Raw genomic sequence first — 40,623 nt, 5'->3', positions numbered from 1 at the left:
ATGATGCACAAGCCCATCCTGGGCCTCATTGAGAACTACAGCTATTTCCAGTGCCCCAACTGCGGGGAGCGCCACAGCATTTTTGGTGAAAGCAAGCTGGAAAAGGTGGCGGCGGACCTGGGGCTGAAAGTCTTGGCCCAGCTGCCCATGGACCCGGAGCTGGCCCAGGCCATCGACCGGGGTGAAGTGGAGTCCATTGAGACAGAGACCAATTATCTTGCGCCGGTGGCGGAAGAGCTTTTGAAGCTATAACACAAAAGGGCTGCCGATAGGGCAGCCCTTCCCTTTGGATTGGGTTTCCACCCAGCACCCATTGTCCGGGGGAAGTACATAGGAGAAACGATATGAAACTGATTTCCTGGAACGTCAACGGCCTGCGGGCCTGTATGAAAAAAGACTTCATGGCCTCCTTTGAGGCCTTGGGGGCAGATATCTTCTGCCTGCAAGAGACCAAGCTCCAGCACCACGCGGGGCAAATCCAGCTAGAGCTGCCGGGGTACCACCAGTTCTGGAACAGCGCGGAGAAGAAAGGGTACTCTGGGGTGGCGGTGTTCACCAAGGAGGAGCCCTTGTCTGTGGCCTACGGCTTAGGGATCCCGGAACACGACCAGGAGGGGCGGGTGATTACGGCGGAGTACCCTGGCTTCTATCTGGTGTGCTGCTACACCCCCAACTCCCAGGATGAGCTAAAGCGCCTGGCCTACCGGATGGAGTGGGAGGACGCCATGCGCTCCCATCTGTGCCAGCTGGACCAGCGCAAGCCGGTGGTATACTGCGGGGACCTGAATGTGGCCCATGAGGAGATTGACTTGAAGAACCCCAAGACCAACCACAAGAACGCTGGCTTTACCGATGAGGAGCGGGGGAAGCTGACGGCGCTGTTAAATTCCGGGTTTGTAGACAGCTTCCGGGCCCTATACCCGGACTTGGAGGGGGCGTACTCCTGGTGGAGCTACCGGATGAAGGCCCGGGAGCGGAATGCGGGGTGGCGGATTGATTATTTCATCGTATCCCAGCGGCTGATGGGGCAGGTGAAGGGCGCGGCCATCCACGGGGAGATTTTTGGCAGCGACCACTGCCCGGTGGAGCTGGTGTTGGAGGGGTGACCTGACCCATTGCAGGCGGCCCCTTTGCTTTGGCAATAAAAAAACGCCCTGGCGATTGACATTTCCCTGGAAAACTGGTAAAATAGAGCATAGGAAATGGCATTCGCCTTTGGGCGGATGGGTTATACATTCCGTTTATCTTAAGAAAGTCAAGATAAACATATTCGGCAGCTATGGGGAGTTGCCGCTCCCCATAGCCTGCGCAGGCGCCAAACCGCCTACACAACGGGATTCTATCCCGCGCCTATCATCATTATAACATATTCCGAACCTACTTTTCAAGTCCGTATACGGCAGATAAACAACGGCAGCGCAGGCACACAACGGGTAGGTAGTGGGATAGGATTTCCGGGACTGTGATGTGAAAAGCACTGTGTAGGTCATAAGTGAAATTATGCCTGCATGGTGTTTTCTTGCTTTCTCCGAAGTCGAGATGGGGTGGGGGCATGGCCATCCCCCGCCCCCGGCAGCGGAGCATAGACAGGGCCAAGCCTTGCATGGGGCGGCGTGTGTCGCCCCGGCGGTGGATTTTTTCCAAAAAGCCACCGCCCCCTCTTGACAGAGGAGGCGGCAGCGGGTATACTACAGCTAGAGGGGTCGGTCAGCGGCTGACCCGAATGTTTTTAATTGATAGTAGCCGCCTGGGTCGCAGCCGGGCGGTTACTTCTTTTTTCTCTGGTCATTCCGCACTGTATGCACAAAAGCAAGCAGGTTGAGAACAACAAGAGCAATCTGACACACATCCGTGACACTAGAAATATGGATGATAACGGTCATAGCTCCTCCCCCTTTCCAGGGGGCAAATCGAAAGAAGAGATTCACCCCCTCAGACTATGTAAGAGGGCCACCCGCCTTAAGACTTATCCTTTCGCCGTAGCCTTTTCAGTTTACCACAGTTCGACAGGAAATACAAGAAAAAACCGCCGCCCCCTCTTGACAGAGGGGGCGGCAGCGGGTATACTACAGCTAGAGGATTCAGTCGGCGGCTGGTCCCAGACATTTACTTTTTATAGTAGCCGCTTGGGTTGCAGCCAGGCGGCTACTTCTTCATCTCCGGCCATTCCGCACTGTATGCACTAAGGCAAGCAGATTGAGAACAACAAGAGCAATCTGACATACATCCGTAACGCTGGTGATATGGATGATAATCGTCATGGCCCCTCCCCCTTTCCGGGGGCAAATCCAAAGAAGTGATTGAACCCCCTTTATGTAATGGGGGCCAACCGCCTTTGACGTTTCCTTTCGCTGTAGCCTCCCCATCATACCACACTTCGACATATCTGGCAAGCATCACCACCCGAAACGAAAACCGGGTGGTGATGTTTTCGTTTTTTCTGACGGAAGCGCTGGCGTGAAACTGCAAAAAACCGACAGAAACAGAGGGGAATCCTTGAAAAATTGTCTCCCTTGTGGTATAGTATACCTTATATAATGATAAGATAGCCGGAGGAACCACTTTTGAGAGAGACCCAGACCATCCCCCTTGCACAGGTCCAGCGCCAATTGCAGCTGTGCCGTCAACTCCGCGCCCTGCTCCCCGGGGAGGAGGGCAGGCGCACCGCTTTCGTAGACACCTATGGCTGCCAGCAGAATGAGGCGGACTCGGAACGCCTGCGGGGCTATTTACAGGAAATGGGCTTCTCCTTCGTCCAGGAGGCGGAGGGGGCCGATTTGGTGTTGCTGAATACCTGCGCCATCCGGGACCACGCCGAGCAGCGGGTCTATGGCAACGTGGGGGCCCTGTCCCACACCAAGCGCCGTCACCAGGAGCAGCTCATCGTCCTGTGCGGCTGTATGGCCCGGCAGGACCACGTGGCCCAGCGGCTGCGGACATCTTTCCCCTATGTAGACCTGGTGTTCGGCCCCCAGCTCCTTTGGAAGTTCCCAGAGCTGTTGTGGGAAAAGCTCAGCAGCGGCAAGCGGGTGTTCGCCACCCAGGATGTCCCCGGCACCGTGGCTGAGGGTATCCCCCAAGTGCGGGGCAGCCAGGTGAAGGCCTGGGTGTCCATCCTCTACGGCTGCAACAATTTCTGCACCTACTGTGTGGTCCCCTACGTCCGGGGCCGGGAGCGCAGCCGCCTGCCCCAGGATATCATCGCCGAAGTCCAGGCACTGGCCCAGGCGGGGTACCGGGAGATCACCCTCCTAGGCCAGAACGTAAACTCCTACGGCAAGGACCTAGGCCTTGGGATTGACTTCGCCTGGCTCTTGCAGCAGCTGGACCAGATCCCCGGGGACTTTATCCTGCGCTTTATGACCAGCCACCCCAAGGACGCCTCCCCCAGGCTCTTCGACACCATGGCCGCCTGCGAAAAGCTGGCCCCCGCCCTGCACCTGCCCTTCCAATCCGGCAGCAGCCGGGTCTTGCAGGCCATGAACCGGGGTTACAGCCGGGAGGACTATTTGGAAAAAATCCAGCAGCTCCGGGCCCGTATCCCAGAGGTGGTGCTCACCTCCGACGTGATCGTAGGCTTTCCCGGGGAAACCCAGGAGGAATTTGAGGAGACCTTGTCCCTGATCCAGGCGGTCCAGTTTGACGCCCTGTTCACCTTCATCTTCTCCCCCAGAAAGGGCACCAAGGCCGCCGCCCTCCCAGACCCCATGCCCAAGGAACAGAAAAGCGCCAACTTCCAAACCCTCCTCCAACACCAAAACGCCATCTCCGCCCAGCGCCACCAGCGCTACGTGGGGAAGGAATGGACCTGCCTGGTGGACGGCCAGGGGAAGGACGGCAGGCTCACCGCCCGGACCCGGGGCGGGCGGCTCATCCATTTGCAGGGGGACCCCGCCTTGATCGGGAGCTGGCAGCGGGCCTATATCCATGACGCCTCCACCTGGGCGCTGTTTGGGACCATTGCAGAGTAGAGAAAGAGAGACGATATGGCAGATTTGACCCCCATGAGAAAACAATACTACGGCGCCAAACAGCAGTACCCCGACTGCCTGATTTTCTTCCGCCTAGGGGATTTTTACGAGCTCTTTGACGAGGACGCCAAGCTGGCCGCCCAGGAGCTGAACCTCACCCTCACCACCCGGGACCGGAACAAGCCCCCGGAAAAACGCACCCCCATGTGCGGGGTCCCCTACCACGCGGCGGAAAACTACATCCGCCGCCTCATCGACAAGGGGTACAAGGTGGCCATCTGTGAGCAGACCGAGCCCCCGGACAAGGCCAAGGGCCTGGTGGACCGGCAGATCATCCGGGTGGTCACCCCCGGCACCCTTTTGGAGGAGAATTTCCTGGCCGAAGGGGAGAACAACTTCCTGGCCGCCCTGTGGGTGGAGGAAACGGAGGGGGCGGGGCTGTGCCTGGGGGACCTGTCCACCGGGGAGATCGTCCTCACCAGCTTCCCCTTTGCGGGCTGGGAGCGCCGGGCCATCAGCGAGTTGGCCCGTTTCTCCCCCAGGGAGCTGCTCCTCTCCCCCATTGCCCACCAGGACAAGGACTTCCTCTCCCTGCTGGCCTACAAGCCCAACTGCCGGATTGAAAAGGCCGGGAAGGAGCGTTTCCATCTGCAAAAGGCCAAGGCCCTGGTGAAAAAGCAGTTTACCCAGGGGCTGGACACCCTCCCCCCCGACGCCCACAGCACCATCCGGGCAGTGGGGGGCCTGATGGACTACCTCTACGACACCCAGAAAACAGACCTGAGCTATATCAATACCCTACGCTATTACGACACCAGCGGCTTCTTAGACCTGGACCCCACCGCCCGGCGGAATTTGGAGCTCACGGAGACCATCCGCAGCCAGGAGAAAAAGGGCTCCCTGCTGTGGGTGCTCAACAAGACCCGCACCTCCATGGGCAGCCGCCTGCTGCGCAGCTGGCTCCAACGGCCCCTGGTGGACCCGGTGGCCATCACCCACCGGCTGGAAATGGTGTCCTGGCTCAAGGACGACAGCCTGGCCCGGGGGGAGCTGCAAGCCCTCATGAAGGAGATCGGGGACCTGGAACGCCTGATTTCCAGGGTGGCCTACGGCAGCGCCGGGCCCCGGGACCTGGTGGCCCTCAGCGCCAGCCTGTCCAAAGTGCCCCCCCTGCAAGCCCTGCTCCCGGAAAACAACCTGCCCCCAGGCCTTTCCCAGCTGCGCACGGACCTAAAAGGCCTGCCAGAGCTGTGCAAGCTCCTGGACCAAGGCCTCGTGGAAACGCCCCCCCTCTCCCCCAAGGAGGGCAACCTAATCCGCACCGGCTTTGACGTGGACGTGGACCAGTTCCGGGAAATCCTAAACGACACCAAGGGCGTCCTGCTGCGCATGGAGAACCGGGAGAAGGAGCGCACAGGGATCAAGTCCTTGAAGGTCAGCTACAACAAGGTCTTTGGCTATTACATCGAGGTCTCCAAGTCCAATTACGACCTGGTGCCTGAGGATTACATCCGCAAGCAGACCTTGGTAAACTGCGAGCGCTTCATCACCCAGGAATTAAAAGAGCTGGAACACACCATCCTCTCCGCCCAGGACCGGATGGTGGCCTTGGAGTATACCATCTTCTGCCAGTTCCGGAAAATCACCACCGCCCAGACCGCAGACATCCAGCGCATCGCCCAGGCGGTGGCCCAGCTGGACGTGCTGTGCAGCTTTGCCCAGACGGCGGCGGAGAACGAGTACTGTATGCCCGTGGTGGACCGCTCCGGGATCATCGACATCAAGGAGGGGCGGCATCCGGTAGTGGAGGCCATGACCACAGGCTTCGTGCCCAACGACACCTACATGGACGGCAAGGAGCACCGGGCCGCTATCATCACCGGCCCCAACATGGCGGGCAAGTCCACTTACATGCGCCAGGTGGCCCTGATGGTGATCTTGGCCCAGATGGGCTCCTTCGTCCCCGCCAAATCTGCCCGTATCGGCATCGTAGACAAGATATTCACCCGCATTGGGGCCTCCGACGACCTGGCGGGGGGGAAGTCTACCTTCATGGTGGAGATGAGCGAGGTGGCCCAGCTCCTGGAACACGCCAGCTCCAATAGCCTGCTGATTCTGGACGAGATCGGCCGGGGTACCTCCACCTATGACGGGATGAGCATCGCCCGGGCAGTGCTGGAATGGTGCGCCGACCCCAACCGCCTGGGGGCCAAAACCCTCTTTGCCACCCACTACCATGAATTGACGGTCCTGGAAGGGCAGTTGCCAGGGGTGAAGAATTATAACATCGCCGCCAAAAAGCGGGGGAAGGATATCGCCTTTTTGCGGAAAATCCTCCCCGGCGGGGCGGACCAGAGCTATGGCATCGAGGTGGCCCAACTGGCTGGTTTGCCGGAAGAGGCCATCTGCCGGGCCAGGGAGATTTTGGAGGAGCTGGAACAGGGGGCAGGCCAGCCAGAATATGCCCCGCCCATCCCCGCCAAACACTTCCCCTCCGCCCAAGAAATCCAGGAAAAGAGTATATTGGACGAGCTGCGGAAAATGACCGTGGAGGAATTGACCCCTTTGCAGGCTCTGACAACTTTGACTATATGGAAGGAATTGCTTTAAGTTATACAATCCCAACGTCCCCAAAAAGAAACCAACGCAAGCCCAAACCTCCCCTATCCCCCACCACTTCCTAGATGGGAACGGGCCAATCCGAGAGAAAAAACGAAGAAATCAAACCAACCCACCTTCCAGCACCGGCACAACGCACCCACCTTGTGGCCGGGAGCTCCGGCCCGGTCGGCCTACGGGTGGTGGACGGAAGCACCAGGGAGGTCGGGCGAATACATACCACACACGGTAAGCCTGTCAGGCTCGCCCCCGTGTTTTTTCCGTCCGCTTTTTTCTGATATTAGTTTCACTTAAAAATCTGACATGACAATGTCTGATTTTTATAGCGCGAAGCGCGTGTGAAACTTTATGCAGCGCAAAAAAGCGGACAAAAGGGCTCCCGCACGGTGCGGGAAGGAGAAACAACGGGGCTGTGGGGTAGCACGTCAAGTGGTGCGCTGGTTGGTGGTACGGTTTCCAACAGGGGGCCTCGTTCCTGCGGAACATTGGCGATTGCGGGCGCTGCCCGCACCCGGCAGGGACGCCGTCCCTGCACTCTGCCAGAGGCGCCGCCTCTGGACTCCGCCACCTTTTGGAAAAGGTGGACGAAAACTCCGCTTTAGAAGACGAGAGGTTTTCCGCATTTTCCACACGATTTCTGTTGATGTGGAGAAATCCCCCACATTCCCCACAAGACCCTGTTCCTTCCTGTGGAAAAAAAGTGGAAACCCTGCACCCCCCTGGTGGAGAAATTTTTCCCGTTCTATCAACACTTTCCCCGAGTTTTCCACAATCCACAGCCCCTACTACAACGATTACTAAAAAATATCCTATCCTCCCTCTATGGGGGGAGAAATCCCAGCATTCGATTTTTCAACCAACGGAGGAGTTTCTATGAAGTTTAGCTGCGAAAAGGCCCTGCTCCAGGGGGCCGTCTCTACTGCCTCCCGGGCGGTGTCCCCCAAGAGCACCATCCCCGCCCTGGAAGGCCTGCTCCTGGAGGCCGACAGCCACGGCCGCCTCACCATCACCGGCTATAACCAGGAGACGGGCATCCGCTCCTCTATGGAAACGCAGGTCCAGGAGCCCGGCGCCGCCGTCCTCCCTGCTCGGCTCTTTGGGGAGATCATCCGCAAAATGCCCGACGACGTGCTGGTCTTTCAAGAGGAAAAGGGCAAGGTACACCTGCGCTGCGGCATGAGTGAGTTTAACCTCTCCGGCATCAACGCCGAGGATTTCCCCCAGCTGCCCACGGTGGAATACCAAAATTCCTTTTCCATTCCCGAGGGTACCCTGCGCTCCATGATCTCCCAAACCCTCTTCGCCGTAAGCCAGGACGAGAGCCGCCCGGTGCATACCGGCTCCCTCTTCGTGGTGGAGGAGGACGACAAGTTCACCCTGGTGGCGGTGGATGGCTTCCGCCTGGCCCTGCGCCGGGAGGCCGTCACAGAGCGCAACGGGGCCTTTGAGTTTGTGGTCCCCGGCCCCTCCCTGGCGGAGGTGGAGAAAATCTGCCGGGAAAGCGAGGACTTGGTGGAGATCCACCAGGGCCAGCGGCATGTCCTTTTCAAGATTGGAGAGACCATCTTGATTGCCCGCCGGCTGGAAGGGCAGTTTTTGGCCTGGCGGCAGGCCATCCCCAGGAATAACCCCATCACCATCTGCGCCGAGAGCAAAAAACTGGTGAGCTGTATTGAGCGGGTGTCCCTCATCGTCAGTGAAAAATTGAAAAGCCCCCTGCACTGCATCCTAAAGGACGGCAGCATCGACCTCTCCACCAAAACGGCCATCGGCCAAGCCCACGACTGCTGCGACATCGAGGGGGACGGGGGCGGCTTGGAGATTGGGTTCAACAACCGCTACCTCATGGACGCCCTGAAGGCTGCCCCCAGCGAGAAGGTAACGCTGGAATTTTCCAGCCCCATCACCCCTTGTATCATCGTGCCCACCCAGGGAGAGGAGAATTTCCTCTTTATGGTCCTCCCGGTGCGGCTGAAAGCGGAGTATTGATACTATGGAAAAAATATCCATCACCACAGAATATATCAAATTGGAATCCCTGCTAAAGCTGGCCAACCTGGTGGGCAGCGGCGGAGAGGCAAAGCTGCTGATTCAAGAGGGGGAGGCCAAGGTCAACGGCGCGGTGTGTACCCAGCGGGGGAAGAAGCTGCGGCCTGGGGACCAGGTCAGCTTCCAGGGTCAGGAGCTTGAGGTCCAGTGAACCTCCGCTCCATCACCTTGGAGGGCTGGCGCAACTACGAAAGCTTCTGCGCGGACTTCCACCCAGAGCGCAACGTCATCTTTGGCAAAAACGCCCAGGGCAAGACGAATTTGTTGGAGGCGATTGCCTTCCTCTCCACCGCCCGCTCCCACCGGGCCCGGGGGGACCGGGAGCTCATCGGCTTCCAGCGGGACCGGGCCAATATCACCGCCCAAGTGGAGAGCCGGGGGCGGCACTTTACCATAGAGTTGCAGCTCCTCCGGGGGGCGCGGCGGCGGATTTTCATCAACCAGGTGAAGGCCAAAAATGCCGCCGCCCTGTCGGAAGTGCTGCAAACGGTGCTGTTCTGCCCAGAGGACCTGTCCCTGATCCGGGCGGGGGCGGCGGAGCGGCGGGGGTTTTTGGACCACGCCATCTGCCAGCTGCGGCCCCGCTATGCCCAGGCTTTGGGGCAGTACCACCGGCTGTTGGAGCACAAAACCCGGATTTTACGGGATTGGGAGAAAAACCCCGGCCTGTTGGAGGTCTTGGAGGAGTTCAACGAGGCCATGGCCCGGGTTGGTGCCCTGGTGATCCACTACCGGGCCCATTTTATCCAGAAATTGGCCCAGCGGGCGGCGGCAATCCAGGGGGAGTTCTCCGGGGGGCGGGAGGTTTTGGGGCTCCAATACCGCACCGTCTCCACAGTGGAGGACCCCTTGCGGCCTACGGTGGAGCTGTATGAGGCCATCCGGTCCCATCAGGAGAGCCACCGGCGGGGGGAGTTGGAGTCCCGCTCCTGCCTGTCGGGGCCCCACAAGGACGACTTGGTGGCGGAGATTGACGGGCGCAGTGCCCGGCAGTTTGCCTCTCAGGGGCAGACCCGGACGGCGGCGCTGTCGCTGAAGCTGGCGGAGCGGGAGATTTTCCAGGGGGATACTGGCCAGTGGCCGGTTTTGCTTTTGGATGATGTCCTTTCGGAGTTGGACGCGCCCCGGCGGGCGTTTGTGTTGGAGCGAATTGTGGGGGGGCAGGTGTTTGTTACGGGGTGTGAAGCACCGGATCCAACGGTATTTGAAGGGAAATTGCTCCACATCTCCAACGGTGCTCTCATAGATTAAAGTTTTCGTCCACCTTTTTCAAAAGGTGGCGGAGTCCAGAGGCAGCGCCTCTGGGCAGGTTTGGGCGGCAGCCCAACTTACTGTCGTTCTTTATGCAACGTAGCATGTCACTTCCACGTGCCGTTTCTCCCGCACCGTGCGGGAAGCCCTTTGTCCGCTTTTTTTCAGAAAAAAAGCAGACGGAAAAAAACAACGGGGGCGAGACTGAGAGGCCTACCGTGCGGGGAACTTAGCGCCCGACCTCCCTGGTGCTCCCGTCCACCACCCATAGGCCGACCGGGCCGGAGCTCCCGGCCACAAAGTGGGTGCGTTGTGCCAGTGCTGGGAGGATAGTTGGGATTTCCATTTTCTCGTTTTTTCTCTCGGATTGGCTCGTTCCCATCTAGGAAGTGGTGGGGGATGGCGGTAGGGTGGGGCTTGCTACGTTTTCTTTTTTGGGAGGCGTTGGGCCTTGCTACGGTTTGTTTTGATGGGTTGGTTGTTTTTTTGTTTGTGCTGGTTGGTCCACAGTTTGGTCCCTTTTTGTGGATATCCTCCTGTCGTGGACGTGCATTCCACATTGTTTTCTTGAAATTTTCCCTTTGGTGTACCCATTCGTACACAGTTCGCCCCTGTTCCGGGGGTAAAATAGATGGGAGGCGTTTGCTATGTTCCATTTAATAATCGGCCTGTGGGCTATGGGGATGCTGGTGGCGGTGGTGCTGCTGGCCCTGGTGCCCCTGTGGGTGGGGCCCTTGTTGCAGCTGCTCATCAGCTTGGTGTCCCGGGGAAAGGTGGCCCGGTGGATTCCCGCGGTGCTGGGGGCTATGGGGCTCTCCGGCAGTGTCCGGGCCTTTTGCGGGGAAGGGGGTATCTTCCCACTGTGGGGGGTGCTGCTCTACTGGGCTGTCTACGGCCTGCTGCTCTGGGCGGCTTACGCCATGGCGGACCGCTTCCGGGCCTGGGTCCGGCGGCGGAGGAGGAGGTAGGCCCATGTACCTGCACTTAGGCGCGTCTACGGTGATCCACCAAAGTGACGTGCTGGGGATTTTTGACCTGGACAACACCACCGCCTCCTGGCGCACCCGGGACTTCCTGGCCCGGGCGGAACGGGAAGGCCGGGTGGTGAGCGTGGGGGAGGATTTGCCCAAAGCCTTCCTGCTGTGCCGGGACCGGGAGGGGGAGGTCATGGTCTACCTGACCCAGCTCTCCCCGGCCACCTTGGCGAAACGATTTTTATCCGATACTTTTGACCCTGTTTGATGTTTGGAGGTTTCCTATGATGGAATTAGAGAACAAAAATACCACTGCCGTAGACCATGAATATGGTGCCTCGGAAATCCAAGTGTTGGAGGGCCTGGAAGCGGTGCGCAAGCGCCCGGGCATGTACATCGGCTCCACCTCCTCCAGCGGCCTGCATCACCTGGTCTATGAGATCGTGGACAACGCTATCGACGAGGCCTTGGCGGGGTTCTGTACGGAAATTTCCGTGGACATCGGCCCCGGCAATGTGATTACCGTCCAGGACAACGGCCGGGGCATCCCTGTGGACATCCAGCAGCAGACCGGCAAGCCCGCCCTGGAGGTGGTGTTTACCATCCTCCACGCCGGGGGCAAATTCGGCGGCGGGGGCTATAAGGTCTCCGGCGGCCTCCACGGGGTGGGCGCCTCCGTGGTGAACGCTCTCAGCGATTGGCTCACCGTCCAGGTCCATAAGGACGGGAACATCTACGAGATGAAATTTTCCCGGGGCCAGGTGGTGCAGCCCATGACCATCACCGGCAAGACGGAGCACAGCGGCACCCAGGTGCGCTTCCACCCGGACCCGGAGATGTTCACCGAAACCACCGACTATGATTACGACACCCTCCACACCCGGATGCGGGAGGAGGCCTTCCTCAACGCAGGCCTCACCATCACCATCTCCGACAGCCGGGAGGAGGAGGTGCGCCGGGAGACCATGTGCTACGCCGGGGGTATCCGGGAGTTCGTCAGCTATATCAACCGCAACAAAACCACCATCCATGATACCCCCATCTATATGTCCGGGGCCAAGGGGGACGACGCCATGGCGGAGGTGGCCCTGCAATATACCGACACCTACAACGAAATTATCGTCTCCTTTGCCAACAACGTCCACACCCCCGAGGGGGGCATGCACGAGGAGGGCTTCCGCCGGGCCCTCACCAACGCCCTGAACGCCTACGGCCGGAAGATGAAAATCTTGAAGGATGACGAAAAGGTCTCCGGGGAGGACTGCCGGGAGGGCCTCACCTGTGTGATCTCCGTGAAGCTCACCGAAGCCCAGTTCGAGGGCCAGACCAAGGCCAAGCTGGGCAACTCCGAAATGCGCACCCTGGTGAACGCCATCGTGTCGGAAAAGCTAGAGGAGTTCTTGGAGGAGAACCCCAGCGTGGGCAAGGCCATTCTGGAAAAGGCCCTCACCGCCGCCCGGGCCCGGGAGGCCGCCCGGAAAGCCCGGGAATCCGTCCGGCGGAAAACCGGCTTGGAGTCCGGCCAGATGCCCGACAAGCTCCGGGACTGCAACGAACGGGACCCCGCCCTCACGGAAATCTATATCGTGGAGGGCGACTCCGCCGGAGGCTCCGCCACCCAGGGCCGGGACTCCCGCTTCCAGGCCATCCTGCCCCTGTGGGGGAAGATGCTCAACGTGGAGAAGGCCCGGGCAGATAAGGTCTACGGCAACGACAAGCTCAGCCCCGTCATCACCGCCCTGGGGGCGGGCATCGGGGAGGAGTTCAACCCGGAAAAGCTGCGCTACCACAAAATCGTCATTATGGCCGACGCCGACGTGGACGGGGCCCACATCCGCACCCTGCTCTTGACCTTCTTCTTCCGCTTCATGCGCCCCCTCATTGAGGACGGCTATGTCTACTCCGCCGTGCCCCCCCTCTATAAGCTCACCCGAGGCAAGCAACAGCGGGTGGCCTACTCCGACCCGGAGCGGGACCGGATCTCCGCGGAGATGCGGGGGGAGAATGAGAACGCCAAGGTGGAGATCAGCCGCTTCAAGGGCCTGGGCGAGATGAACCCCAGCGAGCTCTGGGAGACCACCATGAACCCGGAGACCCGTACCCTGCGGCGGATTACCCTGGAGGACGCGGTGAAAGCAGACGAAATCTTTACGATTTTGATGGGGGAAAAGGTGGAACCCCGCAAGGCTTTCATTGAGTCCAACGCCAAATACGTGGCGAATCTGGATATCTGATTGGTGATTGGAAAGGTCGTGTGTCCACTGGTTTTTCAGAGCGTCTCATTTTTACTGGCCGCCGCCCTGCTCCCCCCTGCCCTGGTGCTGCTCATGGTCTACAAAATGGACCGGTTAGAGCGGGAACCCCTGCCCCTGCTGCTGGGCCTCTTTTTCCGGGGGGCCGTGGCCATGGTGCCTATCCTGGTGTTGGAGCTCTTGGCGGACCAGTTCATCGACTTCTTCCCTTGGAGCCGCCTGGCCTACCTGTTCCTGGCCTACTTCGTGGTGCCGGGCTTCATTGAGGAGGGGGTCAAGTACCGGGTGCTCATCCGCCGCTGCTGGCGGGAACCAAACTTCAACTACCGCTTCGACGCGGTGGTGTATGGGGTGTTTGTGTCCCTGGGCTTCGCGGCGGTGGAGAATGTGATGTACGTGCTCACCAACGGCTTCGCCACCGCCGTGGCCCGGGCCATCTTCTCCATCCCCGGCCACGCCATGTTCGGCATCGTCATGGGGGCCGGGGTTGGACGGGCCAAGTGGCTGGAAACCCTGGGCCAACAGGAGGGGGCAATGGCCACCCGGAAACGGGCCTTCCTCCTGGCGGCAGTGCTCCACGGGCTGTATGATTTCCTGCTGGTGGGCTTTGGGGCCGTGTTCTATGTATATTTTATCGCCCTGGTGGTGTATGTGCTCAGACTACTGCGCCGAAGCGCCAAAGAGGACGGCCCAATTATTTGAGAGCAAAAGAATCAAAACAAGCCAACCTCCCCCAAAAAGAAACCGTGGAAAGCCCCAACACCCCCAAAAAAAGAAACCAACGCAAGCCCCAACCTCCCCCCTCCCCCACCACTTCCTAGATGGGAACGAGCCAATCCGAGAGAAAAAGCGAAAAAACAAAGGAACTACCGCCGCAAATCCGCCCCAACCCACAACCTTGTGGCCGGGAGCTCCGGCCCGGTCGGCCCACGGGTGGTGGACGAGAGCACCAGGGAGGTCGGGCGATAGGTTCCCCGCACGGTAAACCTTCCAGTCTCGCCCCCCGTTGTTTTTTTCCGTCTGCTTTTTTTCTGAAAAAAAGCGGACAAAAGGGCCCGTACTGTGCGGGAAGGAGAAACAACGGGGCTGTGGGGTATAGCGTTAAGTGGTAGACCAGGCAGTGGGGTGCTGGTTGGTGGTACGGTTTCCAACAAGGGGCCTCGTTCCTGCGGAACATTGGCGATTGCGGGCTCCGCCCGCACCCGGCAGAGGCGCCGCCTCTGCACTCCGCAACCTTTTGAAAAAGGTTGACGAAAACTTTAATTTACGCAATCACGACAGGTTAAGCCAATCTTAGAGGAGTTACATAGCATGAGTAAAAACAAGGACTACAAACCGGAGGACATCGCCTTTCCAAACCAGGTGATCGTGGAATCCGAACTGGTCAAAGAGATGAAGGACAGCTACATCGACTACGCTATGTCCGTTATCATCGGCCGGGCCCTCCCAGACGTCCGGGACGGCTTGAAGCCCGTCCACCGGCGTATCTTATACACCATGTACGAGAGCGGCCTGACCTGGGAAAAGCCCTTCAAAAAATCCGCCACCTGCGTGGGTGACGTGCTGGGTAAATACCACCCCCACGGGGATGGCAGCGTCTACGACGCCATGGTCCGCCTAGCCCAGGACTTCTCCATGCGCTACCCCCTGGTGGACGGCCACGGCAACTTCGGCTCCGTGGACGGAGACCCCCCCGCCGCCTACCGCTACACCGAGGCCCGCATGGGGAAAATGGCCGGGGAAATGCTCCACAGCATCGAGAAGGAGACCGTGGACTGGTCCCCCAACTTCGACGAGAGCCGCCAGGAACCCAAGGTGCTCCCCTCCCGCTTCCCCAACCTGCTGGTGAACGGGTCCTCAGGCATCGCCGTGGGCATGGCCACCAACATCCCCCCCCATAACCTGCGGGAGGTCATCGACGCGGCAGTGTGCGTCCTGGACGACCCGGAAGCCACCCTGGCGGACCTGATGGCCCACGTGAAAGGGCCGGACTTCCCCACCAAGGGCATCATCATGGGCCGGTCAGGGATACGGGCCGCCTACGCCACCGGCCGGGGCCGGGTGACCCTCCGGGCCCGGACGGAATTTGAGGAGTACGGCTGCAACCATGAGCGTATCCGTATCATCATCACCGAGCTGCCTTACCAGGTCAACAAGCGGATGCTCATTGCCTCCATCGCCGAACACGTGAAGGAGAAGCGCATTGAGGGCATTTCCGACATCCGGGACGAGACCGACCGCAACGGGATGCGGGTGGTCATCGAACTGAAACACGACGCCAACCCCCAGGTGGTGCTCAACCACCTGCTCACCCAAACCCAGATGCAGATCACCTTTGCGGTGAATATGCTGGCCCTGGTGAACAACCAGAGCCAGCCGAAAATCCTCTCCCTCCGGGAGATTTTGGACGAATACCTGGCCTTCCAGGAGGAGGTCATCACCCGCCGCACCCAGTACGACAAGCGGAAAGCCGAGGAACGGGCCCATCTGCTGGACGGCCTGCTCATCGCCCAGGACAACATCGACGAAGTGATCCACATCATCCGTTCCAGCTACGACAACGCCCGGGAAAACCTCATGGAGCGCTTTGACTTAGACGAAGTCCAGGCCCAGGCCATTTGTGACATGCGGCTCATCGCCCTCCAAGGCCTGAACCGGGAAAAGCTGCAAAAGGAGCGCAACGAGCTGGCGGAGAGGATCGCCTATTACACTGAGCTGTTGTCCAACCGGGAAAAGCTCCGGGGCGTGATGCGGGAAGAGCTGTTGGAAATCCGGGAGAAATACGGCGACGACCGCCTCACCGAAATCCAGGACGTAGAGGATGAAATCGACATTGAGGACCTCATCGAAGAGGAAGAATGCGTGTTCACCCTCACCGCCGCCGGATACATGAAGCGGCTGCCCGCCTCCACCTACCGGACCCAAAAGCGGGGGGGCAAGGGCATCTCCGCCCAGACCCTACGGGAAGAGGACTATGTGGATACCCTCTTCACCGCGTCCAGCCACGACAATATCCTCTTCTTCACCAGCTCCGGCCGGGTGTACCAGAAGAAGGGCTATCAAATCCCCGAGGCCAGCCGTACCGCCCGGGGCACCCACCTGAACAATATCTTCCAGTTCCAGCCGGGAGAGCGGGTCACCGCCATGCTCCACGGCCGGGACTATGACGAAAACGGCTACCTCTTCATGGTGACCAAAAACGGCACCGTAAAACGCACAGAGAAATCCGCCTTCCGGAATATCCGTACCTCCGGCCTGCGGGTGCTCACCTTGGAGGAAGAGGACGAGCTCATCAGCGTCCAGGAGACCGACGGGGAGGCCAACATCCTCATCGCCACCCACGACGGCATGGCCATCTGCTTCCGGGAGAGCGACGTGCGTCCCATGGGCCGTACCGCTATGGGCGTCCGGGGCATCAAGCTCCGGGAAGGGGACTTCGTCATCGGCGCCGCCCTGGCCCAGCCAGGGACCAAGCTGCTGACCATCACCGAAAACGGGTTTGGGAAGCGTACCCCCATCGAGGAGTATATCCGCTCCGGCGGAGAGCCCCAGCACCGGGGGGGCTTCGGCCTGAAAGGCTACCAAATCACCGAAAAAACCGGCCCCGCCGCGGGAATCAAAATCGTGGAGGAGGACGACGATATCCTCCTGATTTCCGACGACGGCACCATCATCCGCATGGCCGCGGCGGATGTGAATGTCTACAGCCGTACCGCCCAGGGGGTGAAGGTGATGCGTCTGGCGGAGGAGAGCCGGGTGATTGCGTTGGCGCGGACGGAGAAGGAAGAAGAAGAAACGCCACAGGAAACGGAAGAATAAAGTTTTCGTCCACCTTTTTCAAAAGGTGGCGGAGTCCAGAGGCAGAGCCTCTGGCAGAGTGCAGGGACAGCGTCCCTGCCGGGTCCGGGCAGCGCCCGTAAAACCTAAGATACCCCCCGCCAATGTCCCGCAGGGACGAGGCCCCAAAATAAAAACCACCCACCCAAAAAGTAAACCATAAATCCCCATCAACAAGGAGGAACTTTCAGTGGAAAACATGGAAAACAAAGAAAACAAAGCACAAACCACCCAAACCCAACAGCCCACCCCCACCCAACAAAAGGTAGACACCTCCATGGACCCCGTGGTGATCTTTGGCGGCATCGCCATGATGGTGATCGGAGTCATGATGGTGGTGAAGGGAATCTCCGTCTATATCCCCGCCATGGGGCCCGTCCGGGGGGGACTGTTCCCCCTGGTGGGGCTGATCGTGGTGGCGGCCGGGGTATTCTTCTTCACCATGCCCCGGCGCCGGAAAAAGAAGGAACAGGCCCAGAAAGAGGCGGCGGGTAAGGAATGAAAGCTGTCACCGTGTACACCGACGGGGCCTGCTCCGGCAACCCCGGCCCCGGAGGCTGGGGGGCTGTGCTGCTCTACGGCAGCCACCGGAAGGAAATCTCCGGCGGCGCCCCCGCCACCACCAACAACCGCATGGAACTCACGGCGGTGATCGAAGCCCTGAAACTCCTGAAAGAGCCCTGCCAGGTGGCCCTGTACTCCGACTCCAAATACGTCATTGACGCCCTGGAAAAGGGCTGGGCCTGGGGCTGGAAGCGCCGGGGCTGGGTGAAAAGCGACAAGAAGCCCGCCCTGAACCCCGACCTGTGGGAAGAGCTGCTGCGGCTCACCCAAACCCACAAGCTGGAATACCACTGGGTAAAAGGCCACGCCAGCAACCCCCTAAACAACCGCTGCGATGAGCTGGCAGTGGCGGAGAGCCAGAAGTATAAATGATGATAGAGGCCGCCTTTCCAGGCGGCCTCTATGCGTCAAAAACCAACTTCTCGGCAAGGGGATGGTTTGGATTTGCCGTGGCCTGAGAATCATTGACAAAAATAGATTGATTTTTGGGATTTTACCGTGATATAATAAAGAACGTGTTCCAAAATAGATGATTTTGAAACATGAAATGATAAAAGACTGATGTTTGGATAAAATTTCGCGGAATTGATACAGGTTTGGAGGGAAGGCCACCGTGTCCTATACACTGCTGTCAAAACTATATTACAAGAGTGAAACGTTGTATGAAGAAACATACAGACAGCGCTTTGACGGGGAATATAGCATCAAATTGGACTTTTCCATTGGGGGCGCCCAGGCTTTCTTTGTCCAAACGGCGGAGGTCTATCAACTGCTCACAAGTATCCTGCGGATGAACCACGCAGTATCCAACCTGTGCTGGGCCTTGCCGGATGCAGCCATCGTTCAATTCACTAGGCGCTGTCTCATTGACGAAATTGTCCTGACCAACAACATTGAAGGAGTCCGGAGCACCCGAAAGGAAATTAGCGATATCCTCGATGAGCTGGAACTGAAAAGTAAGGGGAAAAAACGCTTCCATGGGCTGGTTCTAAAATACTATATGCTCATGACCAAAGAGGAGCTGCCCTTGGAACACTGTGAGGATCTGCGCAGCATCTATGATGAGCTGGTACTAGAAGAGGTGAAGGAAGAGGACCCTGACAACCTTCCAGACGGAAAGTGGTTCCGGAAAGGGCCGGTAAGCATCTATAGCCCCAGCCAGAAGGAGCTACACAAGGGTTTGTACCCGGAACCTGCCATCATTTCTGCCCTGGAGCAAGCGCTTGGGTTCCTCCATGATGATTCCTGCGAAATCCTCTATCGAGTTGCCATTTTCCACTACCTGTTGGAATATATCCATCCCTTTTATGATGGGAATGGCAGACTGGGGCGGTTTATTTGTAGCTATCTGCTGTCCCAGGAGCTGGAACCTGTGATCGGATACCGGCTTTCCTATACCATCAAGGAGCATATTACAGAGTATTACAAGGCCTTTACCCTCTGCAATGACCCGCTGAACAAAGGGGACCTGACGCCGTTTTTGCTCTTATTTTTACACATTATCCACGATTCTATGGAAAAACTCAAGGAATCCCTTCAGGAGGGCTTCACCCGGCTGAACCGGCTCTGGAAAAAAATTCCTAGTTTTGTGGGGGAGGAAGATGAAAAGGATGAAAAACTCATGGAGCTCTATGGCCTGCTGTTGCAGGCAGCCCTGTTTTCTGAGTGTGGTATCCCCACAGAAGTGGTGTTGAACCATACAAAAATGAGCCGGGTAACCTTGTACCGGAGGATGGAAAAAATCCCCCCAGGGCTTCTTGTAAAAACGAGGCAGGGAAAAACAAACTATTATTCTCTTAATGTGGAAAAATTAGAAAAAGAAGGATGAAAAGCTACCCCCTACCAAAGCCCCTGCGCCCTTGCAGATGCTTTGGTGGGGGATTTTTTGAAGGGGATTTTCCATACACCATTTTCAACTAGAAATCTTGGTGATGCTGCGGCAGATGAGCTTGACTCCGGAACGGATTTGCGGCGTGAAAGAGGGCAAGATTATCTATGAAATGGAATTGGGTGGACTAAACCACCAGTTTGACGTGACCCGGAGCTGGAACGGCACCATGTACTATCACAGCACCGATGACCGCGGCGGGGAAGGCACCGTCTGCATCCGCCCCTGGGGATACACTAGCATATATTGACGAAATAAAGCAGTTGTATAAAATCTGCTTGACAGGGAATAGACATACTGCTATCCTGAGGGCAAATAGAAGGGAGTGTTTGGCATGGCACAGACAATGGTAAATTTCCGCATGGATGAGGACTTGAAGCGGAGCATGGAGCGGGTGTGCTCTGACATGGGCATGAGCATGACCACGGCGTTTACGATTTTTGCCAAGAAGGTGACCAGGGAAAATCGTATCCCCTTTGAGGTGTCCGCCTACCCCAGTGCCCGGCAGGAGGAACCCAATGAGGAGACGATAGCGGCAATCCAGGAAATCCAGGAGATCAAAAAGAACCCTGGAAACTACAAGCGTTATGGGGCCTTCTCAGAGATCTTAAACGAGGTCAAGGCAGATGTTTGACATTTTTTTATCCAGGACAGGAACCCACAGCGATTTGTTCTAAGGCAGCACCACCGGCCGGAAGGCCGCCAAGGCCTCCGCATCCCCCTGGCCTGCCCACACCCGCCCGGGGAAGGAGGCCAGCAGCGCCGCCGTCTGGCCGCTCTGGCTGCCCTTCTGGGCAAAGTCCCCCGACCCCTGGATGGAGACCAATACGGGGTAGTCCGCCAGGGCCCCCTGCAAGCGCCGGCAGAAGGCCTCCAACTGGGCATCCCGGTCCCCCGTCTCCCCCAGGGAGGCCAGGTCCCCCTGGGTGGGATAGGCACAGTTGGTGAGTAAAATTTCGTCAAAGCCCAGCTGGGCCAACTCGGTGCAAATGCCGATGAGGTAGTCCTGGACCCCCTCCTCGGTGGGGTCCAGCCAGGCCAGCTTGTCCGGGTCCCGCCAGGGGGACCCGCTGGGGCGGCACAGGGCAAGCCGCCGGTCATGGCCTGCCAGGGCGGCGTCCCGGAGGCAGGACACCTGGGCAATGGTATACACCCCCTCCCTCTGGTTCAACTGCCAGAGGGTTTGGTTTCGTCCCGCCACCCCAGAGCAGGCCCCGCAGTCCGCCGCCAGGGGCAGGGCGGAGATATAGCCCAGGCTGCCGTCGTCGGCCTTCATGGCCAGCAGCAGGCCCGTCCCCTCCCCTGCCGCCGCCCCGGCCTGGTCCAGCTCCGTCAGGGGCAGGGGGATAACTTGGAAGGGTTTGTCCACAGTTTCCCCAATTTTTGTGGAGAAAACTGCCTGCTGGGTGGTGGGTGGCTCCACCTCCCGGCCCAGCCAGACGCCAATGCCCTCCGGGCTCAGCACCCCCAGGGCGCAGAGCAGGAGGAACACGCCGGAGAGTCCCCCGGCGGCGTAGAGCAGGGCCAGCAGCAGGCGGGTGAGGCGTGGGAATGGATTCATATCGGGGCTCCTTTCTCGTGATCCCTGGGGCACACGGGCCGGCTCAGGGGCCGGCCCATCCTGTTTGCAGCCGCTGTTGTGGGCAATCCCCTAGCCCAGCCAACGCAGCATCATCAGCAGTCCCAGCCCCGGCAGGCCCAGCAGCCCCAGGGTGAAGGCGTTGAACAGGTTGACCCCCAGGGACAGCCCCGCCGCCACCCCGCTGCTGGCCCAGAGAAAGAGGAAGCCCAGCCCCACCAGGGAGCGCAGCAGGAATTTTGCCAGCAGGAACAGCGGCTTCCGGAAGATCAAAAGCACCACCACCGCTGCCATAAGTACCACCGGCCAGGCGTCGGCCGGGATCTGTAGATTCATGTAGAAGCCTCCTTTTCCGCCAGGCGCAGCTGGCGGAGCAAATAGCTGTGTTTCGCCCGCAGGGCGCAGCGGGAGTAGAGATAGTATTCCAGCAAATCCTGGTCTGCCGTCTCCTGGAACCCCGCCTGGACGGCGGCCAACGCCCGGTCCGTCTCCTCCAACCCGGCCATCAGGCTGGTGAGGGAGCTGCTCTGTTTTCTTGCCATAAAAACCCCATCCTTCCCCACAGGTCTTGTCTCCCTGTGGATAATATATGAGGAGCTTGCCCGGATATGTTTGCGTTTATAATCTTCGTAACCGATTTTTAACCAAAAAACCCTTTCCATCTCTGCCTGGTATGCTATAATGAGGTGGAATCAAAAAAATAGAGAGGTGGACCCCATGAAAAACCCAATCACCCGTCGTTTCACATCCCTCCTGCTGGCCCTGGCCCTGGCGGCTGCTCTGGCCGTCCCCGCCGCCGCCGTGGAGGAGACAGACCCCCCAGAGACGACACCCCCCACAGAAAACAACACCACAACCACCCCCCTGGCCACCTCCCATGGAGATACCCTGACCCTCGCCACCCAGGCCCAGACCCATTACGCCGGGGTAGGCCAGAACAAGGACCTGCAGGCCCCCAAGGCCACCGTGACAAACCAGGACGGCCAGGACGTCACCGATAACTATACCCTCAGCTACCAGTGGAGCCTGGGGGACATCACCGGCCCCTCCATCCGCTTCACCCCTGTGGAGACAGGGACGGATAAGCTCAGCTGCACCATCACCGCCACCCCCAAGGAGGGGGACGGGAAGCCCCTCACAGGGAAGTGTACCTACACCATTCAAATCCTCCCCGCCACCGCCGTGGGGGCCACCCTAGAGGTGGGCGCCGGAGCCCAGACCCTTGTGGAGCTCAAGGACCTGAAGGGGGAACAGAACATCCTGGAACAGCTGCTCCTAGGGGGCGGCGGCGATGAGCTGGACGGCGCCGTGGCCATCCCCGGCCTGAGCAAGGTGGTCTTTGACATGGGCAGCGTAGGCGGCAGCGCCGTGGGCAGCCTCACCGCCGCCAATGGCGTGCCCTACTTCGCCGCCGACGAGGCCGACGGGGACAAGCTGGCCCAGGTGGTGTTCCTCCCCGCCGCCACCGGCACCTATTCCGTGAACTTCCTGGCCTATGGCGAGACCACCGACGGCAGCGAGGTGGAGGAAGTGGTCTACTATGGCCGCCTGGAAATCGTGGTCACCCCCGACCGGGACCCCGACCAGGATGAGACCCCCATCGACTGCGACAGCGCCGGCTTCTCCTTCTCCGGCTCCGACTTCTATGACAGCGCCGCCCAGGACCCCGTGGTGGCCGTGCGCTTTGGCACCCCCTCCGCCGGTGTCCTCCTGCGCAGCCTCACCAAGGCCCCCGACGCCCAGACAGCCACCTATTACACCAATTCCGCCGCCGACGGCAAGTACCATATCTCTACCCTCTTCTACCTCCCCGCCCCCGGCTACTCCGGCCTGGCCACCCTGCCGGCCACCTGCATCACCCGCTCCGGCACCCAGCTGACCCGGACCATCCAGGTGAATGTGGAGAGCAAAAACGCCTCGGAGCACTTCACCGACGTCACCGCCGAGGGCGTGGGCAGCTGGGCTGCCAACTCCGTGGACTTCGCCATGGCCCGGGGCCTGGTGGGGGGCACCGGTGAGGGCAAGTTCAGCCCCGACGACCCCATGACCCGGGCCATGCTGGTGACAGTGCTCTACCGGGCCGCCGGGTCCCCCAAGGTGGAGGTGACCAGCAACTTCACCGACCTGGACGACGAGGGCTACTACTATGACGCCGTGATCTGGGCGGGGTATAAGGGCATCGTCAACGGCACCTCCGGCACCACCTTCTCCCCCAACCAGGCCATCAACCGCCAGCAGATTGCCACCATCCTCCACCGCTACGCCAACGTGGTGGACGGCGAGAGCGGCGAGAGCAATCCCAGCAGCCTGGACAGCTTCCAGGACAAGAACAAAGTGGACGAGTACGCCCGCACCGGGATGTGCTGGGCCGTCCAGAAGGGCATCGTCTCCGGCACCACCAGCACCACCCTCTCCCCCAAGGCCCAGGCCACCCGGGCCCAGGTGGTGGTGATGCTGCACCGGTACCTGGCAAACTGAAAAAAAGCCTGCCCCTGTAAGACAACACAGGCGGCCTATCAACGAGATAGGCCGCCTGTGTTCTCTCTCTATGGCGTTTATTTCAAATATTTTTTCAGCTTGCTGGCCACGTTCTGGATGTCAATGGGCTTGGCCAGGTGGTCGTCCATGCCGCAGTCTAAGCACTTTTGGATGTCCTCGGAAAAGGCGTCGGCGGTCATGGCAATGATGGGCAGGCTTGCGTCCCGGCGTTCCAGCCCCCGGATGGCCATGGTGGCCTCGTAGCCGTCCATGATGGGCATGCGCACGTCCATGAGGATGGCGTCGTAATACCCCACCGGGGATGCCTGGAACCGTTCCACGCATAGCGCCCCGTTTTCCACCCGCTCCAAGTCCAGTTCCAGGACGGAGAGCAGCTCCTGTGCCACCTCCCAGTTCAGCTCGTTGTCCTCCGCCAACAGGATGCGCTTTCCACACAGCATCCGGTCCACTTCGTCCCCAGTGCTGGCCGCGGCCTCATGGGTGGTGCCGGCAAATGCGCTCAGGGCGTTCCGCAGGGTGGAGGGGAACAGCGGCCGGGAGAGGAAGCCGGAGACCCCCGCCTCCCTGGCCTGGGCCTCCACCTCGCTCCAATCGCAGGCGGTGAGCAGAAGGAGCGGGCTGGCTTCCCCCCAGTCTGCCCGGATGGCCCGGGCGGCCTCCACCCCGTCCATGTCCGGCAGCGTCCGGTGCAGAAGGACCATCTGGTAGCCCTCCCCCCGCTGCTGGCGCTCCTGGACCTGTGCCCGGGCCTGCCCGGCGTCCAGGCACCACTCCGCCTGGACCCCCATGGACCGCAGCACCTGGGCGGTGCTGGCGCAGGTGCGCTGGTCGCCATCCACCACCAGCACCGTCCAGCCCGGGGGCACCGGCCCCCCTGGCGCTTCCTGGGCCTTTACCAGGTCCAGGGCCACATGGAACTCGCTGCCCTCCCCCTGTTCACTGCGGACAGAGATGCTGCCGCCCATGGCGTCCACTATGTACTTGGTGATGGCCATGCCCAGGCCGGAGCCCTCGGTTTTCCGGACCCGGCTGTTGTCCTCCCGGCTGAAGGACTCAAAAATGACCTTCTGGTAGGCCTTTGACATGCCAATCCCCGTGTCCCGCACCAGGAAGTGGGTGCGGACACAGTCCGGCTCCTCCGGCAATGCCTCCTGGTATACCGTCACCTGGATGGCCCCGCCCTCCGGGGTGAATTTCACGGCGTTCCCCAGCAGGTTGATGAGCACCTGGTTCAGCCGTATGCTGTCACAGCACACATGCTCTGAGAGGATGTCATAGGCAATGACGTCGAAGTGCTGCTTTTTGTCCTTGACCTGGGGCTGGATGATGTTGACCATGCTGTCCAAGACCTCCCGGAGGGACACCGGCTCAACATTCAGCGTCATTTTGCCGCTCTCGATTTTGGAGATATCCAACACGTCGTTGATGAGGCCCAGCAGGTGCTTGCTGGACAGGGCGATTTTCCGCAGGTAGTCCTGGACCTGCTGGGGGTCGTGTACATGGTTGGCGGCGATGGCGGTCATGCCGATGATGGCGTTCATGGGGGTGCGGATGTCGTGGCTCATGCTGGACAGGAAGTCCTGCTTGGCCGCGTTGGCATGCTCGGCTTCCTTCCGGGCCTTTTCCGCCGCCTTCCGGGCCGCGTCCATCTCCTGGTTCATGCGCTTGAGCTGGGCCACCTGTACCCGGAAGAACTTCCGGTACTGGAAGAAGAGGAACAGGAGCATGGCAATGATGGCAAAGGAGCCGGCATAGACCATGGTGAGCCAACGCCCGCTCATCCCTGAAATCTCCTGGTCCAGCCCCTCAAAGGGGAGGACTGTCACCAGGTACCAGTCGCAATAGGGGAGGCTGGTGCAGTACAGGTGGTGCCGGGAGCCGCCGATTTTCAGGATCACAGAATAATCTGTGCCCGCCTCCATGGCGCTGGACATCTGGGCAATGGCGTCGGCGGCCTCCTGGTCCTGGCTGCCAAGGATGCTGTTGAGCCGGTCAAAATAGTTGTGGTAGACATCGCCCTCGTTCCCCACCACGTAGCTGCCGTCCTTGCGTATGACGAAGGAGTACATCAGGGAGTGGTCGGAGTCCAGGAAAAGCACCTCCCCCATGTATTTGGTGGAGAGGCCCACCACCATGGCCATGCTCTCCCTGCCGTCGGACATGGGGTATTTGCAGGGGACGCCGAACAGAATGACACCCTCCCCGCTGCTGTCCACGGCGGAGGCCGCCCTGCGCTCCCCCTTGCGCATGCTCTCCAAAAACGCCGCGGGGTGGTTCAGCGTCACAGAGTCGCCGTAAATGGGCTCAAGGCTGCCGTCGGCGGAGTAGAGGGCGGCGCAGAGGAAATGCCTGGCCCTTGCGCCATACTCTATCTCCCCTTTTGAGCCATAGCCGGAGTCTTTGTCCCCTTCGGCAATGTGGGCGATGGATTCCGCCATGGTCAGGCGCAGCTCGATGATGGTCTTAAAGTGCAGGGACACCTGCTGGTTCATCCCCTCCATGTAATCCATGCCGATATCCTCAATGGTGTTTTCGCTCATGGTGTGGATGGACATGCCAAGAGAGGAAAATACAAAAACCGTCAAACAGAGGATCACCGCTATGCTGATTTTTAAGGGGCGCGGCAAAGTCTTGTGTTTCATAGGGTTCTATCTCCGAAGTGTGTCATGTTTGTGTTGTTTGGGTGCTGGGGCTTTGCCTCATGTGCCGGACCATCGCCTGGAACATTTTGTGGATGTCCACCGGCTTTGCCAGATGGGCATTCATCCCGGCGTCCTTTGCCAGGACAATGTCCTCCTCAAAGGCGTTGGCGGACAGGGCAATGATGGGCACGGCCTTGGCGTCGTTCCGGTCCAGGCCGCGGATCACCCGGGCCGCCTCATAGCCGCTCATCACCGGCATCATCAGGTCCATGAGGATGCAGTCGAAGGCCCCTGGGGGGGAGGCTGTGAAGGCGTCCACGGCGGCCTTCCCGTCCTTGGCGGTGACCACCTCTGCCCCCGCCTCCTGAAGGATGAATTCCACGATTTCGCAGTTGATCTCATTGTCCTCCACCAGGAGCACCCGCATCCCGGCGATCTTGCCCTGGACATCCTGGATATCCTGCTCCTGCGCAGACTGCCCGTCCCAGGCCTCATCCACCCGGGCAGGCAGGGTGATTTGGACCACGCTCCCCTTGCCCACCTGGCTGTCCACAGAGATGCTCCCCTTCATCTGGTCCACCAGCTTCTTGACGATGGACATCCCAAGGCCAACGCCGTGGTAGTTGGTCCTGGCGCCCTGGTGCTCCTGGGTGAAGGGCTCGAAAATGTGGGCCTTGAACTCCTCCCCGATGCCAATGCCAGTGTCCTTGACGGTAAAGCGGTAGCTTGCCTTCCCGGCCTGGAAGCCGGTCTCCTCTGCCCGGACAAAGACGGAGCCATGGGGCTGGTTGTACTTCAGGGCGTTGTCCATCACGTGCATCAGGATTTGCTTCCAATGGAGGGGGTTGCCCAGCAGCCTGGTGTGTTCCAGGCCCGAGGCCTCCCATTCCAGCTGGATTTCCTGCTCCTGGGCCATGGGGGAGAGGATGGCGATGCAGTCCTCTAGGATGGCATGGAGGTCAAAGGGCTCCTCCACCTCCGCCGGCCTCCCGCTCTCTAGCTTGCTGACTTGGAGGACGTCGTTCACCAGGGACAGCAGGTGCTGCGTGGACACCCGGATGTTCCTCCGGCAGGCCTCCTGCTGTTCTGGGTCGTCCTGGCTTTTTTCCAGGATGGCCAGCATGCCCAGGATGCCGTTGATGGGGGTGCGCAGGTCGTGGGACATGTGGGAGAGGAACTCGCTTTTGGCCGAGTTTGCCTGCCGCACCCGTTCCAGCAGCTCCAAAATGGATTGCTCCTGGCGCTTCCTGGTCATCATGGTCTCTGTGATGTCCTGGTGGTAGCCGTTCAGGCAGACCCCCGGTTTCTTAAATGTATGGTCGGGCACCCCGCCGCAGCGGACGTAAAGCTTTCCCAGGGTCGGGTGGTTCCAGGGATAGGTCCCCTCGGCCCGTCCGGTTTTCAGGATTTCCTGCACCGTCTCCTGTACCATCTTCACATAGTCCGGTTCGATGCGTTCAAACCAGTGCTGGTAGCAGGCTTCCGGCTCGATCTCGTCGGGCACCCCCAGGAGGATGCGCATGGTCCGGTCGGCGTACATCCTGGGCAGGCAGCCGTCCTCCAGCTCGATGGTCCAAATGCCCGTCCTGGCCCCCTCTAGGATGTCCTCTAGGCTCTGCCTGGCTTCCAGCTTGTACTTCTCCTCCTGCTCCACCACGGCGTTGACGTCCCGCTGGGCAAAAATGGCGCAGGGCTCCTCCTGGGTCCGTTCCGTGGCGGAGAAGTGGATTTCCAGGTGCTTCAGGCCGGAGGCGCTGTCCTGCACCTGGTAGCGGACCGAGAACTTCTTCTCCGCCCGGAGCTGTGCCAGCACATAGTCCTTTTTCGTCATGGCCCGCAGCCGGGCCTGGTCCTTGGGGATGACATAGGTGGAAATGTACCCCTCCATGGCCTGCTGGTAGCCCGCCTGGAACTGGGCGGCCCAATCCACCCGCACCTGCTCGCTGTTCCGGTAGACCTCGCACTCCCCTGTGTCGAAGTTCACCTCATAGATGCCCAGGTAGTCCACGCTGAGGGCGTGGAGCACGTTATAGCTGCGCTTTTGCAGCTCCCGGAACAGGTTGCGCCGCCGGAGGGCGGATACGATAAAATAGGCCGCTGTTTGGAGGATATTGGAGGCGTATTCCAGCAGCTTGACCGGGGGATTGTCCACGCCATAAAAGCCAATGATGGCCTGGCCGTCATACAGGGGGACCACCACAAGGGAACGGATGCCCTGCCGTTTCAGGGTATGATGGAGCAGGGGCTCGGCTTCCCGGATGTCCTCCAAGTCCTTGATGACGATATGCTTGCCGATCCTAAAATTCCGGTACCAGCTGGCGCACACCTCCGGGGGGAGGTTTTGGAGCTGTTCCTTCTCCGGCTCCACCCCGTGGGCCGTCCACTCATAGGTGTTGTCGTCGCAGCCGGAGGCGTTTTGCTCAAAGATATAGGTCCGTTCCCCCTTCAGCGCATTTCCCAGGTGCTGGAGCAGCACCTCTAGGGCCTGGTCCGGCGCTTCCTCCAACAGCGCGGCACGCAGGCCCTCGTTGATCACGGCTTCCAGGTCCTGGACGCTCTGTATCCCTCTGGTATAATGCCCCTGGGCCTCGACGCTTGGGGTGGCGTCTCCTGCCTGTGCCCGAAGCCCTTCTGGATGATCCATATTCCTGCCCTCCACATAGGCCGCTTCCCGGCCATCGTTACCACAGCGAAGTCCAGGGGGGAGCGGAAAACACGTCCCCTCCCTTAAAATATAGGTATCATTCTGTCTTATGTTGTCATCTTCGCCGTAACGTTTAAAAATCCCTGTCATGATATCATGCGCTTTCCATCCTGTCAATCATAAGCGGCAGAAGATAAGAAAAAAGCAGTGGTCCGGCCTTCTCCGAACCACTGCCCGCTGTGAGCGCTTTATTCTTTTCGAGGAAAGTTGACAGGAAGCCCTATGTGCCAGTATAATAGAGTTGCCCCGCAGCCAGCGGGGAGAGAAGAGCGCTGTTACATAGGCGGTTGGCCCACCGATTGTACCCCTAAGCAAAGATAAAATAGGGGGGAGGTGGCTGCGGATGTGGAAAGAGAAGCTCCTGCTTTTGCTGCGCGCCTTGGCGTGCACAGCAGTGTTGGCCTTGCTCATGACTGCAAAAGCGTGTTGACCGCCCGGCTAGCACCCGGACGGTCAACGTAAAGTTGATGTCTGTTGTGGGCTAACTGCCGTAACAGCGCCCTTCTGCGTCCATTATACTAACATGCCCGTCTGTTGTCAACCATATACCGGCAAGAAAACCTGTCCCCTTTTTCCACATGGTTTCGTGGAGAGTTGACAGGAAGCCCTATGTGCCAGTATAATAGAGTTGCCCCGCAGCCAGCGGGGAGAGAAGAGCGCTGTTACATAGGCGGTTGGCCCACCGATTGTACCCCTAAGCAAAGACAAAATAAGGGGGAGGTGGTAGCGGATGTGGAAAGACCGAGTACGTTTTGTGCTTCGTGTTCTAGCATGCCTGGCGGTTTCGCTGGTTGTGCTGTCCATAAAAGCAGGTTGACCGCCCGGAAGGCACCCGGACGGTCAACTTTTCATAAGTTGATTTAATGTTGGGCCAACCGCCGTAACAGCGCCCTTCTGCGTCTATTATACTAACATGCCCCTCTGTTGTCAACCACCTTCTGGGACAAAATCCCCCCTCTCCCCCGGAGTTTCCCCCCTTTCTTCCCTTGACACTTCCCTTTTCTATAGAGTAAGATAAAAGACAATGAATGAATCAAGGAGAACCACACTACATGCCTGAAAGCAAGCAATACGGCAATGACTCCATCTCCATGCTGGAGGGGGCCGACCGGGTCCGCAAACGGCCCGGCGTGATTTTCGGCTCCGACGGCCTGGAAGGCTGCGAGCATGCCGTCTTTGAAATTTTATCCAACGCCATCGACGAGGCCCGGGAGGGCTACGGCAAGGAGATCATCGTCACCCGCTACCAGGACGGCCGCATCCAGGTGGAGGACTTCGGCCGGGGCTGCCCTGTGGACTGGAACGAGAAGATGGGCAAGTTCAACTGGGAGCTGGTCTTTTGCGAGCTCTACGCCGGGGGCAAATACGACAACCTCAGCGGCGAGAACTATGAGTACTCCTTAGGCCTCAACGGCCTGGGGGCCTGTGCCACCCAGTATGCCTCCCGCTTTATGGACGTCACCGTCCACCGGGACGGCAAGCGCTACGACCTCCACTTTGAGCGCGGCTCCCTGGTGGGGGAGATGCAGGTGAGCCCTGCGAAAAAGAAACAGACCGGCACCTCCATCACCTGGCTGCCGGACTTGGAGGTCTTTACCCAGACGGACATCCCCGAGGACTACTTCACCGATGTCCTGCGCCGCCAGGCGGTGGTAAACGCCGGAATCCTGTTCCGCTTCCGCAGCCAGGGGGCAGAGGGCTTTGCCGAGACCTTGTTCCAATATGAGCACGGCATCGCCGACTATGTGGCGGAGCTGGCGGGAGAGAACCCCCATACCCCCATCCAGTTCTGGAACGCCGAGCGCAGCGGCCGGGACCGGCCGGACAAGCCGGAGTATAAGGTCAAGCTCTCCTGCGCCTTCTGCTTCTGCGCCGCGCAGCACGCCGTGGAGCACTACCACAACTCCTCCTTCCTAGAGCACGGGGGGGCCCCGGAAAAGGCCATGCGTTCCGCCTTCCTCTCCGCCATGGACGGCTGGCTGAAGCAGAACGGCAAGTACACCAAAAGCGAGGCCAAAATCACCTGGCCGGATATCCAGGAGACCTTGATCTTTGTCTCCAACAACTTCTCCACCCAGACCTCCTATGAGAACCAGACGAAAAAGGCGGTGAATAACCGCTTCATCCAGGAGGGCATGACGGACTTCCTCAAGGAACAGCTCCAAATCTTCCTGCTGGAAAACCCCCAGGCTGTGGAGGAGGCCGCCCGGCAGATCCTGGTGAGCAAGCGCAGCCGGGAGGCCGGGGAGAAAGCCCGCCTCACCATCAAGAGCAAGAGCCTGGCGGGGTCTGTGGATTTGGCCAACCGGGTCCACAAGTTTGTGGACTGCCGCACCAAGGACGTGAAGCGCCGGGAGCTGTACATCGTGGAGGGCGACTCCGCCCTGGGCTCGGTGAAGCTGGGCCGGGACGCGGAGTTCCAGGGGATTATGCCTGTCCGCGGGAAGATTTTGAACTGCCTGAAAGCGGACTATGGGAAAATCTTCAAAAGCGAGATCATCACCGACCTGTTAAAGGTCATGGGCTGCGGGGTGGAGGTAAAGGACAAGCACAACAAGGACCTCTCCCTGTTCAACCTGGAAAACCTGCGCTGGAATAAAATCGTCATCTGTACCGACGCCGACGTGGACGGCTACCAAATCCGCACCCTGATTTTGACCATGCTCTGGCGGCTCACCCCCACCCTGATCCAGGAGGGCTATGTGTACATCGCGGAATCCCCCCTCTATGAGATCGGCGCCGGGGGCAAGACCTGGTTTGCCTATTCCGAAAAGGAGAAGGCGGAGATTTTGGCCCAGATTGCGCAGAAGAAAGTGACCATCCAGCGCTCCAAGGGCTTGGGCGAGAACGACCCGGAGATGATGTGGATGACCACCATGAACCCCGAAACCCGCCGCCTCATCCGGGTGATGCCCAGCGAGGCAGAGCGCACAGCCCAGATGTTCGACCTGCTCCTGGGGGAAAACGCCCAGGGCCGCAAAGACCATATCGCCGAAAACGGCCACAAGTATTTGGATTTGGCAGATATTTCTTGATTTGTACGACGGGTATGTTGGGCTGCCGCCCAAACCTGCCTGAAAGGGAGTGTTATTCATAGCACGTAAAAAACAACCCCCCAAAGAGCGCAAGCGCCCCGAACCCACCGGGGTCATGGGCCTCCACGGCCAGGTGGTGGAGCAGCCCATCACCGATACCCTGGAAATCAACTACATGCCCTACGCCATGAGCGTCATCGTCTCCCGTGCCATCCCGGAGATCGACGGCTTCAAGCCCTCCCACCGGAAGCTCCTCTATACGATGTACCAGATGAAGCTCCTCTCCGGCAACCGCACCAAATCCGCCAACGTGGTGGGGGCCACCATGAAGCTCAACCCCCACGGGGACGGGGCCATCTACGAGACCATGGTGCGCCTGTCCAGGGGCTACGGGGCCCTCCTGCACCCCCCTGTGGACTCCAAAGGCAACTTTGGCAAGGTGTACTCCCGGGATATGGCCTACGCCGCCTCCCGGTATACCGAGGTGAAGCTGGACGGGGTCTGCCAGGAGCTCTTCCGGGATATCGACAAGAACGTGGTGGACTTCGTGCCCAACTACGACGGCACCCTCACCGAGCCGGTGCTCCTGCCCACCAGCTTCCCCAATATCCTGGTGTCCGCCAATATGGGCATCGCCGTGGGCATGGCCTCCAACCTGTGCGGCTTCAACCTGGGGGAGGTCTGTGACGCGGCCATCCAGCGCATCCGGGACCCGGAGGCGGAGCTGTTGGATACCCTGAAAGCCCCCGACTTCCCCACCGGCGGCCAGCTCCTCTATGACCGCCGTGAGCTCTCGGAGATTTACCGCAGTGGCCGGGGCTCCTTTAAGGTCCGGGCCAAGTGGCGCTATGTGAAGGAAGAAAACCTCATAGAGATTTTTGAAATCCCCTACACCACCACCGTGGAGGCGATTTTAGACAAGGCGGCGGAGCTGATGAAGGCGGGGAAGCTGAAGGAAGTCTCCGACATGCGGGACGAGACCGACCTCTCCGGCCTGAAGATTGCCATCGACCTGAAGCGGGGCACCGACCCGGAGGCCTTGATGCAAAAGCTCTTCAAGGCCACCCCCCTGCAAGACGCCTTCGCCTGCAACTTCAACGTCCTCCTGGAGGGCATGCCCAAGGTCTGCGGCGTGGGGGAGCTCTTGGACCGCTGGACAGACTGGCGCGCGGACTGCGTGGCCCGCTGCGCCCGCTTTACCTTGAAGCAGAAGGAGGAGAAGCTCCACCTTCTCACCGCCCTAGAGGCCATCCTCCTGGACATGGACCGGGCCATTGCCATCATCCGCAACACCGAGCAGGACAGCCAGGTGGTGCCCAACTTGATGGAGGCCTTTTCCCTGGACGAGCCCCAGGCGGAGTATGTGGCGGACATCCGCCTGCGCAACATCAACAAGGAGTACATCCTAAAGCGCACCGCCGAGCGGGAACAGCTGGCGGCGGACATTGCCGACTTGCAGGACCTGCTGTCCAAGCCCAAGCGGATTCGGAAGGAGATCATCCGGCAGTTGGAGGAGGTCCGGGACAAGTACGCCCAGCCCCGGCGCACAGAGATTGTCCAGGCCCAGGACCTGCCCAAGGACGCCCCCCAGGGGGAGCAGGTGCCGGACTACCCTGTCCACCTCTTCCTCTCCCAGGAGGGGTATTTGAAAAAGATCACCCCCCAGTCTTTGCGCATGTCTGGGGAGCAGCGGTATAAGGAGGGGGACGGCCCCGCCTACCACTTTGAGACCAGCAATGCCGCGGAGCTGCTCCTTTTCACCAACCGCCAGCAGTGCTACAAGACCTGGCTCCACAGCTTTGACGACAGCAAGGCCAGTGTCCTGGGGGACTACCTCCCCGCCAAGCTGGAAATGGAGGAGGGGGAGAGCATCGCCTGCGCCCTCCTGCCTGGGGAGGACTACGCCGGGGAGCTGTTGTTCTGCTTCCAGAACGGAAAGGTGGCCCGGGTGCCCCTGAGCGCCTATAAAACCGTCACCAAGCGGAAAAAGCTCACCGGGGCCTATTCCGACAAGAGCCCCCTGGTGGGCATCCTGCCCCTGGGGGGGGGGGAGGACGGGTATGTGCTCACCTCCACCGAGGGCCGCGCCCTGATCTTCACCGCCGGGCAGATCCCCCCCAAGAGCACCCGCAGCACCCAGGGGGTCCAGGTGATGAGCCTGAAAAAGAGCAATACCGTCCAGCATGCCCAGCCCCTGGCGGGGAGCCAAATCGTGAACCTCTCCCGCTACCGGGCCCGGAGCCTCCCGGCGGCGGGGGCCCTCCTGAAAGCCGAGGACCAGGGGGATACCCAGCTGGCCATGGAGCTGTGAGGCCTTCCAGATAGAAAGCCCTTGACGCTGGTTTCCGTCTACGGTACAATGAACCCAAAGAAGCGTAGTGGACAAAAAGAAAATCTTAGAGGATGAGTATGACATCCCAATGACGCAGAAACTGGATGAGGAGGTGTCGTCTATGTGTAATCTGAGCGAAGGCGTGATGCGCAAGGGTGTGGCCAAGGGCCGCGCGGAGGGTATAGCCAAGGGCCGCGCGGAGGGTATAGCCAAGGGCCGCGCAGAGGGTATGGCAAAAGGTATGGCAGAGCGAACCCTCTCCAACCTGCAAAGCCTGATGAAAAATATGGGGCTGTCTGCCGAACAGGCCATGACGGTGCTGGAAGTCCCGGAGGCAGAGCGGCAGCAATACGCGGATTTGCTGAAAGGGCACCCTGGCCCTGAGAAAGGGCTTGAGCAGTGAACACCGCCCCCGGACCGCCTGTTGGTCCGGGGGCCTTTTGATTTAGGACTGTGACCAAAGGAGGAGGACACCATGCGTAAACAGGAACCCACCCCAGCCCAGGAGCCTGTCCAGGAGAGGGAGATGGACCCCAGTATCCGTCCTGGCGGGGTATTCATGATGCAGCTATTGATGAAGGACCGGGCCCCCCTGCCCCCTGAAGCGCAGATGCAGGCGGTGCTTCAAGCCCACGTGGGGGCGGTGGAGCCCGTGCGGGGGGAGACCGCCGCCCTTTTCGCCGCCCTGGACCACACCGCCCAGTTCAAGGAGGGCAGGCTGCCGGTGCAGCTGTCCATCCTGGGCTGTGAGCCCTTCCAGGGGCGGAACATTGGGAAGGACAAGCGGGCCCAGATGTGGGACTGCCAGGGGGAGCGGGACCGCCTGTTGGAGGAATGCCGCTATGCCGTCCTGGCCCACGACCTGATGGCGGGGGGCTTGCCCAGCCGGGAGCGGGCGGACCTGCTCATGGACTATCTGGAAGCCCTGTTGGAGCTCTACCCCAGCTGTGAGGCGGTGTATTTCATCAACTCCGGCAAGCTGCTCCTGGCCCAGGACATCCGAAACAGCCAGGCCACAGGCCCGGACCGCTATGTGAATTTCGTGGTGAATGCCCGTTTCTTCAACATCACCGGCACCCAGGACCAGGTGGTGGACACCCTGGGCCTGAGCTTGCTGTACATTGAGGACCTGCAATACCACTTCCACCACATGGACCCCAACTGGGTGGTGAACCATGCCTACAGCCTGGCCAGCTACCTGCTCAACAACGACTGCCCCATGAAGGACGGCGACAGCATCGACGGGGTTGTGGACGGGCAGCTGGCCCCGGAGGTCCAGTGGCCTTGCCACTTTGAGGAGGCCCTGGTCGCCCCGGCGCGGGCGGTGCTGGACGTGTGCATGGGGGAATACGCCGCCGGGGGGCGGTAAATTTTCCCGCTGCCCTGGTATAAAAACGGAGGAATCGTATGAAACTAGTGTTAGCATCCCAATCCCCCCGCCGCAAGGAACTGCTGGGGCGGCTGGGATTGGAGTTTACCACCAAAGCGTCCCAAGTGGACGAGGAGGCCTTTTCCGCCGCCACCCCGGAGGAGCTGGTAAAAACCCTCTCCCGGGAAAAGGCCCGCTGGGTGGCCCAGCGGGAGAGCGAGGACGCCATCGTCATCGGGGCGGACACCGTGGTGGTGCTGGACGGGGACGTGCTGGGCAAGCCCGGCAGCCAGGCCCAGGCCCGGGAGATGCTCCGCCGCCTCTCCGGCCGGGTCCACCAGGTCTACACCGGGGTGAGCGTATGCCAGGGGGACTTCACCGTCACCCAGGCGGAGGCCACCCAGGTGCGCTTCCGGCCCCTCACCGAGGAGGAAATCCACTGCTATGTCCGCAGCGGCGAGCCCATGGACAAGGCGGGGGCCTACGGCCTCCAAGGCCTGGGGGCGCTGCTGGTGGAGGGGGTGGAGGGGGACTACACCAATGTGGTGGGTCTGCCTATATGCCGCCTGGGGCACATCCTGCTCCAGTTTGGCATTGACTGCCTGGCCCTGGCGGCCCGGTGACGCTTTGGAGAAAGGAACAGCTTTTGAACGGGAAAAAATGGATGGGTATTGCTGCCGCGGCGCTGTCTCTGAGCCTGCTGGCAGCGGCCGTGTGGACGTTGTTCCCCAACGCCCCCGGGCCGCTGCGGCAGGTGGGGGAGAGGGTGTCGCGGCCCTTTCATCGCCTTTTTTCGGCAGGAAGCGAGGCCCTGGCCCAGGGCAAGCGCTATCTCGCCGGGATGGAGGCCCTCCAAGCGGAGAACCAGGCCCTGCGCCAGGCCCTGGCCCAGGGGGAGGCGGCGGCCCGGGCCGGGGAGCTGGCCCAGGGGGAGAACCAACGCCTCCGGGCCCTGCTGTCCCTGGACAGCGGGGAACAGCCCTTGCAGCTCACCGACGCCTGGGTCCTGTCCCGCAGCCCCGACAACTGGCGGGCCTGCGTCACCTTGGACAAGGGCAGCCGGGAAAACATCCAGGCCGGGCAGTGCGTCATTGACGCCCAGGGGGCCCTGGTGGGCCGGGTGGAGGAGGCCGGGGAGGACTGGGCCACGGTGGCCCTGGTGACAGACCCCAGCCTTTCCCTCTCCGGCCAGGGCACCGTCTCCGAAGCCCTGGGGGCCTTGGAGGGCCGCCTGGACCTGATGCAGGCGGGGGTGCTGGCCTTTACGGACCTCAGCCAGGGGCAGCAGGGGCAGCTTGGGGAGGGGGTGGTGACCTTCTCCCAGGGGGGCAAATACCCGGCCAAGCTCCTGGTGGGCACCGTCACCTCCCTGGCCCCGGACCCCGGCGGCCTCCTCTCCACGGCGGTGGTGACCCCGGCGGCGGATTTGGAGCACCTGGGGCAGGTGTTTGTGGTGACGGCCTTTTGATGGATAGGAGGGATGGCAAATGACGCGCCTGGGCTGTGCCCTGGCGGTGGTGCTGGCCCTGGTGGGACAGCTGCTGCTGGTGGGGGTACGGGTGCAGGGGGTACATCCCCTGCTGCTGCCCCCGGTGGTGTGTGTCCTGGGCCAGCGCTATGGCCCCGGACGGGGGGTGGCGGCAGGCCTTTTGGGGGGCGTTCTGTCCCTGGCCCTGGGGGGCGGCCTCAGCGGCTTTGCCCTGCTGCCCCTGGCAGGGGGCGCGGCGGGGGGCCTCTTTCCCCGGGGGGACGGGGCCCCCCGGCGGTGGCTGCTGTGCCTGCCGGTGCTGGCTGGCTATGAACTGCTGCTGGTGCTGGGGCACCTGGCAGGCAGCGGCGCCCCCCTGGGGGCCCTGGTGCTGGGGGCCAAGGAATGGGTCCTGTGCGCCCTGGCGGTGCCGGTGGCGGAGGGGCTTGTGGCCCTGTGTGGGCTGCTCAGACGCCGGAACAGGGGCTGCCCCGCCCCATAGGGGCTGCCCCAACACGATGCAATGCCACGGAAAGGAGACCCGTTATGGATTCACGCTTCCGCTCCCTCTACCTGCTCTTCCCCCTGGTCCTGCTGGCCTTTGGGGTGCTGCTCTGGCGGCTGCAAATCACCGCCGGGGCGGCGTATTATGAAAAATCCCAGCGCAGCATTGCGGAGCTGGAAACGGTACCGGCGGCCCGGGGGAAGCTGCTGGACTGCAAGGGCAATATTTTAGCCCAGGACCAAGTGTCCTGGACTGTGGTGGTGGGGGAGGATTGTGACGCTGCCGTCCGCCGCCGCCTAAGGGCCCTGTGCCGGGAGGCGGAGGTGGATTGGGACGGCCAAGGGGACATCCTCTCCCCCAACGCCCTGCTGCTGGCCTGGCTTCAGGAGGAGGCGTTGGAGGGGGTGTCCCTCTCCCCCGCTGTCCGGCGCCAGGGCAGCGGGGATTTGGCCCCCCAGCTCTTAGGACGGGTGGGGGCCATGAGCCAGGCGGAGTGGGAGCGCTACCGGGACCAGGGCTACGCCCTCAATGAGCTGGTGGGCAAGGACGGGGCCGAGGGGGCCTTTGAGTCCCTGCTCCACGGCAGCCCTGGGGTGCGCCTGGTGGAACGGGACCGCCAGGGGCAGGTCACCAAGCGGGCCTATGCCCAGGCGCCCACAGCAGGCCAGGACGTGACCCTCACCCTGGACCGCAGCCTGCAAGCGGCCGCCCGGGCCGCCCTGGTGGAGGCTTTGGAGAAAAACCCCCAGGCCACCGGGGCGGCGGCGGTGGTGCTGGATGTCCGGGACGGGGGCGTCCTGGCCATGGTGAGCCTGCCGGACTATGCCACGGAGCAGTTTTCCCAGGACTATAGCACCCTGGCCCAGGACCCCAACCACCCCCTGTTGAACCGGGCCATCCAGGGCCTGTACGCCCCGGGCTCCACCTTCAAGCTGGTGACAGCCGCCGCCGCCTTGGAGGAGGGGGTGGTAACCCCGGAGACGGAGATTTTAGACACCGGCCGCTATACCTACTACAAGACCCCCCAGCCCCAGTGCTGGATCTTCCGGGAGGAGGGGCGCACCCACGGCCCCGAGACCCTCAGCCAGGCCATTGCCGACTCCTGCAACATCTTCTTTTACGACGCCGGGCGGCGGCTGGGCATCGAGACCTTGGGCCGCTATGCCCACGCCTTGGGCCTGGGGGAGGAGACGGGCATTGAGCTGGCGGGGGAGCAGACCGGGGTGGTGGCGGGGCCTGCCTACACCCAGAGCCTGGGGGAGAAATGGTACGAGGGCAGCGTCCTCTCCGCGGCCATCGGCCAGGAGAACAACCGCTTCACCCCCCTACAGCTGGCCCACATGACCGCCACCCTGGCAGGGGGCGGCACCCGCTGGCAGGTGCATCTGTTGAAAAAAACCGCCGCCGAGGCCTACACCCCCCAGCCCTTGGGGTCCCTGGACCTGGAAGGGGAGCATTTGGAGGCCATCAAGGCGGGGATGCTGGCGGTGACCCAGGAGGGCTCCTTGGCGGGGGCCTTCCGGGGGCTGCCGGTGGCGGCGGGGGCCAAGACCGGCTCCGCCCAGGTGGCGGGGGCGGAGCTGGCCAACGCCGTGCTGGTGGCCTTCGCCCCCTATGAGGCCCCGGAGGTGGCATTGGCCATCGTGGTGGAGCAGGGGGGCTCCGGCACAGCCCTGGGGGCCCCGGCGGCGGCGATTTTAGGGGCCTATTTCCATTAGCTGCCCCGTCCCAGGATGCTGTTCAAATAGGGGATAAAGCTGCCGTCCAGCTGCCCCCACTGCCCCGGCTGGACCGTATACTCTGAGGCGGTGGGGGGCGTCATGGCGCAGACGTAGTCGTAGAGGGCGGCCTTTTGCATTTCTTCGTCCACGGTGGCCAGGCGCTGGCTCTCCTGACGGTCCAGCTTTGCCACCTTGGCTTGGACGTCACTTTTCACCTTCTCCGCGGCCTGGCTGGCGGCTTCGGCGGCGGCCTGTAAGTCCTGCTGCTCCTGGACAGTGCCCCCGTACTGGCGTTGGAGGGTTTCATACTCCGGGTCCGTCTCATAGCTTGCCCCGGCCCGTTCCTTGGCGGCGGCCAGGCCCTGGTCGTAGGCGGACAAATCCTGCTCGTGGGCGGTTTGGAAGTCCTTCCAGGCCTGGTCCTTGGCCACGGAATCGTAGAGGGCGGTGGCGTAGTCCGCCATGGCCAGGACAATGACGTCGCTGCGCTCCTGTAGATAGGCCCGTTCCTCTAGGCTGTCAGACTGGGTGCAGGCTTCCAGGTCGGCTAAGGAGCGTTCCACCATAAGCTGCTGCCGCAGGAGGCCGTCGCAGGCCACCGTTGCCTCCCCGGCGGTGAGGCATTGGCGCAGGTGGTCCTGGGTGAAGAGGGCGGCGGGGTCCTTTTGGGCCTGCCGGGCGGCATCGGCCAGGGAGGACAACACCCGCCGGTCCTGCTGGGCCAATTTGCCCTGGATTTCCCAGGCCAGGTAACGCAGCTCCAAAATCTTGCGCTGAAGCTCCTGGTCGGAGTCCAGCAGGGCGGTGGCGGCGTCGAAGTCCTCCGCCTGGCGCAGGGTGTCCAGACGGGTTTCCAGGTTTCGGAGGGTGCGGCGGTAGCCGCCATATTCCAGCAGAACCAGGTTCCCCTTGCATAGATTGAAAAAGTCCTGGGAGTCCAGAAAGCCGGGGTCGTATTTCAGATAGCGGTCCACCAGGGGGGCAAAGGCGGCGGCGTCCTTGTTCTCCTGGGCGTAGGCCTGGGCCTCTGATTCTGCCTGTTCAATCTGCTCCTCCAAGGCGGCCAAGGTGGCGTGGACCTCCTCCTCGGAGCTGGGGATATCGCTGCCGCTGCCGGGGGTGTGCTTGTAGAGGACTTGCTTCTCCCCGTCCAGAAGGAACAGCAGGGGCGGGTTCTCCAAGGCGGCCACCTCCGGGCCCTGGCGCGGGGTGCCGCTTTGCACCACCACCAGGGCGGTGACGTCGGAGACATCCCAGGCGTCCAGGGGGACCCAAGCCTGCAAGTCCGCCCGCAGGTCGCTGGTGAGGAGGGCGTAAATGGTTTTCACCTCATGGCCCCGGACCAACTGGCCTCCGGCCAAGGC

At 61.0% G+C, this 40,623-nt stretch carries 32 protein-coding genes; 26 read left to right on the top strand and 6 right to left on the bottom strand.

Annotated elements, in window-relative coordinates:
* The 17 genes from ACTOZL_RS05745 to ACTOZL_RS05665 all read left to right on the top strand — a co-directional run.
* A partial coding sequence (locus ACTOZL_RS05745; protein ID WP_482477208.1) for a P-loop NTPase occupies window positions 1–252 on the top strand: 252 nt, incomplete at its 5' end.
* A gap of 92 nt (window positions 253–344) precedes the next feature.
* Window positions 345–1,106 (top strand): exodeoxyribonuclease III, encoded by a 762-nt coding sequence (locus tag ACTOZL_RS05740; RefSeq protein WP_482477207.1) that lies wholly within the window; start codon window positions 345–347, stop codon window positions 1,104–1,106.
* A gap of 1,458 nt (window positions 1,107–2,564) precedes the next feature.
* Window positions 2,565–3,971 carry a tRNA (N6-isopentenyl adenosine(37)-C2)-methylthiotransferase MiaB gene (gene miaB / locus ACTOZL_RS05735; RefSeq protein WP_482477206.1) on the top strand — a complete coding sequence of 469 codons (1,407 nt, stop codon included), beginning with the start codon at window positions 2,565–2,567 and terminating at the stop codon, window positions 3,969–3,971.
* Between the two features lie 15 nt (window positions 3,972–3,986).
* Entirely contained in the window at window positions 3,987–6,581 is a 2,595-nt protein-coding gene (mutS, locus tag ACTOZL_RS05730; protein ID WP_482477205.1) for a DNA mismatch repair protein MutS, read from the top strand.
* A gap of 882 nt (window positions 6,582–7,463) precedes the next feature.
* On the top strand, window positions 7,464–8,579 hold the full coding sequence (gene dnaN / locus ACTOZL_RS05725) for a DNA polymerase III subunit beta (protein WP_482477203.1): 1,116 nt from the start codon (window positions 7,464–7,466) through the stop codon (window positions 8,577–8,579).
* Between the two features lie 4 nt (window positions 8,580–8,583).
* Window positions 8,584–8,790: an RNA-binding S4 domain-containing protein gene (locus tag ACTOZL_RS05720; RefSeq protein ID WP_482477202.1), complete on the top strand. Its 207-nt coding sequence runs from the start codon at window positions 8,584–8,586 to the stop codon at window positions 8,788–8,790.
* The gene (gene recF / locus ACTOZL_RS05715; RefSeq protein WP_482477201.1) at window positions 8,787–9,890 is read left to right on the top strand and encodes a DNA replication/repair protein RecF; all 1,104 of its coding nucleotides are present in this window, start codon (window positions 8,787–8,789) and stop codon (window positions 9,888–9,890) included. Before ACTOZL_RS05720 ends, recF begins: the two co-directional genes overlap by 4 nt.
* Window positions 9,891–10,537: 647 nt before the next feature.
* Window positions 10,538–10,858 carry a hypothetical protein gene (locus ACTOZL_RS05710; RefSeq protein ID WP_482477200.1) on the top strand — a complete coding sequence of 107 codons (321 nt, stop codon included), beginning with the start codon at window positions 10,538–10,540 and terminating at the stop codon, window positions 10,856–10,858.
* A gap of 4 nt (window positions 10,859–10,862) precedes the next feature.
* A complete protein-coding gene (gene remB / locus ACTOZL_RS05705; protein WP_482477199.1) occupies window positions 10,863–11,132 on the top strand; it encodes an extracellular matrix regulator RemB in 270 nt (89 codons plus the stop codon).
* A 16-nt stretch (window positions 11,133–11,148) separates the two neighbouring features.
* Complete coding sequence (gene gyrB, locus ACTOZL_RS05700) at window positions 11,149–13,098, top strand: DNA topoisomerase (ATP-hydrolyzing) subunit B (RefSeq protein ID WP_482477198.1); 1,950 nt, start codon at window positions 11,149–11,151, stop codon at window positions 13,096–13,098.
* An 18-nt stretch (window positions 13,099–13,116) separates the two neighbouring features.
* Window positions 13,117–13,818, top strand: a complete 702-nt coding sequence (locus tag ACTOZL_RS05695; protein ID WP_482477197.1) for a PrsW family intramembrane metalloprotease — start codon at window positions 13,117–13,119, stop codon at window positions 13,816–13,818.
* Window positions 13,819–14,427: 609 nt separating this feature from the next.
* Complete coding sequence (gene gyrA / locus ACTOZL_RS05690; RefSeq protein WP_482477195.1) at window positions 14,428–16,935, top strand: DNA gyrase subunit A; 2,508 nt, start codon at window positions 14,428–14,430, stop codon at window positions 16,933–16,935.
* A gap of 208 nt (window positions 16,936–17,143) precedes the next feature.
* On the top strand, window positions 17,144–17,455 hold the full coding sequence (locus ACTOZL_RS05685) for a hypothetical protein (RefSeq protein WP_482477194.1): 312 nt from the start codon (window positions 17,144–17,146) through the stop codon (window positions 17,453–17,455).
* The gene (rnhA, locus tag ACTOZL_RS05680; protein ID WP_482477193.1) at window positions 17,452–17,889 is read left to right on the top strand and encodes a ribonuclease HI; all 438 of its coding nucleotides are present in this window, start codon (window positions 17,452–17,454) and stop codon (window positions 17,887–17,889) included. Before ACTOZL_RS05685 ends, rnhA begins: the two co-directional genes overlap by 4 nt.
* Window positions 17,890–18,226: 337 nt before the next feature.
* Entirely contained in the window at window positions 18,227–19,345 is a 1,119-nt protein-coding gene (locus tag ACTOZL_RS05675) for a Fic family protein (RefSeq protein WP_482477192.1), read from the top strand.
* Between the two features lie 115 nt (window positions 19,346–19,460).
* Window positions 19,461–19,655, top strand: a complete 195-nt coding sequence (locus tag ACTOZL_RS05670; protein WP_482477191.1) for a hypothetical protein — start codon at window positions 19,461–19,463, stop codon at window positions 19,653–19,655.
* Between the two features lie 84 nt (window positions 19,656–19,739).
* On the top strand, window positions 19,740–20,039 hold the full coding sequence (locus tag ACTOZL_RS05665; protein WP_482477190.1) for a type II toxin-antitoxin system RelB/DinJ family antitoxin: 300 nt from the start codon (window positions 19,740–19,742) through the stop codon (window positions 20,037–20,039).
* Between the two features lie 39 nt (window positions 20,040–20,078).
* On the opposite strand, the gene ACTOZL_RS05660 is transcribed toward ACTOZL_RS05665, so the two are convergent.
* The 3 genes from ACTOZL_RS05660 to ACTOZL_RS05650 all read right to left on the bottom strand — a co-directional run bounded on the left by ACTOZL_RS05660 (window position 20,079) and on the right by ACTOZL_RS05650 (window position 21,526).
* Entirely contained in the window at window positions 20,079–20,966 is an 888-nt protein-coding gene (locus tag ACTOZL_RS05660) for a putative glycoside hydrolase (RefSeq protein WP_482477189.1), read from the bottom strand.
* Window positions 20,967–21,056: 90 nt separating this feature from the next.
* A complete protein-coding gene (locus ACTOZL_RS05655) occupies window positions 21,057–21,320 on the bottom strand; it encodes a pro-sigmaK processing inhibitor BofA family protein (protein ID WP_482477188.1) in 264 nt (87 codons plus the stop codon).
* Entirely contained in the window at window positions 21,317–21,526 is a 210-nt protein-coding gene (locus tag ACTOZL_RS05650; protein WP_482477187.1) for a hypothetical protein, read from the bottom strand. Before ACTOZL_RS05650 ends, ACTOZL_RS05655 begins: the two co-directional genes overlap by 4 nt.
* Before the next feature lie 175 nt (window positions 21,527–21,701).
* Between ACTOZL_RS05650 and ACTOZL_RS05645 the strand changes: the two genes are divergently transcribed.
* Window positions 21,702–23,462 (top strand): S-layer homology domain-containing protein, encoded by a 1,761-nt coding sequence (locus ACTOZL_RS05645; RefSeq protein WP_482477186.1) that lies wholly within the window; start codon window positions 21,702–21,704, stop codon window positions 23,460–23,462.
* Window positions 23,463–23,539: 77 nt separating this feature from the next.
* Here ACTOZL_RS05645 and ACTOZL_RS05640 read toward each other — a convergent pair whose 3' ends face one another.
* Window positions 23,540–26,023: a response regulator gene (locus ACTOZL_RS05640; protein ID WP_482477184.1), complete on the bottom strand. Its 2,484-nt coding sequence runs from the start codon at window positions 26,021–26,023 to the stop codon at window positions 23,540–23,542.
* Between the two features lie 124 nt (window positions 26,024–26,147).
* Window positions 26,148–28,769 carry an ATP-binding protein gene (locus ACTOZL_RS05635; RefSeq protein WP_482477183.1) on the bottom strand — a complete coding sequence of 874 codons (2,622 nt, stop codon included), beginning with the start codon at window positions 28,767–28,769 and terminating at the stop codon, window positions 26,148–26,150.
* Between the two features lie 1,112 nt (window positions 28,770–29,881).
* On the opposite strand from ACTOZL_RS05635, the gene ACTOZL_RS05630 reads away from it, so the two are divergent.
* From ACTOZL_RS05630 to ACTOZL_RS05595, 8 genes are all read left to right on the top strand, one after another.
* On the top strand, window positions 29,882–31,864 hold the full coding sequence (locus ACTOZL_RS05630) for a DNA gyrase/topoisomerase IV subunit B (protein WP_482477182.1): 1,983 nt from the start codon (window positions 29,882–29,884) through the stop codon (window positions 31,862–31,864).
* A 58-nt stretch (window positions 31,865–31,922) separates the two neighbouring features.
* Entirely contained in the window at window positions 31,923–34,175 is a 2,253-nt protein-coding gene (locus ACTOZL_RS05625) for a DNA gyrase subunit A (RefSeq protein ID WP_482477209.1), read from the top strand.
* A gap of 109 nt (window positions 34,176–34,284) precedes the next feature.
* Window positions 34,285–34,599, top strand: a complete 315-nt coding sequence (locus ACTOZL_RS05620) for a hypothetical protein (RefSeq protein ID WP_482477181.1) — start codon at window positions 34,285–34,287, stop codon at window positions 34,597–34,599.
* Between the two features lie 72 nt (window positions 34,600–34,671).
* Window positions 34,672–35,565, top strand: coding sequence for a DUF4261 domain-containing protein (locus ACTOZL_RS05615; protein WP_482477180.1), 894 nt, complete (start codon window positions 34,672–34,674; stop codon window positions 35,563–35,565).
* Between the two features lie 38 nt (window positions 35,566–35,603).
* A complete protein-coding gene (locus ACTOZL_RS05610) occupies window positions 35,604–36,188 on the top strand; it encodes a Maf family protein (RefSeq protein WP_482477179.1) in 585 nt (194 codons plus the stop codon).
* 41 nt (window positions 36,189–36,229) lie between these two features.
* Window positions 36,230–37,033: a rod shape-determining protein MreC gene (gene mreC, locus ACTOZL_RS05605; protein ID WP_482477178.1), complete on the top strand. Its 804-nt coding sequence runs from the start codon at window positions 36,230–36,232 to the stop codon at window positions 37,031–37,033.
* Between the two features lie 19 nt (window positions 37,034–37,052).
* Entirely contained in the window at window positions 37,053–37,535 is a 483-nt protein-coding gene (locus ACTOZL_RS05600) for a hypothetical protein (protein ID WP_482477177.1), read from the top strand.
* Between the two features lie 44 nt (window positions 37,536–37,579).
* Entirely contained in the window at window positions 37,580–39,256 is a 1,677-nt protein-coding gene (locus tag ACTOZL_RS05595) for a penicillin-binding transpeptidase domain-containing protein (protein WP_482477176.1), read from the top strand.
* Here ACTOZL_RS05595 and ACTOZL_RS05590 read toward each other — a convergent pair.
* Window positions 39,253–40,623, bottom strand: a 1,371-nt coding sequence (locus tag ACTOZL_RS05590; protein ID WP_482477174.1) for a hypothetical protein, incomplete at its 5' end; no start/stop codon positions are given. The two genes, ACTOZL_RS05595 and ACTOZL_RS05590, sit on opposite strands and share 4 nt — an antisense overlap.

The sequence above is a fragment of the Evtepia sp. genome, from assembly GCF_056797215.1.
Note: the sequence above shows the minus strand (reverse complement) of the source record. Positions and strands in the feature narration are given on the sequence as shown.

Bases quoted from the DNA above. Each gene is read 5' to 3' on its own strand.
- ACTOZL_RS05595 (WP_482477176.1), top strand. From the start codon at position 37,580: ATGGATTCACGCTTCCGCTCCCTCTACCTGCTCTTCCCCCTGGTCCTG.
- ACTOZL_RS05665 (WP_482477190.1), top strand. From the start codon at position 19,740: ATGGCACAGACAATGGTAAATTTCCGCATGGATGAGGACTTGAAGCGG.
- ACTOZL_RS05630 (WP_482477182.1), top strand. From the start codon at position 29,882: ATGCCTGAAAGCAAGCAATACGGCAATGACTCCATCTCCATGCTGGAG.
- ACTOZL_RS05620 (WP_482477181.1), top strand. From the start codon at position 34,285: ATGACGCAGAAACTGGATGAGGAGGTGTCGTCTATGTGTAATCTGAGC.
- rnhA (WP_482477193.1), top strand. From the start codon at position 17,452: ATGAAAGCTGTCACCGTGTACACCGACGGGGCCTGCTCCGGCAACCCC.
- mutS (WP_482477205.1), top strand. From the start codon at position 3,987: ATGGCAGATTTGACCCCCATGAGAAAACAATACTACGGCGCCAAACAG.
- ACTOZL_RS05710 (WP_482477200.1), top strand. From the start codon at position 10,538: ATGTTCCATTTAATAATCGGCCTGTGGGCTATGGGGATGCTGGTGGCG.
- ACTOZL_RS05610 (WP_482477179.1), top strand. From the start codon at position 35,604: ATGAAACTAGTGTTAGCATCCCAATCCCCCCGCCGCAAGGAACTGCTG.
- ACTOZL_RS05720 (WP_482477202.1), top strand. From the start codon at position 8,584: ATGGAAAAAATATCCATCACCACAGAATATATCAAATTGGAATCCCTG.
- gyrB (WP_482477198.1), top strand. From the start codon at position 11,149: ATGATGGAATTAGAGAACAAAAATACCACTGCCGTAGACCATGAATAT.
- ACTOZL_RS05670 (WP_482477191.1), top strand. From the start codon at position 19,461: ATGAGCTTGACTCCGGAACGGATTTGCGGCGTGAAAGAGGGCAAGATT.
- gyrA (WP_482477195.1), top strand. From the start codon at position 14,428: ATGAGTAAAAACAAGGACTACAAACCGGAGGACATCGCCTTTCCAAAC.
- ACTOZL_RS05615 (WP_482477180.1), top strand. From the start codon at position 34,672: ATGCGTAAACAGGAACCCACCCCAGCCCAGGAGCCTGTCCAGGAGAGG.
- ACTOZL_RS05600 (WP_482477177.1), top strand. From the start codon at position 37,053: ATGACGCGCCTGGGCTGTGCCCTGGCGGTGGTGCTGGCCCTGGTGGGA.
- ACTOZL_RS05660 (WP_482477189.1), bottom strand. From the start codon at position 20,966: ATGAATCCATTCCCACGCCTCACCCGCCTGCTGCTGGCCCTGCTCTAC.
- ACTOZL_RS05655 (WP_482477188.1), bottom strand. From the start codon at position 21,320: ATGAATCTACAGATCCCGGCCGACGCCTGGCCGGTGGTACTTATGGCA.
- dnaN (WP_482477203.1), top strand. From the start codon at position 7,464: ATGAAGTTTAGCTGCGAAAAGGCCCTGCTCCAGGGGGCCGTCTCTACT.
- ACTOZL_RS05645 (WP_482477186.1), top strand. From the start codon at position 21,702: ATGAAAAACCCAATCACCCGTCGTTTCACATCCCTCCTGCTGGCCCTG.
- ACTOZL_RS05640 (WP_482477184.1), bottom strand. From the start codon at position 26,023: ATGAGCGAAAACACCATTGAGGATATCGGCATGGATTACATGGAGGGG.
- ACTOZL_RS05635 (WP_482477183.1), bottom strand. From the start codon at position 28,769: ATGGATCATCCAGAAGGGCTTCGGGCACAGGCAGGAGACGCCACCCCA.
- ACTOZL_RS05740 (WP_482477207.1), top strand. From the start codon at position 345: ATGAAACTGATTTCCTGGAACGTCAACGGCCTGCGGGCCTGTATGAAA.
- remB (WP_482477199.1), top strand. From the start codon at position 10,863: ATGTACCTGCACTTAGGCGCGTCTACGGTGATCCACCAAAGTGACGTG.
- mreC (WP_482477178.1), top strand. From the start codon at position 36,230: ATGGGTATTGCTGCCGCGGCGCTGTCTCTGAGCCTGCTGGCAGCGGCC.
- ACTOZL_RS05650 (WP_482477187.1), bottom strand. From the start codon at position 21,526: ATGGCAAGAAAACAGAGCAGCTCCCTCACCAGCCTGATGGCCGGGTTG.